At 67.3% G+C, this 55,623-nt stretch carries 58 protein-coding genes and 1 tRNA gene (2 of these 59 running past the window's edge); 21 read left to right on the top strand and 38 right to left on the bottom strand.

The window, feature by feature from the left end; translation table 11 throughout:
- Nucleotides 1–1,618, bottom strand: partial view of a tagaturonate reductase gene (locus CTB96_RS20230; protein ID WP_110128820.1) — the 5' portion only. Its footprint begins 773 nt before the window's first position; 1,618 of the gene's 2,391 nt are visible here — the first part of the coding sequence; the start codon lies at nt 1,616–1,618; its stop codon lies off the left edge, out of view.
- 287 nt (nt 1,619–1,905) lie between these two features.
- Between CTB96_RS20230 and CTB96_RS20225 the strand changes: the two genes are divergently transcribed.
- Nucleotides 1,906–2,724 (top strand): IclR family transcriptional regulator, encoded by an 819-nt coding sequence (locus tag CTB96_RS20225; protein WP_181397381.1) that lies wholly within the window; start codon nt 1,906–1,908, stop codon nt 2,722–2,724.
- A gap of 181 nt (nt 2,725–2,905) precedes the next feature.
- Here the strand turns inward: CTB96_RS20225 and CTB96_RS20220 are convergent, their stop codons facing one another.
- Nucleotides 2,906–3,028 (bottom strand): ribosomal protein bL36, encoded by a 123-nt coding sequence (locus CTB96_RS20220; protein WP_088457279.1) that lies wholly within the window; start codon nt 3,026–3,028, stop codon nt 2,906–2,908.
- Between the two features lie 48 nt (nt 3,029–3,076).
- Nucleotides 3,077–3,568, bottom strand: a complete 492-nt coding sequence (gene soxR / locus CTB96_RS20215; protein ID WP_219993328.1) for a redox-sensitive transcriptional activator SoxR — start codon at nt 3,566–3,568, stop codon at nt 3,077–3,079.
- Between the two features lie 49 nt (nt 3,569–3,617).
- Between soxR and CTB96_RS20210 the strand changes: the two genes are divergently transcribed.
- Nucleotides 3,618–4,241 (top strand): superoxide dismutase, encoded by a 624-nt coding sequence (locus CTB96_RS20210; RefSeq protein WP_110128818.1) that lies wholly within the window; start codon nt 3,618–3,620, stop codon nt 4,239–4,241.
- 88 nt (nt 4,242–4,329) lie between these two features.
- Here the strand turns inward: CTB96_RS20210 and CTB96_RS20205 are convergent, their stop codons facing one another.
- From CTB96_RS20205 to CTB96_RS20195, 3 genes are all read right to left on the bottom strand, one after another.
- A complete protein-coding gene (locus CTB96_RS20205; RefSeq protein ID WP_110128817.1) occupies nt 4,330–5,100 on the bottom strand; it encodes a hypothetical protein in 771 nt (256 codons plus the stop codon).
- Nucleotides 5,101–5,190: 90 nt separating this feature from the next.
- On the bottom strand, nt 5,191–6,057 hold the full coding sequence (locus CTB96_RS20200) for an AraC family transcriptional regulator (RefSeq protein WP_110128816.1): 867 nt from the start codon (nt 6,055–6,057) through the stop codon (nt 5,191–5,193).
- A gap of 97 nt (nt 6,058–6,154) precedes the next feature.
- A complete protein-coding gene (locus CTB96_RS20195; protein WP_110128815.1) occupies nt 6,155–7,600 on the bottom strand; it encodes an HNH endonuclease signature motif containing protein in 1,446 nt (481 codons plus the stop codon).
- A 223-nt stretch (nt 7,601–7,823) separates the two neighbouring features.
- Here CTB96_RS20195 and CTB96_RS20190 point away from each other — a divergent pair, with 223 nt between their 5' ends.
- A complete protein-coding gene (locus CTB96_RS20190; RefSeq protein WP_110128814.1) occupies nt 7,824–8,222 on the top strand; it encodes a ChaB family protein in 399 nt (132 codons plus the stop codon).
- Here the strand turns inward: CTB96_RS20190 and CTB96_RS20185 are convergent.
- The 4 genes from CTB96_RS20185 to CTB96_RS20170 form a co-directional block, all read right to left on the bottom strand.
- A complete protein-coding gene (locus CTB96_RS20185; protein ID WP_110128813.1) occupies nt 8,219–8,737 on the bottom strand; it encodes a pyridoxine/pyridoxamine 5'-phosphate oxidase in 519 nt (172 codons plus the stop codon). The genes CTB96_RS20190 and CTB96_RS20185 overlap by 4 nt on opposite strands.
- A 67-nt stretch (nt 8,738–8,804) precedes the next feature.
- Nucleotides 8,805–10,016 carry an N-acetylglucosamine-6-phosphate deacetylase gene (gene nagA, locus CTB96_RS20180; RefSeq protein ID WP_110128811.1) on the bottom strand — a complete coding sequence of 404 codons (1,212 nt, stop codon included), beginning with the start codon at nt 10,014–10,016 and terminating at the stop codon, nt 8,805–8,807.
- A gap of 27 nt (nt 10,017–10,043) precedes the next feature.
- Complete coding sequence (locus tag CTB96_RS20175) at nt 10,044–10,517, bottom strand: PTS sugar transporter subunit IIA (protein WP_219993327.1); 474 nt, start codon at nt 10,515–10,517, stop codon at nt 10,044–10,046.
- Complete coding sequence (locus CTB96_RS20170; RefSeq protein WP_110128809.1) at nt 10,514–10,747, bottom strand: PTS sugar transporter subunit IIB; 234 nt, start codon at nt 10,745–10,747, stop codon at nt 10,514–10,516. Before CTB96_RS20170 ends, CTB96_RS20175 begins: the two co-directional genes overlap by 4 nt.
- Before the next feature lie 251 nt (nt 10,748–10,998).
- On the opposite strand from CTB96_RS20170, the gene CTB96_RS20165 reads away from it, so the two are divergent.
- From CTB96_RS20165 to nagB, 3 genes are all read left to right on the top strand, one after another.
- On the top strand, nt 10,999–11,745 hold the full coding sequence (locus CTB96_RS20165; RefSeq protein ID WP_110128807.1) for a GntR family transcriptional regulator: 747 nt from the start codon (nt 10,999–11,001) through the stop codon (nt 11,743–11,745).
- 146 nt (nt 11,746–11,891) lie between these two features.
- Entirely contained in the window at nt 11,892–13,136 is a 1,245-nt protein-coding gene (locus tag CTB96_RS20160; protein ID WP_110128805.1) for a PTS transporter subunit EIIC, read from the top strand.
- Between the two features lie 112 nt (nt 13,137–13,248).
- Nucleotides 13,249–14,034 (top strand): glucosamine-6-phosphate deaminase, encoded by a 786-nt coding sequence (gene nagB / locus CTB96_RS20155; protein WP_110128803.1) that lies wholly within the window; start codon nt 13,249–13,251, stop codon nt 14,032–14,034.
- On the opposite strand, the gene CTB96_RS20150 is transcribed toward nagB, so the two are convergent.
- On the bottom strand, nt 14,031–14,675 hold the full coding sequence (locus CTB96_RS20150; RefSeq protein WP_110128802.1) for a LysE family transporter: 645 nt from the start codon (nt 14,673–14,675) through the stop codon (nt 14,031–14,033). The genes nagB and CTB96_RS20150 overlap by 4 nt on opposite strands.
- Nucleotides 14,676–14,744: 69 nt before the next feature.
- On the opposite strand from CTB96_RS20150, the gene CTB96_RS20145 reads away from it, so the two are divergent.
- Genes CTB96_RS20145 through CTB96_RS20130 form a run of 4 tightly spaced genes read left to right on the top strand, consistent with a single transcriptional unit; the run spans nt 14,745 to nt 16,967 of the window.
- On the top strand, nt 14,745–15,167 hold the full coding sequence (locus CTB96_RS20145; RefSeq protein ID WP_110128800.1) for an Lrp/AsnC family transcriptional regulator: 423 nt from the start codon (nt 14,745–14,747) through the stop codon (nt 15,165–15,167).
- A gap of 4 nt (nt 15,168–15,171) precedes the next feature.
- Nucleotides 15,172–15,921, top strand: coding sequence for an ABC transporter permease (locus CTB96_RS20140; RefSeq protein WP_110128798.1), 750 nt, complete (start codon nt 15,172–15,174; stop codon nt 15,919–15,921).
- Between the two features lie 9 nt (nt 15,922–15,930).
- A complete protein-coding gene (locus tag CTB96_RS20135) occupies nt 15,931–16,659 on the top strand; it encodes an AzlC family ABC transporter permease (RefSeq protein WP_110128796.1) in 729 nt (242 codons plus the stop codon).
- Nucleotides 16,656–16,967, top strand: a complete 312-nt coding sequence (locus CTB96_RS20130) for an AzlD domain-containing protein (protein ID WP_110128794.1) — start codon at nt 16,656–16,658, stop codon at nt 16,965–16,967. Before CTB96_RS20135 ends, CTB96_RS20130 begins: the two co-directional genes overlap by 4 nt.
- Nucleotides 16,968–16,974: 7 nt before the next feature.
- Here CTB96_RS20130 and CTB96_RS20125 read toward each other — a convergent pair whose 3' ends face one another.
- Nucleotides 16,975–18,267: an NtaA/DmoA family FMN-dependent monooxygenase gene (locus tag CTB96_RS20125; RefSeq protein WP_219993326.1), complete on the bottom strand. Its 1,293-nt coding sequence runs from the start codon at nt 18,265–18,267 to the stop codon at nt 16,975–16,977.
- A 50-nt stretch (nt 18,268–18,317) separates the two neighbouring features.
- Nucleotides 18,318–19,610 carry an NtaA/DmoA family FMN-dependent monooxygenase gene (locus tag CTB96_RS20120; protein ID WP_219993325.1) on the bottom strand — a complete coding sequence of 431 codons (1,293 nt, stop codon included), beginning with the start codon at nt 19,608–19,610 and terminating at the stop codon, nt 18,318–18,320.
- A gap of 225 nt (nt 19,611–19,835) precedes the next feature.
- On the opposite strand from CTB96_RS20120, the gene CTB96_RS20115 reads away from it, so the two are divergent.
- The 3 genes from CTB96_RS20115 to CTB96_RS20105 all read left to right on the top strand — a co-directional run bounded on the left by CTB96_RS20115 (nt 19,836) and on the right by CTB96_RS20105 (nt 22,669).
- Complete coding sequence (locus CTB96_RS20115; protein ID WP_110128788.1) at nt 19,836–20,879, top strand: NAD(P)-dependent alcohol dehydrogenase; 1,044 nt, start codon at nt 19,836–19,838, stop codon at nt 20,877–20,879.
- Between the two features lie 280 nt (nt 20,880–21,159).
- A complete protein-coding gene (locus tag CTB96_RS20110; protein ID WP_110128786.1) occupies nt 21,160–21,369 on the top strand; it encodes an RNA polymerase sigma factor in 210 nt (69 codons plus the stop codon).
- An 82-nt stretch (nt 21,370–21,451) separates the two neighbouring features.
- Nucleotides 21,452–22,669 (top strand): NAD(P)/FAD-dependent oxidoreductase, encoded by a 1,218-nt coding sequence (locus CTB96_RS20105; RefSeq protein ID WP_110128784.1) that lies wholly within the window; start codon nt 21,452–21,454, stop codon nt 22,667–22,669.
- 29 nt (nt 22,670–22,698) lie between these two features.
- Here the strand turns inward: CTB96_RS20105 and CTB96_RS20100 are convergent, their stop codons facing one another.
- The 3 genes from CTB96_RS20100 to CTB96_RS20090 all read right to left on the bottom strand — a co-directional run bounded on the left by CTB96_RS20100 (nt 22,699) and on the right by CTB96_RS20090 (nt 26,229).
- Nucleotides 22,699–23,394 carry a GntR family transcriptional regulator gene (locus CTB96_RS20100; protein ID WP_110128782.1) on the bottom strand — a complete coding sequence of 232 codons (696 nt, stop codon included), beginning with the start codon at nt 23,392–23,394 and terminating at the stop codon, nt 22,699–22,701.
- 61 nt (nt 23,395–23,455) lie between these two features.
- Complete coding sequence (uxuA, locus tag CTB96_RS20095; RefSeq protein ID WP_110128780.1) at nt 23,456–24,538, bottom strand: mannonate dehydratase; 1,083 nt, start codon at nt 24,536–24,538, stop codon at nt 23,456–23,458.
- Nucleotides 24,538–26,229, bottom strand: a complete 1,692-nt coding sequence (locus tag CTB96_RS20090) for a mannitol dehydrogenase family protein (RefSeq protein ID WP_219993324.1) — start codon at nt 26,227–26,229, stop codon at nt 24,538–24,540. The genes uxuA and CTB96_RS20090 overlap by 1 nt, the downstream gene beginning before the upstream one ends.
- Before the next feature lie 147 nt (nt 26,230–26,376).
- Between CTB96_RS20090 and CTB96_RS20085 the strand changes: the two genes are divergently transcribed.
- Both CTB96_RS20085 and CTB96_RS20080 read left to right on the top strand, forming a co-directional pair.
- Nucleotides 26,377–27,168, top strand: a complete 792-nt coding sequence (locus CTB96_RS20085; protein ID WP_110128778.1) for an SDR family oxidoreductase — start codon at nt 26,377–26,379, stop codon at nt 27,166–27,168.
- A 20-nt stretch (nt 27,169–27,188) separates the two neighbouring features.
- Nucleotides 27,189–27,575, top strand: coding sequence for a VOC family protein (locus tag CTB96_RS20080; protein ID WP_110128776.1), 387 nt, complete (start codon nt 27,189–27,191; stop codon nt 27,573–27,575).
- Nucleotides 27,576–27,662: 87 nt separating this feature from the next.
- On the opposite strand, the gene CTB96_RS20075 is transcribed toward CTB96_RS20080, so the two are convergent.
- The 5 genes from CTB96_RS20075 to CTB96_RS20055 all read right to left on the bottom strand — a co-directional run bounded on the left by CTB96_RS20075 (nt 27,663) and on the right by CTB96_RS20055 (nt 32,844).
- Nucleotides 27,663–29,222: a glycoside hydrolase family 1 protein gene (locus CTB96_RS20075; protein WP_110128774.1), complete on the bottom strand. Its 1,560-nt coding sequence runs from the start codon at nt 29,220–29,222 to the stop codon at nt 27,663–27,665.
- On the bottom strand, nt 29,219–31,147 hold the full coding sequence (locus CTB96_RS20070) for a beta-glucoside-specific PTS transporter subunit IIABC (RefSeq protein ID WP_110128840.1): 1,929 nt from the start codon (nt 31,145–31,147) through the stop codon (nt 29,219–29,221). Before CTB96_RS20070 ends, CTB96_RS20075 begins: the two co-directional genes overlap by 4 nt.
- A 119-nt stretch (nt 31,148–31,266) precedes the next feature.
- Nucleotides 31,267–32,091 carry a PRD domain-containing protein gene (locus CTB96_RS20065; RefSeq protein ID WP_110128772.1) on the bottom strand — a complete coding sequence of 275 codons (825 nt, stop codon included), beginning with the start codon at nt 32,089–32,091 and terminating at the stop codon, nt 31,267–31,269.
- A 134-nt stretch (nt 32,092–32,225) separates the two neighbouring features.
- Nucleotides 32,226–32,687, bottom strand: coding sequence for an SRPBCC domain-containing protein (locus CTB96_RS20060; RefSeq protein ID WP_181397380.1), 462 nt, complete (start codon nt 32,685–32,687; stop codon nt 32,226–32,228).
- A 67-nt stretch (nt 32,688–32,754) separates the two neighbouring features.
- Nucleotides 32,755–32,844, bottom strand: a tRNA-Ser gene (locus CTB96_RS20055).
- 143 nt (nt 32,845–32,987) lie between these two features.
- Between CTB96_RS20055 and CTB96_RS20050 the strand changes: the two genes are divergently transcribed.
- Nucleotides 32,988–33,770 (top strand): SGNH/GDSL hydrolase family protein, encoded by a 783-nt coding sequence (locus CTB96_RS20050; RefSeq protein WP_248283513.1) that lies wholly within the window; start codon nt 32,988–32,990, stop codon nt 33,768–33,770.
- Nucleotides 33,771–33,803: 33 nt separating this feature from the next.
- Nucleotides 33,804–35,168, top strand: coding sequence for a DNA repair protein RadA (gene radA / locus CTB96_RS20045; protein WP_110128768.1), 1,365 nt, complete (start codon nt 33,804–33,806; stop codon nt 35,166–35,168).
- Nucleotides 35,169–35,195: 27 nt separating this feature from the next.
- Here the strand turns inward: radA and CTB96_RS20040 are convergent, their stop codons facing one another.
- The 5 genes from CTB96_RS20040 to CTB96_RS20020 form a co-directional block, all read right to left on the bottom strand.
- Entirely contained in the window at nt 35,196–35,615 is a 420-nt protein-coding gene (locus CTB96_RS20040) for an SseB family protein (RefSeq protein WP_110128766.1), read from the bottom strand.
- Between the two features lie 70 nt (nt 35,616–35,685).
- The gene (locus CTB96_RS20035; protein WP_110128764.1) at nt 35,686–36,312 is read right to left on the bottom strand and encodes a hypothetical protein; all 627 of its coding nucleotides are present in this window, start codon (nt 36,310–36,312) and stop codon (nt 35,686–35,688) included.
- Between the two features lie 53 nt (nt 36,313–36,365).
- The gene (locus tag CTB96_RS20030; RefSeq protein ID WP_345788794.1) at nt 36,366–38,870 is read right to left on the bottom strand and encodes a bifunctional metallophosphatase/5'-nucleotidase; all 2,505 of its coding nucleotides are present in this window, start codon (nt 38,868–38,870) and stop codon (nt 36,366–36,368) included.
- Nucleotides 38,871–39,045: 175 nt separating this feature from the next.
- A complete protein-coding gene (locus CTB96_RS20025; RefSeq protein ID WP_110128762.1) occupies nt 39,046–39,558 on the bottom strand; it encodes an amino-acid N-acetyltransferase in 513 nt (170 codons plus the stop codon).
- Between the two features lie 150 nt (nt 39,559–39,708).
- On the bottom strand, nt 39,709–42,234 hold the full coding sequence (locus tag CTB96_RS20020) for an ATP-dependent Clp protease ATP-binding subunit (protein WP_110128760.1): 2,526 nt from the start codon (nt 42,232–42,234) through the stop codon (nt 39,709–39,711).
- 307 nt (nt 42,235–42,541) lie between these two features.
- Between CTB96_RS20020 and CTB96_RS20015 the strand changes: the two genes are divergently transcribed.
- From CTB96_RS20015 to CTB96_RS20000, 4 genes are all read left to right on the top strand, one after another.
- Nucleotides 42,542–43,186: a hypothetical protein gene (locus tag CTB96_RS20015; RefSeq protein ID WP_146215872.1), complete on the top strand. Its 645-nt coding sequence runs from the start codon at nt 42,542–42,544 to the stop codon at nt 43,184–43,186.
- Nucleotides 43,186–43,416 carry a helix-turn-helix domain-containing protein gene (locus CTB96_RS20010; protein WP_110128756.1) on the top strand — a complete coding sequence of 77 codons (231 nt, stop codon included), beginning with the start codon at nt 43,186–43,188 and terminating at the stop codon, nt 43,414–43,416. The genes CTB96_RS20015 and CTB96_RS20010 overlap by 1 nt, the downstream gene beginning before the upstream one ends.
- 129 nt (nt 43,417–43,545) lie before the next feature.
- Nucleotides 43,546–45,045 (top strand): hypothetical protein, encoded by a 1,500-nt coding sequence (locus tag CTB96_RS20005; protein WP_110128754.1) that lies wholly within the window; start codon nt 43,546–43,548, stop codon nt 45,043–45,045.
- A 9-nt stretch (nt 45,046–45,054) separates the two neighbouring features.
- On the top strand, nt 45,055–46,062 hold the full coding sequence (locus CTB96_RS20000; protein WP_110128752.1) for a pirin family protein: 1,008 nt from the start codon (nt 45,055–45,057) through the stop codon (nt 46,060–46,062).
- Here CTB96_RS20000 and cls read toward each other — a convergent pair whose 3' ends face one another.
- The 12 genes from cls to folP all read right to left on the bottom strand — a co-directional run.
- The gene (cls, locus tag CTB96_RS19995) at nt 46,063–47,526 is read right to left on the bottom strand and encodes a cardiolipin synthase (RefSeq protein ID WP_427846513.1); all 1,464 of its coding nucleotides are present in this window, start codon (nt 47,524–47,526) and stop codon (nt 46,063–46,065) included. It lies immediately after the preceding gene.
- Between the two features lie 3 nt (nt 47,527–47,529).
- Entirely contained in the window at nt 47,530–47,706 is a 177-nt protein-coding gene (locus CTB96_RS20670) for a hypothetical protein (protein ID WP_181397379.1), read from the bottom strand.
- Nucleotides 47,707–47,818: 112 nt separating this feature from the next.
- Nucleotides 47,819–47,968 carry a hypothetical protein gene (locus CTB96_RS20665; RefSeq protein ID WP_181397378.1) on the bottom strand — a complete coding sequence of 50 codons (150 nt, stop codon included), beginning with the start codon at nt 47,966–47,968 and terminating at the stop codon, nt 47,819–47,821.
- Nucleotides 47,969–47,973: 5 nt separating this feature from the next.
- A complete protein-coding gene (lysS, locus tag CTB96_RS19990) occupies nt 47,974–49,518 on the bottom strand; it encodes a lysine--tRNA ligase (RefSeq protein WP_110128750.1) in 1,545 nt (514 codons plus the stop codon).
- Nucleotides 49,519–49,575: 57 nt separating this feature from the next.
- Nucleotides 49,576–50,451, bottom strand: coding sequence for a pantoate--beta-alanine ligase (panC, locus tag CTB96_RS19985; protein WP_427846512.1), 876 nt, complete (start codon nt 50,449–50,451; stop codon nt 49,576–49,578).
- Nucleotides 50,452–50,453: 2 nt separating this feature from the next.
- Nucleotides 50,454–51,227: a Rossmann-like and DUF2520 domain-containing protein gene (locus CTB96_RS19980; protein ID WP_110128747.1), complete on the bottom strand. Its 774-nt coding sequence runs from the start codon at nt 51,225–51,227 to the stop codon at nt 50,454–50,456.
- Complete coding sequence (locus tag CTB96_RS19975) at nt 51,224–52,885, bottom strand: PH domain-containing protein (protein WP_110128745.1); 1,662 nt, start codon at nt 52,883–52,885, stop codon at nt 51,224–51,226. Before CTB96_RS19975 ends, CTB96_RS19980 begins: the two co-directional genes overlap by 4 nt.
- On the bottom strand, nt 52,882–53,475 hold the full coding sequence (locus CTB96_RS19970) for a PH domain-containing protein (protein ID WP_248283512.1): 594 nt from the start codon (nt 53,473–53,475) through the stop codon (nt 52,882–52,884). Before CTB96_RS19970 ends, CTB96_RS19975 begins: the two co-directional genes overlap by 4 nt.
- On the bottom strand, nt 53,468–53,959 hold the full coding sequence (locus tag CTB96_RS19965; protein ID WP_110128741.1) for a DUF3180 domain-containing protein: 492 nt from the start codon (nt 53,957–53,959) through the stop codon (nt 53,468–53,470). Before CTB96_RS19965 ends, CTB96_RS19970 begins: the two co-directional genes overlap by 8 nt.
- Nucleotides 53,956–54,552 carry a 2-amino-4-hydroxy-6-hydroxymethyldihydropteridine diphosphokinase gene (folK, locus tag CTB96_RS19960; RefSeq protein ID WP_110128739.1) on the bottom strand — a complete coding sequence of 199 codons (597 nt, stop codon included), beginning with the start codon at nt 54,550–54,552 and terminating at the stop codon, nt 53,956–53,958. The genes CTB96_RS19965 and folK overlap by 4 nt, the downstream gene beginning before the upstream one ends.
- A complete protein-coding gene (folB, locus tag CTB96_RS19955) occupies nt 54,549–54,938 on the bottom strand; it encodes a dihydroneopterin aldolase (RefSeq protein ID WP_110128737.1) in 390 nt (129 codons plus the stop codon). Before folB ends, folK begins: the two co-directional genes overlap by 4 nt.
- A protein-coding gene (gene folP / locus CTB96_RS19950) for a dihydropteroate synthase (protein WP_110128735.1) crosses the window boundary here: on the bottom strand, nt 54,935–55,623 show its 3' portion. Its footprint extends 118 nt past the window's final position; 689 of the gene's 807 nt are visible here — the last part of the coding sequence; the start codon falls outside the window, past its right edge; the stop codon is at nt 54,935–54,937. Before folP ends, folB begins: the two co-directional genes overlap by 4 nt.

Below are 55,623 nucleotides of genomic sequence, written 5' to 3'. Positions count from 1 at the left end.
CCTCTGCGCGGTCCTTCGGGTAACCGGGCACGATCCGGTCGACCAGGCTGGAGTAGAAGGTGTTCTCGGTGTTGACCCACTGGATGAACGCGTCGCCGAGTTCCCAGTTGGCGGCCGTGGCGAGCACGGTTTCCTTGAGCTTGTCGCCGTTGTGCTCGATCAGCTCACACGGGATGAGGGTGAAGCCCTTCTTGCCCAGTTCGAAGCGGTGGAAGAGCAAGGCGGTGAGCTTGCCCGGGAAGCTGGCGTGCGGGGCGTCGGTGCGCAGGTCCTCTGCGCTGTAGACGATGCCGGACTCGGTGGTGTTGGAGAAGATGAATTCGATGTCATCGTCCTCGGCCAGGTCGAGGTAGGCCTGGTAGTCGGTGTACGGGTTGACCGTGCCGTTGACCAGGGTGATGACCTCGTGCGTCTGCACCTCTTTGCCGTCCTGCTTGCCTTCCAGCAGCACGGTATAGAGGTTGTCCTGCTCTTCGAGCATGGCGACGAGCCCGCCGGCGAGCGGCTGCACGATCTTCACGCCGCCGTTGAACAGGCCCTGCTTGTTCAGCTGCTGCAGCTGCCAATCGACGAATGCCCGCAGGAAGTTGCCCTCTCCGAACTGGATGGCCCGGGTGGGCAGGGTCTCGGCGGGGTGGATGGCGCTGGTCAGTCGTTCCATGACGATCCGTTCTTCGGGTGGCAGTTGGGTGCTCTGGGGGTGGGGTGTGACCGCGATGGTCGCGGTCATGCTGTGGGACTGGCCCGCGGCCAGGATGACGGCCTGTTCGCGCACGTTGCAGGCCTCGACGCAGACCGTTTCGGTCCATTCGTCGTCGCCGTAGTCGCCCATCGCGGCGGCCTTGACGGTGCCGGGGTTCCACACCACCGTCTGGGCGGCATCCGACTCACCGATGGTGATGGTGCGCTCGTTGGTGACGTCATCGATGGTGACGACGCGCGGCATCGGGTAGACCCGGTCGAGTTCGCCGCCGATGATGGCGACTGGCAGGGCGGAACTCGCGGTTACCGGCGGCGTGAGCGTGCGGTCGAGATACGGTAGGTCGGCCAAACCGAGCAGCTGGGTGGTGCGGGCATCACCCACCGCGAAGTAGGTGTGCAGGGCGGTCTCGACGCTGAGCGGGGCGTCACCCTCGTTTACGGCCATCAGCTCGAGGGTGAGTCGGGCGCCGACGGTGACGGTGTAACGCAGCGACACCGGCTGGGCGACGCCGGCCTCGTCGCGGTGGGCACCGGCCAGTTCGAAGGTGAGAACGGCGTCGGCGCCGACGATCGCCGCGGCGGTGAGGGTCCAGGGAGAAATGCGCGCCCAGCCGTGGTTGGGCAAGCTGGCATCGGTGAGGTTCGGACCGAACCAGGGGAAGCAGACCGGAATGCCACCGCGCAGCGCGGCGGTCGGTGAGAATTCACCGTGTTCGCTCATCCACAGCACGGGCTTCTGCCCGGTGGGCGTCCACTGGGCGACGTGCGCCCCGTGCAGGTAGACCAGCGCCGACGCGGCGGGAAGGTCGACCTCGACAGCCGGCAGCGAACCGGCGCCCGTTACCATCCGGATACCGCTGGGCAGGATGGGAGCGCTCTCGCGTCCCGCTCCCGGTGTGCTTGCAGTTCTCTGCATTGGTTCCTCCGCTTTGAGACTCAGGCAGATCTTTTCACTGCCGTTCCACCTGACAGAACACAAGTCCGTCACATGAACTCAACATATCCCCGAGCAGATGATTTTGGCAACTTGAGGTGGGCGGAAATCGACGCTATGCCCCATCTGGGGGCGTCGACGCGCCGAATACGGGTTTGTCAAGAGGCTGACGGCAGTGAAACCTATGCACCGACCGCGAACGGACCACGTGATTCCGTATCCGTGGTTAAATGGTCCACAGGACAGAACTCACAACAGAGGTGGCACGCATGACGTTTACGAGCGAGATGAAAATCACGAACGCCCCCGAGCCGCTGGCGACGGCGGGCTCACCCCGTAACGATGCTGCGAAAGACAACGCCGCCCAGAAACTGTTGCGGGTGCTCGAGGCCGTGTCGAATCCCGGCGATGCGCACCGCCTGAGCGATCTGGTCAAGGAGACCGGGCTCGCCAAGACCAGCGTCTTCCGCCTGCTGTCTGAATTGATCGACAGCGGCTATGTGACCCGGCGGGCAGACGGCAGTTATGCCCCGGGCCGTTCGCTGCGTTTGCTGGCCCTCAAGCTCACCGCCGGCCCCAACGATTCCGACCTGGTCGCTGCCCGGCTGCGGCGGCTTCAGACCGACGTGCACAGCACGATCCACTTCGCCTTGCGCACCGGGGACTTCGCCACCTACGTGGAGAAGATCGAGGACACCCAGCCGATCCAGATCGCGTCGCGCGTAGGTGGGCAGATCCCCCTGCACTCGACCGCGATCGGCAAGTCGATCCTGGCCCACCTCAGCGAGAGCGAAGTGCGCAGTTATGCGAGCCGCACCGGTCTGCACAGCCGCACCGAGTACACCATCACGAATGTCGCCGATCTGCTCGCAGACGGCGCCCTGGTGCGCAATCGCGGCTTCTCGATCGACGACCAGGAGAACGAGGAGCACATCCGGTGCATGGCGGTGCCGGTCTTCGACACTCAGCAGCACCTGATCGGCGGCATCGGCATCACGACCATCGCTCCCCTGGTGCCGCGGGAGAAGCTCGAGTCGTATGCTCCGATCCTGATGACGGCGGCCCGCGACGTGATGACGCTGTTGTAGATTTCGACAGGCTCAATCAGCTGACGCTGATTTCGACAGGCTCAATCTCCGCGCGTGCGTTAACGACGAATGACCCCGGCGTTCTGCCGGGGTCATTCTCTGTGGGCTGGAAATGCCTACTCGTCCATCGAGCGGCAACGCGGATCGGCCGGACCCGCGCGTGGTGCCGCGGACGGGGGGATTAACCCTGACGAGCCTTGAATCGGGGGTTCAGCTTGTTGATCACGAATGTGCGCCCGTGGCGCCGCACCGTCTGTGAACCCTGCATCTTCTTCATCGAACCCAGTGAATTGCGTACCTTCATCCTGGCTCCCTTCCGTCGGTTATCCACCCCAACGTCACACGGCGGGGATTATTCCGCGGGCGACAATTCCGGTCCCGGTATCTGGGGCTCTTCGAGCACCCGGCGCGGGCCGGCACCGTCAGAACGCAGGCGGTCGTCGGAGTTCACAACGGCACAGCGGGTTTGAGACAGGCAACCGCAGCCGATGCACCCGGTGAGTTCGGCCTGCATCCGTTCGAGTACGGCCTGCTGGCGGGCGAGGTGCTCCCCCCAGGTGGCGGAGATGGTGCTCCACTCGGCCCGGCTGGGCGGGCGACTGTCAGGCAGGTCTCTGAGCATGTCAGCCACCTCGGCGAGCGAGATTCCGTAGCGCACCGACACCTGGATGAGCGCGATCCGCCGCAGCACGTGCCGCGGGAAGAGACGCGCGTTGCTGTCGGAGCGCACCGCAGGGATAAGGCCGAGCGTTTCGTAGTAGCGCACCGTGGAGACCGGGACGCCGGCGCGAGCGGCTACCTGGCCGATGGGCAGGAGATCATTGCTGGACAAGTGCTCTGACACGGGCGTATCTCCTTGATCTCAAGTGCACTTGAGACGATATCGTAAACAAATGACCGCATACACGCTGCCCCCGCTGACCTATGACTATGCCGCCCTCGAGCCCGCGATCAGCGGGCGCATTATGGAGCTCCACCACAGCAAGCACCACCAGGCCTATGTGACCGGCGCGAACACCGCGCTCGACCAGCTCGCTGAGGCCCGCGAATCCGGCAACCTCACCTTCGTCAACAAGCTGCAGAAGGACCTCGCGTTCAACCTCGGTGGACACGTGAACCACTCCATCTTCTGGACCAACATGTCCCCGAACGGTGGCGACAAGCCCACCGGCGAGCTTGCTGCCGCCATCGACGACACCTTCGGTTCGTTCGAGAAGTTCCAGGCCCACTTCACGGCCGTCGCCATGGGCGTCCAGGGCTCCGGCTGGTCCATCCTCGCGTGGGACACCCTGGGCCAGCAGCCCATCATTGTGCAGCTCTACGACCAGCAGGGCAACCTCCCCGCCGGCATCGTTCCGCTGCTCATGCTCGACGTCTGGGAGCACGCCTACTACCTCGACTACCAGAACGTGCGTGCTGACTACGTCAAGGCTTTCTGGACCGTCACCGACTGGGAGAACGTCTCTGCTCGCTTCACCCAGGCCCGCGACACCACGTCGGGCCTGATCACGCTCTAGTTTTCGGAACCGCGCTCTACGCGCGGGTCTAGCAGGGGTGCCCCGGTTCCGGCCGGGGCACCCTTTTGTGCGTCGTGGGCGACCTCGTCTATCCGGCCACCGTCAGTGCTCGGGGATCGACGAGGCCGGCATCCACGATCGTGCGCTCCCCCAGCGGGTCAGACAGGGTGACCGTGAACGGCGTCGCCGGGTTGGACGGGCAGTTCTGGTTGCCGCCCCGCGGACGCACGCCGAGCACCAGGCTCACCAAGGTGTCGGTCTCATCGATGTCCACGACCTCGATGCGCCCCTCTGCATCCTCGCCCGAATTGCACTTCTGTTCGGTCACCAGAAGCTGCACCTGGCGTGACGACGGTTTCGGGGGCGACTGGAGCTCGATCTCGGGCACACCCAACTCGCCCAGGTCGACCGTGAGCGCACACCGGCTGCTGCGGAAGACGTACCACCCAGGCGAGAGATTGGTCGAGTCTTCCACCCACTGCACCGAGAGCAGCTGATGGTCGGGGGCGGTTCCGCCTGAATATGGGTCCTCCACCACCGCCATGTCGCGCAGGATGTCGACGTGGTCGTCAGTCACCGTGGCCACGTACCAGTCTTCTTCGGGAGGCAGGTCGAGCGGCTTGCCGTCATCCCAGACTGCCTCGGCCAGTGCTGCGCGCCCTTGTTCTCCGATGGCACTCACCGGCACCCGCGTCTTCTCGGCTTCACGCGTGACCGACAGTCCGCTGCACAGGAAGTCGTCACCGATCACGGCAGACGCGATCGGGGTGGCCGGCGAGGTCGGCGTGCCACCGCCCTCGGATGCAGCGCAGCCCGACAGCACGACTGCGGCTACCGCTGCGCCCACCACGGCGGACATTACCCTTTTCATCCTCGCTCATTCCTGTCGGACACGTCAGCGGATCGAACCACTCATCAGGTTATGTCCGCTGCCTGCACCAGGGTTCCCCTAAGCCCTTTCGACCGGGAGCCACAACTCAGAGGTCGCGGTGCTGAAGTCCGCGGCGCGGTCGAGAATGGCCACGATTGACGGGCCGGGCCGCAGGCGCCAGGGGTTGGAGGGGAACCATTCGGTGGCGGTTGCCGCCCAGGTGGATTGAAGGGCGCCTGGGTACGGCCTGATGCTCCGGAAGACCGCCCACGTTCCTGCGGGCACATCGATGGTGTCGAGATCCTCGAAGAGGGGCGTCTCATCGCTGACGGCCACGCCGTGCAGGTAGGTCAGCTCGCTGCCCTCGGTGTAGTCGGGGTCGACGTCGGCGCTCACCTGAAGCAGCCCGGCTGGTTCGGCATTGCTCAGAGCTTTGAGACGGAGATGCTCCGACGCGGGCAGCGAGGCGATGTGCGCTTGGATGTGCGGATTGGTGCCGAGGTGAATGAGCGGCACACGAGTCGAGTGGCCGACGAGTCGGAATGCAGGTCGATCGGTAATGCGGGTGTCCATAGTGGTTTTCCCTTCTACGGTAAGACGGAATCTGAGCTGTGGTTGTATGCGAAGGGGGCCACCGTCTCGACGTGCATCGCCGACGCTGACGCCATGGACCGCACGAAACGCGCGACTGAACGCCTCGGTCGAGCCGTAGCCGAAACGCACAGCGATGTGCAGAAGGTCACTTTCGCCGATGACATCGGCCGCAGCCACCGTCATGCGCCGCCGCCGGATGTACTCGGACAACGGCATTCCAGCCAAGGACGAGAACATCCGCCGGAGGTGGTACTCGGTCGTGCCCAGACCACTGGCCAGGCCGATCACGTCGATCTCCTCGGTGAGGTGGTTCTCGACGTATATGACGAGTTGGTTGAGCGCTGCGATCATGCGTCCCCTTTCAACCTCAATCCTGCCCAGCGATCTCGGTGCGCACCCGACTTATGCGGTTCGACTCGATCGTAGAGATTTCCGCGGCGCAGAGCGCTTAGAACGGTGGTGCCTCATCGCGGGCCGCTCGCACGCTCTCCGCTGGATGCGCGGCAGCCACTGATGGTGTCGGTGGTCCGATGGGGTTGGCGGGTTCTCGGGTGTAGGTCTTGCCGCTGGGGCTGGTCCAGCTGAGTGCACCGGTCGGAGATTGTCTCGTGCTGAAGCTGGACTGGTGTTTCAACCGGTGGCACGCCTTACACAAGTGCACCAAATTCCCGACGGCGGTGGGTCCGCCCTTGTTCCAGGGGATGGTGTGGTCGATCTCGCTTTTGGTGGCTGTGCGGTTGCAGCCGATGCCCTGACAGGTTTGATCGCGAATCTCGGTGTACCGCTTCATGTCCGCCGGCGGCGTGTACGAGTCCCGGCCGACGGAGAGCATGCACCCGGTCTCGGGGTGGGTGAGGATCCGGTCCCACCTGGGTGCGGTGCCGGCGAGCCGACGGGCGGTTTCCGGGTCGATGGGCCCGTACCCTTCGAGCATGCCGGGTTCGAAGCTCTTCCCCATCAGGGTGAGCACCGGGACGGTGACGTGCACGGTGCCGCGGATGCCCCGGCCGAGGCCGCCGGCGCATTCACCGTCGAGGAGTAGGTCGCGGAATGCGTCCGCGCGGCGTTGATCCATCGTGCGCAGCACCACCTCGCCTCCGCCCTCGCCACCGTCTGTTGTCCAGTCCGCGGGCTGGTCAGCGGTGTCGGCGTCGTTGAGGCTTTTCGCGATGCGGATCAACCGGTCATACCCGGCCTGGGCTTCATCGGCTTTGAGGTAGGCGTTCAACCAGGCCATCCCGTCCACGTCGGGCTGCAGCACCACCCGCCGCAGGGTTGCTCCGACGTCGGCGCGTTCCTGCAGTGACACGGGATGCAACCGGTCCAGTTCTCGGGCGGCGACCCTGCCGAACTGGGTCGCGGTGAGCTTCTCCGCTTTCGGGAGCACGGCCGCTTCCAGGGCGGGTAGTACGTCGGCGGGGGCGCCGGTGGTGACGTCCTGCATTCGCAGCACGTGCGCCCAGCTGATCCGGCCCTGCGCCAACGCCTGGTGAAACAAGGGCAGTTTCTCAACCAGGTGGGCGGCGTTGAAGATCATCATCCGCGCCGTCGTGGAGTGCAACCGGAGCGCGCCGGCGACCTCGGTCGCGAGGGTGCGCTCGGCCAGCTCGACGTCGTCCCAGGCCGGCCCGTGCGCGTGGGTGTTGGGATCGTTCGCCCCGGTTTCCACCGGGTCACCACGCAGCCCGGCGATGATAGCCGGTTGCTCGCCGAGCCGGTGCAGTTCGGCGAGCAGCCGGGCCCGTTCGGCGTGGATCGCGGACATCTGTCGGGCGTTGTCGATCAACGGATCGATGATCGCGGCGATCGCCGCCGAGGTGGCATCCACGCCCACGGGCCGAGCCGTGTCGGGCTCGCCTGGGGCGTCTTCGGGTGTGGCGTTTGAGGTGGCCATGGCTCTATAGAACCACCCACCACTGACACTGCCGATCCCAGTAAAACAGCGGTGGACAAGCCCACAAAGAGGCTACGTGTGGAGGAGCGGCACACCACGAAATCAGCTCACGCCTACCAACCCAGGGCCTGCGCCTGGCGCATCCGCTCGCCCTCTTGCGGGGCCGCGCCGCGACGCCTACCGTGAGCGGCGTGCTTGCACTCCCGGTTGGAAAGGACCCGCCATGCCCGCAGCAGAAGAGTTGCCGTCTACCCTCGCCCGCTCCCCCCAGCACGCGCAAGCGATCTGGTCCAAAGCCCACGATTCCGCTGTCGACAGCTACGGTGAGGGCGAGCAAGCCCATCGCACGGCGTTCGCCGCGCTCAAGCACGACTACGAAAAAGTGGGCGATCACTGGGAGAAGAAGGCCGAGTCGGGTCCCTCCGACGCCAAGGCGGCGGGTGGCGTCGACAGTCCGGCCAGTACCGAGGAGGGCGTGAATGCGAATGCGCCCAAGACTCACCTGCAAGATCTGGCCAAGCGACTGAAGATCACCGGCCGTTCCACGATGACGAAGGCCGAGCTGGTCGAGGCCATCAAGAAGGAGAACGCGCGGCGTACCCGCGCAGCCACCGGCAATTAGAGGTCGTACCGGTGCCGGATGTGGTGCCGGTCGGCGCTCGCCTGCCAGAACTCAATCTCGCTTGGCTGCAACGCATACAACTGCCACGCCGGATTGCCGGCACCGTCGGCGGCGGGGCGCTCGGCCCAGTCCCGGGCGGAGGCCTCCACCGAGAGCTCGACGACCGCGCCGACAACACGCACCTGCCGTCCCTGCTCCGACCAGTAGAAGTTCATCGCCGCCCTCGGATTCGCGGCCAGTTCGCGGCCCTTGCGGGAGGTGCGGGCGGTGGCGAATTGCCAACCGTCGATGTCGAGGTCTTTGAGGATGAGCATGCGCGACGACGGCGCCCCATTCGCGGCGACGGTAGCGAGGCTGAACGCGTGCGGCTGACGCACGCCGGCGGCCAGCGCCGCGTCCAGCCAACCGAGGAAGAGTTCGGCCGGGTCTGACGGCGCGGTGGCCGGGTCGAACGCCGGCAGGTCGTCGGGAAAGTCGGGCAGGGCGCGGAGGCGGCTTCTCAAGGTGTCACTCACGTCGCGAGCCTACCCATCCGCCCCGCGAGCTGAGAGAAAAGCCCCAACTTACGCATCTTTTGGGGGCTCAGCTCACGGCTCGCGAGACCCAGGTTCCTTCGTGGAGAGTGGCCGTCACGTGCAGCTCGGGGTCGAGCAGTACCAGGTCGGCGCGGAGCCCGGGCAGGATGCGGCCGCGGTCGGTCAGCCCGAGTAGGTCGGCGGGATTCTGACTGGCGGCACGGATCGCCATCGCCAGCGGCACCCCCGCGGTGAGCACCGCATAGCGCACCGCGCCGCTCAGCGTCAGCACACTGCCGGCGATGGTGCCGTCGGACAACCGCGCCTCACCGTCGGCCACCCGCACATCAAGCGCGCCCAACTTGTAGTCGCCCTCTTCGGCGCCGGCGGCTGCCATGGCATCCGTGACGAACACCGTGCGAGCGGGGCTCTCGGTGATCAGCCGAACGACCGCAGGGTGCAGGTGCACTCCGTCGGCCACCAGCTCGGCGAACACCGTGGGGTCGTCCAGCAGAGCCAGGGCTGCGCCGGGTTCCCGATGATGCAGCGGTCGCATGGCGTTGAACACGTGGGTGCCCACCGTGGCCCCGGCGGCGATCGCGGCCTGGGTGAGCTCGTAGTCGGCATCCGTGTGACCGATCGCGGCAACGGCGCCGTATTCCACGATGCGGGCCACGGCAACAAGTCCCCCGTCGAGTTCCGGTGCGATGGTGACCATGCGCACTGCTCCGGCACCGGCGCCCAGCAGGGCGTCGATGCTGGCCGGGTCGGGCGCGCGCAAGAGTTCCTCCGCGTGCGCACCCCGGTGCTTGGGGCTCAACCACGGCCCCTCCAAGTGGATGCCGGCCAGCAGGCCAGCCCGTACCAGCTCGGCGAGCGCTCGCACCAGGCGCTCCATCTCGGCGAGAGGCGCTGTCACCAGGCTGGCCATCATCGTGGTCGTGCCGTGGCCGAGATGCGTTCGGATGATCCGCGCGGCAGCTGCTGCGGGGTCCGAATCGTTGAAGCTGACGCCGCCGCCACCGTGGTTGTGCGCGTCCACGAACCCTGGAGCCAGCACGGCTGCGGGCAGCACCACATCCGCCGGGCGGGGTGGTTCACCGGCGCCCGATGCGACGATCAGGCCATCCCGGACCTCGACCCAGCCGGGTGAGAGCTCCTGATCGGGCAGAACCACCGTGCCCGCCGCGATGAGCAGTGGGCTGTCGGTGCCGGGCCCGGCATCGCCTGCCAGCGGAACGCGCGGCGCGGTGAGGGGTCGGGTAGTCAGCGGGGTCATGACGAAATCTCCAGGCAGAAAGGCGGGTTAGCGGTTGACGGTGAGGAAGGTGTCTCCGGCCGCGATATCGGCGCCTTGGCCGATCACGTCGGCCAGGGTGATGTCGGCAGCTTTCCGGTCCAGGACGATGACCGGCACGATCGGGTCGCGGCCGGCCGCCACGATGGCGGGAACGTCGAAGCTCACGATCACGTCGCCGGCGGTCACAGTGTCGCCCTGCTGGGCGCGCAGAGTGAAGCCCGCGCCCTTCAAGTGCACCGTGTCGATGCCGAGGTGCACGAGCACCCCGACCCCGCTCGGCGCCACGATGACGTACGCGTGCGGGAAGACCTTGAGCAGCTTGCCGGTGATCGGTGCGATTGCGTCGATGAGTGCGTGGGGCGGAACGATGGCGGCGCCCGGTCCCACGATCGCTTGCGCGAAGGTGGGGTCAGGCACGATGTCGAGCGCGGCGGCGCGGCCCGGCACCGGCGCGAGCACGACCAGGTCGAGCAGCGTCACCGCAGGTCCTCGATGTCGTCGGCAAGGTTGTCGGCTTCAGGGCCCACGATGACCTGCACGATGGTGCCCGACCGGAACACGCCGTGCGCGCCGGCGGCCTTGAGGGCGGGTTCGTCAACCAGCGAGGGGTCGGTCACCTCGGTGCGCAGCCGGGTGATGCACGCCTCGATGTCGATGACATTGTCGGCGCCGCCGAGGCCGGCCAGGATCTTTTCTGCCTTGCTACTCATCAGTTACTCCTCAGTTGTTGCAGTGCGCTGGGGGTCGAACGGTCGGGAAGGAGGCTCTCGTCGGCGAGAAGCCCGTGCGGGTCGGCCCTTGACAAACCAACCGCCGCACCTTCATTATCGAGTAATTGGACCGTACCAGTACGGACCACAAAGCGGAAGTGGTCCGGTCGGTTGTCAGCTGGATCACAGAAATCAGCAGAAACCGCTAGCCAGATTCCTCGAAGCCAGTCCTCCCGAAAGGTGGCGCAGTCGTGACACAACTCGACGACAGCCCGGTTCTCGCCAGCGGCGCCGTGCCCAAGCACGTGCAGCTGCGCACCATTCTGCTCGAACGAGTCGAGACCGACCTGGCGCCCCACGCCGCGATCCCCCCGGAACGCAAACTCATGACCAAATACGGCGTGAGCCGCTCAACAGTTCGGGAGGCAATCCGCCAGCTCGTTGACGAGGGCGTGCTGTACCGCATCCAGGGCAAGGGCACCTTCGTGACCGGCGAGCGCGTTCAGAGCGATCTGCACCTGGCGTCGTTCACCGAAGACATGCGCCGCCGCGGGCTCGTTCCAGCCACCGTCGTGATGGGGTCGACGCTGATGGAGGCGCCGCTCGAAGTGCGCGCCGCGCTGGGCCTCAAGGCCGGTGCTCAGGTGCAGCAGGTGGAACGCCTGCGGCTCGCCGGCGGCATCCCGATGGCCTTCGAACGCGGCTACTATCCTGCCGGCCTGCTGCCCGACCTCAACAGCCAGGATCTCACCCGTTCGCTCTACGCCACCTTCGCCACCGAATACGGCCTGCGCATCGACCACGCCGAGCAGACCGCGTGGGCAGAGACCGCCAACGCCGAACTGGCCGAACCCCTCGGTATCGAAGTGGGCGTCCCCCTCCTCGTGTTCCTCCGCACTTCATCGGCGGGGTCCACCCCCGTTGAGCACGTCACCTCGTGGTATCGAGGCGACCGCTACCAAATCCACATGACCCTCAACCTCAACCACGACCTGTAAGTCAGCCTGCCTCGCCCCACCAGGGCGGCCTGCCGAGCTCATCGGCAGCGCCAGCATGCCAACTTCCATCGACAAGCCCTTCAGCCGCACGCGCACCACTCGATAGTCCACAAGACACACACCGAGCACCACCACAGGAGGAATCCATGTCCAGCACCACCGTAGATGCCGGAACGGGACGAAAAGTCCCGGGCCTCGCCCAACTCCAGCGCATCGGGCGCAGCCTCATGCTGCCGATCGCCGCACTTCCCGCTGCCGGGTTGCTGCTGCGCATCGGTCAGCCCGACCTGCTCGGCGCGATCCCGGGCTTCGAGACCGGCGCGGCCGTGATCGCGTCGGCCGGCGGCGCCCTGTTCGATGCCCTGCCCCTGCTCTTCGCAGTCGGTGTGGCCATCGGCTTCGCCAAGAAGGCGGATGGCTCCACCGCGTTGGCCGCCGTCGTGGGTTACCTCGTCTTCAACAACGTCGGCAAGGCCATGTCTCCCCTCGTGATGGGCCTGCCCGCCGAGGGCGCCGATCAGGTGCTGGTGAATTACAACGTGCTGGCCGGCGTGCTCATGGGCGTCGTCTCCGCCGTGCTGTGGCAGAAGTACCACCGCATCAAACTGCCCAGCTACCTGGCGTTCTTCGGCGGCCGCCGGTTCGTGCCGATCGTCACAGCTGTTGTCGCGCTGATTCTCGGTGTGCTGCTCAGCTTCGTCTACCCCGCGTTCAGCGGCGGCCTCACCGCGTTCGGCTCGTTCGTCAGCTCCAACGACGTGTGGGGCGGGTTCCTCTACGGCACATCGAACCGGCTGCTCATTCCGGTGGGCCTGCACCACATCCTCAACTCTGTGATGTGGTTCGTGATCGGCGACTACAACGGCGCCACCGGCGACCTGCACCGCTTCTTCGCCGGCGACCCCACCGCCGGTTCATTCATGACCGGCTTCTTCCCGATCATGATGTTCGCCCTCCCGGCCGGCGCCCTGGCCATCTGGCACGAGGCCAAGCCGTCGCAGAAGAAGATCGTGGGTGGCATCATGCTCACCGGAGCCCTCACCGCGATGCTGACCGGCGTCACCGAACCGCTCGAGTTCTCGTTCATGTTCGTCGCCTTCCCGCTCTACGCCATCCACGCCGTGCTCACGGGCACGTCGCTCGCCCTGGTCAACTTCCTGGGCATCCGGGACGGCTTCAGCTTCAGCGCCGGCGCGTTCGACTACATCCTCAACTTCGGCCTGGCCGAAAAACCCCTGCTGCTCATCCCGATCGGCCTGGGCTACGCGCTGGTCTACTACTTCCTGTTCCGGTTCGTCATTCGCCGCTGGAACCTGAAGACCCCCGGCCGCGGCGACGACGAGATCTCGGAGGCCGGCGCGCCCGACGCCACCTCGACGACGACCGTCTAGCGTTCCCTCCTTTCCCCGCCGGTGGTCGTCGGCTCACGCCCCGACCACCGGCAATCAGCGCAGTACCCCACGACCATCCGCACCATCCCACTAATCGCACCTGGAGTATCCCTTGGCTGAAGTAGTCGTCCTCGAATCCGAGACCGACGCCGGCATTCTCGCCGCCGCATCGATCAGAAGACTGATCAGCCAGAAACCGGATGCCGTTCTCGGCCTGGCTACCGGCTCCACCCCGATGTCGACGTACCGCGCCCTCGCCGAGTCGCTCCGTGCCGACCCGCTCGACGTCTCGCGGGTACGCGGCTTCGCCCTCGACGAATACGTGGGCCTGCCCGCCGGGCACCCGGAGAGCTACCGCGCCGTCATCACCCGCGACGCCGTCGAGCCGCTCGGGCTCACCCCCGGCAACATCCGGGTACCCAACGGCGACCTGGCCACCCTGGAGACCGCCGGCAGCGACTACGAGGCAGCCATCCGCGCCGCCGGCGGCGTCGACGTGCAGATCCTCGGCATCGGCCGCACGGGCCACGTCGGCTTCAACGAACCCGGTTCCTCGTTCGCCTCGCTCACCCGCGTGAAGACGCTCACCGAGAAGACCCGGATCGACAACGCCCGGTTCTTCATGTCGCCCGACGACGTGCCCATCCACTGCCTCACCCAGGGCCTGGGCACCATCCGCCGCGCCCGCCACCTGATCCTGCTGGCCTTCGGCGAGGAAAAGGCCGAAGCCATCGCGGGCGCCATCGAGGGCCCGGTCACCTCGAGCAGCCCCGGTTCCGTCATCCAGCTGCACCCGCACGTCACCGTGCTCGTCGACGAAGCCGCAGCCTCCCGCCTGACCAATCTCGACTACTACCGCTACGCCTACGCGAACAAGCCGGCCTGGCAGGTCGTCTAGCCACTTCCGGCCATGAGCAACGGCCCGATGACCGCGGCCACACCCAGGCCGACAACAAGGCCGTAACCGCTGGCACTCAACACGGCCTGGCCCCGAGCACCGATCCGGCCGGCACCGACTGCGCCCAACACGGCCAGGCCAAGCTGCCAGGCGAGCGAGGCGACAACCACGCCGGCCACGAACATGGCCGGCGCCCGGTCGACGCCGAGCTCGGACGGCAGTGCCGCGGTCAGGGCCCCGAAGTACAGCAATGTTGCCGGGTTGAGAGCCGTGAGGCCCAGAAACGTCAGGAAGATCCGGACCGGCGACGCTCGCCGCTCCGGCCCGGGATCCCCGGCCGGCCCCGGGCTCGGCCGGGTCAGGCCGTGCACGCCCAGAATGATCAGAACCAGCCCGGCGACCACCTGCGGCGCCGCGCCCCACGACCTGATCACCGGGCTCACGACCGCACCGAGCGTGACCGCGACCGCACAGTAGGCGCCATCGACCAGCGCCACCGCTAGCGCTGCCGCTGCACCGGCCCGGAAACCACCCACCAGGGCCTTCCGCACCACCAGAAGCCCGATGGCGCCGAGCGGAACGGCGACGCCCCATCCGGCCAGCAGTCCGGCCCCGATCAGTGGTCCCCACTCGATATCCATACCCGGGATCCTGCTCCCCCACCCGCACGCACGCCGGGGTATTCGCGGTGGCACAGCTACAATCACGGCATGGATGACATCGACAGCGAAATACTCAGCATCCTGCGGCGAGATGGCCGTATTTCGTTCAGCGCCTTGGGCGCGGCTGTCGGCCTGAGCACCAACGCGGCGTCGGCGCGGGTGCGCAAACTCGAGGCACACGGCATCATCGTCGGTTACCAAGCGGTGCTCGCCGACGACCAACCGGCCCGCGGCGGCACCGGCCTCGAGGCGTTCATCGACGTTCGGTTGAAGACGGATGTCGATTCCGTGACGTTCGTGCACGCCGCCCTGGCCGAACCCGAGGTGCACGATGCCGTGCACGTGACCGGACCCTACGACTACCTGCTGCACGTCTGGGTCGCGGACACCAGTCGGCTCAATGACCTGCTGCACCGCCTGAAGACGCAGGCCGGCGCCGGTCAGACCCAGACCCGGCTCTCGCTACGCTGAACAGATGACCGGCCTTTCCGACCTCGTGCCGACGCTGATCGGCGTGGGGGCGCTGGTGGCCATCACCGTCGCGGTGCTGTGGGGGTCGCACACCCCGCACCGGTTCGCGCCCGCCCTGGCGATCCTCCGCGGCGCCGCCCAGCTCGCCCTGATCAGCGTCATCCTCAGCGGCGTGATCACCAGCCCGCTCTGGGTGACGGTGGCCCTGCTGGTGATGTTCACCGTCGCCTCCGTCACCGCCACCCGGCGGTTGCACTGGAGCTGGAATCACTTCCGCCTGGTCGCCACGGCGATGGCCGCCGGCATCCTCGTCACGCTGCTCATCGTGTTCAGCACCGGCGCCATCGAGTTCTCCCCGCGCTACGCACTGGCAATAGGGGGCATCGTCATCGGCAACGCCATGTCGATCGCCACCCTGGCCGGCCGCCGGCTGACCGAATCAGTGAACGACCGCTGGGACGAGGTGGAGGGCTGGACCGCCCTCGGTGCCACACCCCGGCAGTCGACTCTGTGGCTCGCCCGCGACGCGGTGTACTCAGCCCTCATCCCCGCCACCGACCAGACCAAGACCACCGGGCTCGTCACCCTGCCCGGCGCGTTCGTCGGCGCCATCTTCGGTGGCATCTCGCCACTGGAGGCCGGGCGCTTCCAGGTCGTGGTGCTGGCCTCGATCATGGCCGCGGGCGCAATCACCGCGGTCGTCGTCGTGCGCTCGCTCGCTCCCATCCGGATGCGCCCCGCGGCGCTCCGCTAGGATCGCCCGGTGTCCACCTCTCTGCGTCAGTCCCCCGGGGCCCGGGTGGGCCTGTCGATCGCGGTGGCCACCGGACTCTACGGAGTCTCGTTCGGCGCGCTTTCAGTCGCCTCCGGGCTCGATGTCTGGCAAACCCAATTGCTCAGCCTCCTGCTCTTCTCCGGCGGTTCCCAGTTCGCTTTCATCGGTGTGATCGCCGGCGGCGGAACCCCGGTGGCAGCGGCGAGCGCCGCCGCCCTGCTGGGTATCCGCAATGCTGTCTATGGCATGCAGATGAATGTGCTGCTGCACCCCACCGGATGGCGCCGCCTGGCTGCTGCCCACGTGACCATCGACGAGTCTTTGGCCACGAGCACCGGGCAGACCGACCCGGTGGAGCAGAAGCGCGGCTTCTGGGTGGCCGGCGTGGGCATCTTCGTGCTCTGGAACCTGTTCACCCTGGTCGGTGCGCTGGCCGGCGATGCCCTCGGCGACCCTAAGCAGTGGGGCCTCGACGGAGCGGCCGTCGCCGCGTTCCTCGCCCTGCTCTGGCCCCGGCTGCGCTCCCGGGAGGCGGGCGCCATCGCCGCGGTGTGCGCCCTGGCCACTGTGCTCGCGGTGCCGTTCGTGCCACCGGGCGTGCCGATCCTGGTCGCTGCCGTCGTCGCGGCCCTGATCGGATGGTTCGGCTACCGCACCGGACCTGCGGGCGAAGGCATGGAGCCCGACGTCGACCCTTATCCGAAGGTCACCTCGTGAACCTCTGGCTGCTCATCATCCTGGCCTGCGTCGTCGGGTTCCTCACCAAGCTGCTCGGCTATCTCGTGCCAAAGAAATGGCTGACCAACCCGCGCATCGCCCGGGTCGCCGGCACCCTCACGATCGGACTGTTGGCCTCACTCACGGTGGCCAACGCCGTCGCGACCGGCCAGGAACTCGCGGTCGACTCCCGGCTCGGCGCGCTGGTCGCCGCCGCCATAGCACTGTGGTTGAAGGCCCCGTTCCTGGTGGTCGTCATCGTGGGCGCCGCCGCAGCCGCCGGGTTGCGGCTGCTCGGCTTGCCCTGACTGAACGTTAGAACGCGAGCAGGTTGTCCCGGAACAGGGCGTGCTCGTAGTGGTCACGCACGAGCCCGCGCCTCTGCAGCGCCGGCATCAGGCCGTCAGTGATCTCGCTCACCGACCGCCGGTCGATGGGGTTGCCGAGCAGGAACCCGTCGGCGCCGGACTCGTCGATGATGTCGCCCATCATGCTGGCGACGGCGTCGGGGGTGCCCACGAAGAGGGCGGAGTCGGCGTCCTTCGGGCCGATCGCGATCTCGCGCAGGGTGCGGCCGTTGGCGATGCGCTGAATGTCGGTGAGGATACTCTGCGCCCCGTCGGTGGTCAGCCCGTCGGGCAACGGCGCATCCAGGTCGAACTTTCCCATGTCGATTGCGGTGGTGTACGACAGCGCCGCCAGGAAGTAGTCCAGTTTGTCGTCGTTCTCGGCCTGCTGGCGGCGCTTCTTCTCCCTGGCCTCCTCGTTGGTCTCCCCCAGCACGGGGTTGGCCGTCATGAGTACCTTGCAGTCGGTGGGATTCCGGCCGAATCGGAGCATCCGCTCGGTGATGTCGTCGCGATAGGACTTCATCGCCTCGACGCTCTTGCCGCCGGCGATGATGGTGTCGGCCACCTCGGCGGCGAATTCCCGGCCGGCCGGTGAGCCGCCGGCCTGGCAGATCACCGGGCGGCGCTGCGGGCTCGGAATGGTGTTGAGCGGACCGCGGGAAGAGAAGAACTCGCCCTCGAAATCGATCGTGTGCACCTTGGTGTGGTCGACCAGTCGCGGCGTCTCCAGGTCGCCCAGCACGGCGCCGTCCTCCCACGAATTCCAGAGCTGGTCGGCGACCTGCACCCACTCCCGCGCCATCCGGTAGCGGGTGTCGTGTTCGGCGAGCGCGGGCCTGCCGTAGTTCTGCGCTCCCCGCGGGCTGTGCGCGGTGACCAGGTTGGCGCCCACCCGGCCGTCGGTGATGTGGTCCAGGGAGGACATCAGCCGCGCGGCCATGAACGGGTGATAGAACGACGTGGTGATGGTCGCGATGATGCCCAGGCGGCTGGTGACGTGCCCGACCAGCGGAACCAGCGTGACCGGGTCGTTCTTCGGCGCGCTCATGCCGTACTTGAGGTACGTCTCCATCGACCCGTTGAAGGTGTCGGGAATCAGCGAGGCGTCTTCGAGCATCATGTAGTCGAAGCCGGACCGCTCCATGGCCCGGCCCAGGTCCATGTACAGGTCAGGCTTCATCCAGGTGTTCACCCGGTTGCCGGCCCAGAAGTCCGTCCAGCCGTTGGCGCTGAAGCCCTGGCCGACAAACCATCCCATGTGGAACATGAATCCTCTTTCGTGTCTTTCGGTTGGGGCGACGGCCGGCGTCAGAAGGCGAGCAGGTTCTCGCGGAAGGTGTCGTGTTCGTAGGAATCGCGGATCAGGCCGCGCCGGCGGAGCGCGGGGGCGAGGCCGTCGCAGACCTCGGTGATGTTCTTGCGGGTCACGGGCAGCGCGATGAGGAAGCCGTCGCCGCCGACCTCGTCCATGACCTCGCCCATCTGGGCGGCGACAGAGTCAGGGGTGCCCACCAGAGTGACCGAGGTGGACACGTCACGGGTCGCGCCAAGCGCTTCGCGGAGGGTCTTGCCCTCAGCAGCCCGCACGAAGTTCTCGACCACGCTCTGGTGGCCGTTGTGCCGCCCGGTGAGGTCGGGCAGAGGCGCGTCGAGGTCGAAGGTGGAGAAGTCCAGGCCGCTGATGTAGCAGAGGGCGGCGAGTGCGGGCTCGGGGTTGGCGAAGAAGGCCGCGTCCATCCGGTCCTTCTTGGCCTGGGCCTCCTCCTGGGTGTCGCCCAGCACCGGTTCGACCAGGAACAGGACCTTGGCGTCTTTCGGATCCCGGCCGAATTTGATCATCCGCTCTGAGACGTCGTCGCGGTAGGCCTTCATCTTGTCGACGCCCCGGGCGGAGGCGATCAGCGTGTCGGCGTTCCTGGCACCGAAGTCCTTACCCGCGGGCGACCCGCCGGCCTGGCAGATCACCGGGTAGCCCTGCGGGGACGGCAGCGTGTTGAGCGGGCCGCGGGTCTTGTAGAACTCGCCCTCGAAATCGGCGCGATGCACCTTGGTGTAGTCGGCGAAGACGCCGGTCTCCTCGTTCAGGGTGAGGGCGCCGGGCTCCCAGGTGTCCCAGAGTGCCTTGACCGCCTCGACCCATTCGTCGGCCATACGGTAGCGCAGGTCATGTTCGAAGTGCTGGGCGTAGCCATAGTTCTGCGCCGCGGCGTGCGGGCTGGCCGTGACCAGGTTCACGCCGACCCTGCCTTGGGTGAGGTGGTCGAGGGTGTTCAGCAGGCGCGCAGCGAGGAACGGCGGATAGAACGTGGTGGCAGCCGTGGCGACGATGCCGAGCTTGCTGGTGGCCGCGGCGAGCAGCGGTACCAGCGGCATCGGGTCGAACCGGATGGTGCCACCGCGCAGCGAATTCTCCATCGTGCCCTGGAAGACGTCGGGAATCACCGAGGAGTCTTCGAGCATCATGTAGTCGAAGCAAGCCCGCTCGAGCGAGGTGGCCAAGTCGACGAACAACTGCGGATTCGCGAGGTCTTTGGCCACATTGCCCGACCACTGCTGGTTCCAGCCGTACGCCCCGAATCCGGTCTGCAAGAACCACGCCATGTGAAACAAATTCGCCCGCTTTCGATTGATGTTCCGTGTTCGTTGGATTCATCTTTTCGGGCGCGCGGAACGGAGGCGGGTCGAGATGGTTACGAGCCGATTACGCTGCCGGAGCGGGATGAGGGGGTGCCTGGCAGTACCTGTACCAACAGGGTCTGTCGCGACCTATGGCCTGGCAGGCATGCTTGGATAGCTCCAATCCATTCGCTATCCCCTGGGAGATTCATGCTCACCGTCAATGCCTACGCGGCTCCCTCCGCGACCGCTCCCCTCGTCAAGACCACCATCGAGCGACGGGACGTCGGAGCCAAAGACGTCCTGATCGAGATCAAGTACTCCGGCGTCTGCCACTCCGACATCCACACCGTTCGCGGCGAGTGGGGTCCCATCGCCTACCCGCAGGTCGTGGGCCACGAGATCGTCGGCATCGTCACCGAGGTCGGCTCCGAGGTGTCGCTGCACAAGGTCGGGGACCGGGTCGGTGTCGGCTGCATGGTCAACTCCTGCCGCGAGTGCGTGAACTGCCTCGCAGGTATGCAGAACTACTGCCTGGCGGGCAACACCCAGACCTACACGAGCGTCGACCGTGACGGCACCGTCACCCAGGGTGGCTACTCCACCCACATCGTCGTCGTCGAGGACTTCGTCCTCAAGGTTCCGGAGTCGATCCCGTTCGAGGCCGCGGCGCCCCTGCTTTGCGCCGGCATCACCACGTTCTCACCGCTCGCGCACTGGAATGCGGGACCGGGCAAGAAGGTCGCCGTGGTCGGTATGGGCGGACTCGGCCACATGGCCGTCAAGATCGCCCACGCCATGGGCGCCGAGGTCACCGTGCTCTCGCAGTCGCTGAGCAAGCAGGACGACGGCATCCGTTTCGGCGCCGACCACTACTACGCCACCAGCGACCCCGCGACGTTCGACACCCTGGCGAACGAGTTCGACCTCATCATCAATACCGTCAGCGCTCCCGTCGATCTGCAGGCCTACCTGTCGCTGCTGCGCCTGGACGGCACCATGGTCAACGTCGGCGCTCCCGCCGAACCGTTGCCGATCTCGGTCTTCGGCCTGATGGGCAACCGCCGCTCGTACGCGGCATCCGGCATCGGTAGCATCGGCGAGACCCAGGAGATGCTCGACTTCTGCGCCGAGCACGGCATCGCACCGGAGACCGAACTCATCGCGGTGGACTACATCAACGAGGCGTACGAGCGTGTGCTGGCCTCGGATGTGCGCTACCGCTTCGTGATCGACGTGGCCACGCTGGCCTGATTCCGGTGCTCTGCACGACGCGCCCCGCTCGTTCCGGCGAGGGCGCGTCGTGCAGGGTCGAACAGATGTGTTAGTGTTTGTAGTTGCGCGTCGATCTTTATCAGGATCCGACCCCTCCGCTGCCCCAATCCATGGCCGGAGCCGCACACCGTTTGATCGGTTCATCCCGGCCAGACATCCGTCGATCGGCATTCCGATCGATTACTTACGCTGTTCGAATAACGGCGCACGCAATGCTGCGCGCCGCCTTCACACGTCTTTCTAGAAATGTTTGCTTTACATGTTTACTGCCACCCATACCTTCGACAACGCCACGGAAGCCATCGACACCCTGTCGCCTGAGCACCGTCAGGCGATCCACCTCGCGTACTACGCGGGTTTTGACAACACCCAGGTCGCCGACCTGCTCGGCGTGAGCGTCGACGTCGCCGACGCCCGCCTCAGCGAGGGCCTCGTCCACCTGCGTGAGGCCCTCCGCGTCGCCGCCTGATCCCTACTCCGGTCGGGCTGGCGGGCATCGCCGAGCGCGTCTATGGTCGGCACATGCGAAACCGCGACCAGACCGAGATCCGATGACCGAGACCCCCGCGGGCGCCGAGCACCACCGGGTGATCGTCATCGGCGGCGGAAATGCCGGCTTGTCCGTCGCCGGTCGCCTGCGACGGTACGGAGTAGACGATGTGGTCGTGGTGGAACCCCGCGACCAGCATGTCTACCAGCCGCTGCTGTCACACGTCGCCGGCGGAACCGCTCGGGCCGGGATGGCCATTCGTCCGCAGGAGTCTGTCATCCCTTCTGGCGTCGAGTGGATCCAGGACAGTGTCGTGGGCGTACTGCCGGATTCGCGCAGTGTGCTGCTGGCTTCCGGACGCCGCCTTGGTTACGACCAGCTGGTGGTCTGTCCGGGAATCCAGAAAGACTGGAACCGGGTGCCCGGCCTGGCCGCAGCGATGGCCTCACCCTGGGGCGTGTCCAACTACGAGTTCGCGCTGGCGGCCAAGGCCTCGAAGATGCTGCGGAGCATGCGACGAGGCACGGTTGTCTTCAGTCAACCCGCAGGGCCGGCCAGCTGCGCGGGAGCCGCACAGAAGCCGATGTACCTTGCCTGCGACTATTGGCGCTCCATCGGCGTCCTCGATCAAATCAGGGTGGTGCTGGTCGTACCAGACCCCACCGTCTTCGGAATTCCCCTGATCGACGCCGAGCTGAACCGGAAGATCGCCGAATATGGAATCGAACTGAGAACCGACAGCACCCTGCTTGAAGTGGATGCCGACCGCCGAACCGTGCTCATCGGTCGAGCCGCCGGTAACCAGCGCGAGACCGTGTCTTACGACATCCTGCACGCGGTTCCCCCGCAGTCGGCGCCGGACTGGCTGAAGTCCACACCGTTGCCCGCTCCCGGTGACCCGAGTGGTTTCATTGACGTGGATCCCGAGACGTTGCGCCACTCCCGGTTTCCGGATGTCTGGGCTCTCGGCGACGCCGCGGCCACCCGCAACTCCAAGTCCGGCGGCGCCCTCCGCCCGCAAGCGAAAGTGCTGGCTCAGAACCTGGTTGCCGCCCTCGCGGGGCGACCGGTGGACGCGGCCTACGACAACTACTCGGTATGCCCGTTCACCGTGTCACGATCGACCGTGGTCTTCGCTGAGTTCGACGACCACCTTCGGCCGAAGCCGACGATTCCGTTTTGGCCGGGACTCGCCCGTGAACGTCGGCTCAGCTGGATCTTCGACCGGCACATCTTGCCCTGGGTGTATTGGCACCTGATCCTCAACGGCCGCGCCTGATCGGTCGCCGGCCTCAGCGCTGAGGGGTCTCAGGCGCTGAACAACTCCGGGCTCGTCGCACGCACGGCAGCGATGTCTTCGAACACGCGCCGCAGGTGCGAGCGCAAGGCCAACACGGCCGCGTCTGCAGCATCGCCCGCGAGGCCGTCGACGATGCGCTGGTGCTCGTCGACGAGCAGTGTCATCCCGGTGAACGAGAGCGAGAGGTGGCGAGCGCGGTCGAGATGTGACTTGGCCTGCGCCACCGTGCGCCAGGCCGAACCGTGGCCGCTGACCGCCATCAGCGCCGAATGGAACTCCTCGTCGAGCGTGAAGAAGCTCGTGAGGGACTGTCGGCTGTCGGCGATGCGTTGGGCGTCGACGATGGCATTGAGGTGGGCGATGTCCTCCGGGGTCACGCGACTGAGCGATTCGGCCAGAGCGGCCAATTCCAGGGATTCGCGCACGAACTGGGCGGTCTCGATTTCGGCGAGCAGGATGGGAGCGACCACGGTGCCCACCTGCGGCACCACATAGACCAGCCGTTCTTCGGCGAGGAGGATCAGGCTCTCCCGGATGGGCGTGCGAGAAAGTCCGAGCTGTTCGGCAAGCTCGTTCTCCGACAGGCGGGTGCCCGGCAGGATCTCCAGGGTGATGATCTTTTCCCGGATCGTCTCCAACGCCAGCGTGCGGGAGTTACGGCGCGCGGTTACGGGGGCCGGACGGAGGACTCGGGTGGTGTTCATCACAGTCCATTATGGGCGGTGCAGGGGCCGGGCAACTGTTGCCCGGCCCCAGCAGCACTGCTTACGCAGCGGCCTTCGCGCCCTTGTCGATGGCTTCCCACAGCCCGGTCAGGTAGGCGACGCCGATGGCCCGGTCGTAGAGGCCATAGCCGGGCCGGCCGGTTTCGCCCCAGATCATGCGGCCGTGGTCCGGGCGCACGTAACCGTCGAAGCCCACCTCGTGGAAGGCCTGCATGATCTCGTAGAGGTCGAGCGAGCCCATCTCGGACAGGTGCGCAGATTCCTCGAAGTTGCCGTTGCCCAGGTGCTTGATGTTGCGCACGTGCGCGAACGGCACCCGGTCGCGGCCGGCGAAGTAGCGGATGAGCGCGGGCACGTCGTTCTCCGGGTTCTCACCCAGGCTGCCGGTGCAGAGCGTCAGCGCGTTGTACGGGCTGTCCACCATCTCGATGATTTTCTTCAGATCGGCGAAGTTCGTGACGATCCGGGGCAGGCCGAAAATACTGCGGGGCGGGTCATCCGGGTGCAACGCCATCTTCACGTCGTTCTCTTCACACACCGGAATGATGCGCTCGAGGAAGTAGCGCAGGTTCTCGGAGAGCTTTTGTTCGTCGACCCCGGCGTACTTTTCGAACAGGTCGGTCAGCTGCGCCATCCGCTCTGGCTCCCAGCCAGGCATGACGTAGCCGTTGGAATCCCCGGCCACCGACTTGGCCATGTTGACCGGGTCGATGCCGTCGACGATGAACTGGTCGTAGCCCATGGTGGTGGACCCGTCGGGTAGTTCCCGGGCCAGTTCGGTGCGCACCCAGTCGAAGATCGGCATGAAGTTGTAGCAGATCACCTTGATGCCGAAACCGGCGAGGTTGCGGATGGTCTGCTGGTAGTTCTCGATGTACTTGTCGCGGCTGGGCAGCCCGATCTTGATGTCGTCGTGGATGTTGACGCTCTCGATCACCTCGAGGGTCATGCCGGCGGTCTCGACCTGGTTCTTGAGCCGGGCGATCTTCTCGACCGGCCAGACCTCACCGACGGGTACGTCGTAGAGGGCGCCGACGATGCCCTTCACATTGGGGATCTGGCGAATCTGGTCGAGGGTGACCTTGTCGTCTTCTTCGCCGAACCAGCGGAATGTCATCTGCATTAGGAAACCTTTGAGTTGGAGTGGATGGTGTCTGTGGCGGCGGCCAGGTGTCGGCGCAGGGTGGTGCGCACCGCGCCGGGGCCGGCGAGAAGCTCGGCAACGTAGCCTTCGACAGCGGTGCCGAGGCCGGCGGTGTAGAGGTCGACGCCGAAGATGCCGACGTTTTCCAGGATCGGTCGGAGTTTGCCGCCGATGCTGCCCGGGTCGCCGAGGGTGATGCCGGCCAGCGCGGTCTGCAGGTGGTCGTTCATCGGGTCGGGGCTGAGAGTGAACGGTTCACCCTGGTCGTCGACCGCGATCAGGTAGCGAATCCAACCGGCGATCGCGAGTGGGATGAAGGTGAGTTCATTCGTGCAACCCTCCGCCAGGTACTGCTTGATGGTCTCGCCGAAGCGGATGCCCACCTTCTGCGAGGTGTCCGCGGCAATCCGCTGGGGGGTGTCGGGGATGCGCGGGTTGGGCAGGCGTTCCTGCACCACCTGGTCCAGGAACGCGCGGGGTTCGATGATGCCGGGGTTCGTGACAACGGGCAGGCCCTCGACGTAACCGATCTGGTGCACGAGCCCGGCGATCTCGGCGTCGGCGGTTTCGGCGGAGATGGAGGTGTAGCCGAGCAGGCATCCGTATACGGCCATGGCCGTGTGTAGCGGGTTGAGGCAGGTGCACACCTTCATGCGTTCGACCTTGTTGACCGTGTCGCGGTCGGTGAGATACACACCGGCGTGTTCCAGCGGCGGGCGGCCGTTGGGGAAGTCGTCTTCGACGACGAGGTAGTGCACTTCTTCGGTGTTCACGAACGGCGCGGTGGTGGAGTTCTTCGGCGTCTTGAGGATGTCGGTGTCGCCGAACCCGGCGGTGCGCAGTTCCGCGGCGACGGCCGCGGAGGGGCTCGGGGTGATCCGGTCGATCATGCTCCACGGGAAGGAGACGCGGCTGCGATCGCGCAGGTAGGCGATGAAGCCGTCGTCGACGAAGCCGCCGGCGCGCCAGCGTGACGCGATCAGCAGGATCGCGGCGCTGAGCTTCTCGCCGTTGTGGGAGAAGTTGTCGGTGCTGACCATCGCGATCGGTTGCGCGCCGTGCTGGTAGCGCTCCAGCAGCAGGGCCGCGAGGTGCGACATCGCGTGGCGGGCGTGGGCGGGTCCGTCGGCGATGTCCTTCAACACCAGGGCGGAGAGGTCGCCGCCTGGCGCCTCGAGGTTATAGCCCTTCTCGGTGATCGTCACGGTCACCAGCTGCAGCGACGGATTGGCGAAGATCGCGCGCACCCGCTGGCCGGCCGCCGGGTTCTCCGCGGCGAGGTAGTGGCTCTCGGTGACGCTGGCGATGAGTTCCTGCTCGATGTCACCATTCGCCTTCATGACCACCTTGAGGGAGAGGTTGTCGCGGTCGTGGAAGATCGTGTTGATCACCTCGTCATCCCAGGTGTCGACGACGACGATCCCGGTGTCGGCGAGGCCCTTGTTCAGCAGGTCCTGCTGCAGGGCGGCATGGAAGCAGCGGAACAGGTTGCCGGCACCGAAGTGGATCCAGGTGGGACTGTCGGCGGTGCGCTCCGCGACCGCTGTGCGATCGAACTGTGGAGCGATGATGCCGGCCGCCTGAAGTGCGGCCGGATCGGCCAGCGTGTGCGAATTGAGGTACAGCATGGTGCTGGGCTCGTGATCCAGCGGTGCATGGGCGACGGTCATTGTCGACACCTTCCTAATGAGTTCCGGGAGGCGATTGGTCCCCGGTTGATGCGCAATCCACTGTCGACTACCATACTAGTGTTCCAGTACGCGGCACAACTCAGTGCTCACACTGGCGATGCGGATACCGCACGCTATCGTGACCTCATGGTGCCGACTGTGAACGAATCCAACCAGCCGAGGCTCGCGGTCGTGACCGGGGTCGGCCGACGGCGGTCGATCGGGGCGGGCCTTGCGGTCGGGCTCGCGCGGGACGGCTGGGATCTCGCGCTGAACTACTGGCGGCCCTACGACGAACGACTCGGGTACGAGCGCAACGCCGACGACCCCGAGAGCATCGCCGCTGAGTGCCGCGCCTTGGGCGTGAGCGTGCGGCTCATTCCGGGCGATCTGAGCGACCCCGAGGTGCCCGCGGCGCTGCTGGCGGCGGCCCGGGAACTCGGGCCGGTGACCGGCCTGGTCATGTCACACTGCGAGTCGGTGGACAGCTCCATCCTGACCACGGATGTTGCGGCCTGGGATCGTCACTTCGCGGTGAATGCCCGCGCGACCTGGCTGCTGATCAAGGCTTTCGCCGAACAACTGCCGGCGTCGGTGGCCCCGGGCGAGGTCGGTGGCCGAATCGTCGCCTTGACCAGCGACCACACCGTGCACAACCTGCCCTACGGGGCGAGCAAGGGCGCGCTGGACCGCATCGTCACCGCCGCGGCCGTGGAGCTGGCCGATCGCGGTGTGCGCGCGAATGTGATCAACCCCGGCCCGATCGACACCGGGTGGATGGACGACGGCATCCGCGCATCCGGCATTGCGGCGACCCCGGCCGGTCGGCTCGGCACCGCCGACGACACCGCCGATCTGGTGCGCTTTCTCTTCTCCGACCAGGGTTCGTGGATGAACGGCCAGATCCTGATGAGCAACGGCGGCTTCGCGGTCGGCTGAGTCGGGGTATCGTCGGCGCCATGGCACGGTTGGAGCTGTTCCCGATCATCAATGTGACCGCCATCGAACCCGTTCGGAGGTTCTACGAAACCGTGTTCGGCGCCGGCGTCGACTACGCCTTTCCCGACGACGGGGACCCCGTGTACCTCACCCTGCGCATCGGCTCATCGACACTCGCGCTCGGCCTTGGCACGACACCGGCGATGTACCGCGACACTCCCTTGCCGGCGACGGGGCACGCCGTCGACATCTGCGTCTACGTTCCCGACCTGGAAACGGCTGTCGCGGCCGCCCCGGCCGCCGGCGGTGCCGTAGCCGTCTCCCCCGCTGACACCCCGTGGGGCGAACGGGTGGCCTACCTGCGCGACCCGCAGGGAACCATGCTGCTGGTGATCCAGAACAGCTGATCTGCCGGAAACCACAACACCCTCCCGATCCTGGGGGGTGGATCGGGAGGGCGGGTTCAGTGGCCGTCGGTGAGACGGATGCGGTGGCTACGCCTCGTCGAGCACGGCCCCGTTGGTGGCGGCGAGCTTCTGGTACCAGTAGAAGCTGTCCTTACGCACCCGGTCGTAGCTGCCCGTGCCGGTGTCGTCGGCGTCGACGTAGATCACGCCGTACCGTTTGGTCATCTGCGAGGTGGAGGCGCTGATGATGTCGAGTCCGCCCCAGGCGGTGTAGCCGAGGAGGTTCACGCCGTCGGCGATGGCCTCGCGCACTTCACGCAGGTGCTTGACGTAGTAGTCGATCCGGTAGTCGTCGTGCACCCGGCGGGTGTCGGTGCCGTCGTGTGCGGCGTCGACGGCCGAGCCCTCGAGCACGTCGGTGGCGCCCAGCCCGTTCTCCACGATGAACAGCGGCACCTGGTAGCGGTCCCAGAGGTCGTTGAGCACGTAGCGCAGGCCCTCAGGGTCGAAGTGCCAGCCCCACTCGGTGGTGGCCAGGTAGGGGTTCTTGATCGTGGAGAACAGGTTGCCGCCGGTGGCGCCGTACTTCTCGGGCGAGACCGAGGAGACCAGGCTCATGTAGTAGCTGAAGGAGAGGAAGTCGACCGTGTTTGCGGCCAGCAGCTCCTCGTCGCCGGGCTCCATGACCACGGTGATGCCCTGGTCGCGCCAGAACCGGCGCACGGTGCCGGAGTAACGGCCGCGCACCTGCACATCGGTGTGGAACAGGTTCATGTTGTTGTCGAACTGCGCCTTCACGATGTCCGCGGGGTCGCTCGACGCCGGGTAGTGCGACATCCGGGCAAGCATGCAGCCCACCTGCGCGGCGGGATCAAGCTCGTGCACGATGCGGGTGGCCAGGGCGCTGGCCACGAACTGGTGGTGCAGCGCCTGGTAGCCGGCCTGGCGGGGGTCGACGCCGGGTGCCGGCTCCCGCTCGATGACGCCGCCGCCGGTGTAGGACTCGATGATGGTGGTGTTGATCTCGTTGAAGGTGAGCCAGTAGCGCACCAGGCCGGTGTAGCGGCCCACGATGGTGCGGGCGTAGCGCTCGAAGAAGCCGACAACCTCGCGGCTGGTCCAACCGCCGTATTCAGTCACCAGGTGCAGCGGCATCTCGTAGTGCGACATGGTCACGACAGGGTCGATGCCCTTCTCGCGCAGCCGGGTGAAGAGGCGCTCGTAGAACAGCAGCCCCTCTTCGTTGGGTTCCGCGTCGTTGCCGTTCGGGAAGATGCGCGACCAGGCGATCGACATCCGCAGGGCCTTCAAGCCCATCTCGGCGAAGAGGTCGACGTCTTCCTCCCAGTGGCCGAAGAAGTCGCTGCCGCTGCGCTTGGGGTAGCCGGCGGTGCCGGGGCTGGCGACGGCCGTGGCGATCTCGGCATCCGAGACCTTCATCAGCGCGCTGATGTCGACGTAGTCGCCCGCCGTGCGGTAGGGGATGACGTCGGCCTGGGAGAGGCCCTTTCCGCCCTGGTCGAAGCCGCCCTCGACCTGGTTGGCCGCGAACGCCACTCCCCAGAGGAAGCCGTCGGGGAAGGCGCCGGTGGTGCCGGCGGGGCTCGGCTCGGTCGCGGTGGCCGACGTGGTGGTGTCGGTGGTCATACGTGGGCTCCCTTGGTTGCTGCGACTGACGGGGTGACGCTGATCAGCGCATCCCCGGAGCGGACCGGTCCGGTGGTGCCGGGGTCCACGGTGTACTTGGCGGAGTTGGTGATCACGACGACGCTGAGCGTGTTGTGAGTGGCACCGACGGCGGCGAGGTCGACGTCGAGCAGCAGGTCACCGACGGAGACCCGGTCGCCAACTGCGACGTGGGCGGTGAAGCCGGCGCCCTTCAAGTTGACGGTGTCCAGGCCCACGTGGATGAGCACCTCGACGCCGGAGTCGCTGCGTACGGCGACGGCGTGCTTGGTCGGGAACAGTGTGGCGACGATGCCGTCTACCGGGGAGGTCACCGCGCCGCTGGTGGGGCGGATGGCGGTGCCGTCGCCGACGAGACGCTTGGAGAAGGTGATGTCGGGAACGTCGTCGAGCGAGACCAGGGTGCCGGTCATCGGGGCGGAGACGATTTCGCTCTGCCCCGACGTGACGATCGGAGCGGCGACAGCAGCATCCGTCGTGGTGTCGACCGGCGTCGCCGTGGTGGTCTTCTCGGCGGTGCCGGCCAGGATCGACTCGTTGATGCCGAGGATGGTGGAGACGACCGCCGAGACGATGAAGGCGATCACGATGCCGACGATCGCCCAGATGAACGTCTCGCCGACGAGGCCGGGCAGGCCGGGCAGGCCGCCGTTGCCGGCGAGCACGTAGGCCTTGACGCCGAAGCCGAGCGAGATGGCACCACCGACGGCAGCACCGGCCATGGTAGCGATCAGCGGGCGACGCAGCGGTAGGGCGAGGCCGTAGAGGGCCGGCTCGGTGACGCCCATCAGCGCGGTGAAGGTGGTGGAGAGCGACAGCGCCTTGATCTGCTTGTTCTTCGCGCGGAGGAAGACGCCGAACACGGCGCCGGCGGTGGCGAAGGTCTGGATGTAGGTGAGCGGAAGGAACTTGTCGTAGCCGAGGGTGGCTAGGTTCTGCAGGATGAACGGCACCAGCGTGTAGTGCATGCCCGTCATGATGATCAGCGGCAGCAGCGCGCCGATCACGAAGCCGGCCGGAACACCGCCGTTGTCGAGAGCCCAGTTGATGCCACCGGCGATGCCCGAGCCCACGAAGGTGCCGAGCGGGCCGAGCAGGGTGAGGGTGATCGGCACCACGACGACGAGCGAGAGCATCGGCACGAAGGTGAGCTTGAGGAACGACGGGATGATCTTGCTGAAGCCGCGTTCGACCCAGGAGAGCAGGTAGACGCCGAGCAGCACCGGGATGACCGAGTAGGAGTAGGACGACGCCGTGACGGGGATGCCCAGCAGGTGCACCGCCTCGCCGGCGCCGAGGAGCGCGGTGAGAGCCGGGTAGACCAGGGTGCCGCCGAGAGACGCGGCCACGTAGGGGTTGGCGCCGAGCTTGCGGGCCGCGGAGACCGCCACGATGATCGGCAGGAAGAAGAACACCGCGTCGGCGATGGCCGAGAAGATCAAGAACGTCTGCGACGCGGGGTCGACCCAACCGAAGGAGTTGCTGAGCGCCAGGATGCCCTTGAGCAGGCCGGCGCCGGCGATGGCGGGCAGGATCGGGGCGAAGGTGCCGGAGATGAAGTCGAGGAAGCGGGTGTGCAGCTTCTGCTTCTCCCCCGTTCCGGCGGCGGCGGCACCGTCGACGGCATCCGTGCTCGCCAGGCGGGGCAGCTCCGTCACGATCGCGCGGTAGACGTCGGGAACGTCGTTGCCGATGATCACCTGGTACTGCGAGCCGGCGTCGTTCACGCCCATCACCGGCGAGATCGCCGTGAGCGCGGCCTGATCGGCCAGGGTGTTGTCTTTCAGGCCGAAGCGCAGCCGGGTCACGCAGTGGTAGAGCGAGGCGATGTTCGCCTCACCGCCGACCGCGGCGATGATCGCCGAGGCATCTTTGTCGTACTTCAAGGGGTTCTCCTTCATTGAAGAATCCCGGCTTCACGCGGTTGCCCTGACGCGGCTTCGGATTCGGTTCTGTTTTCTTTTTTGGGGGCGGAAGCGGGTGCTTCCGGGTACGGGGACGCCGGCTAGAGGAAGCTGGCGATGTGCAGGCCGATGTAGACCTTTTCGGAGGCGCTCATCGCGTGGCCGTGGCTGCGCATCACGAACGCATCCACCTTGTCGACACAGGCGAACGCCTCGGGCTTCTGCTCGGTGAGGATACGCAGCAGTTCGGCGTCGTCGCGCTGCACGGTCTCGCCGAGCAGCACCCGCTGGGCGAAGAAGCGCAGGTGGGTGACGAAGCGGAGGTAGGCGGGACTGTCGTCGTCGTAGGCGATGCCGAAGTTCAGCCGCACGATGTCGAGGATCGAGTGCGTGAGCTCCATCAGCCGGGTGGCGCTGTCCGCGGCACCGCCCACCTGCGCGTTGATCACGTGCAGCGCGATGCTGATCGCCTCTTCGGCCGGCAGTTCGGTGTCGAGCTTCGCGTTCAACTCGACCACGGCGCTTTTCGCGAAGGCGTATTCGGTGGGGTAGAACCGGCGCACCTCGACGGCGAGCGGAATGGTGAAGTCGCCGCCCTCCCGGGCTCGCTGCACGGCGAAGGACAGGTGGTCGGCGAGGGAGGCGTAGAGGCTGTCGCTGATCTTCACGCTCAGTTCTTCGCGGGCGCGGGCGACGAGGTCCGCGGTGGCGGAGAGGATGTCGGCCGGGATCGAGCCCACGATCGACGCGAAGTGCCGGCTCGCGGCGGCGTCGTCGAGCCGGAAGATCTTCTCGATCATCGACTCGTCGATCAGCTCGCCGGGCTTGGAATTGAAGCCCAGGCCCTTGCCGAACACGATGACTTCCTGCAAGGCGTCGTCGAGACCGTCGACCACGTTGTTATTCAGTACTCGCCTGACGATCACTGCTCATCCACATCTGCTTCGGAAACACTCTTGCTGTCGTCGTCTTCGAGAACAGCGATGGTGTTGCCTGCGAAAGCAGTGACAAGCCGGAAAAATAGTAACACGGCCGACGAGGCCTCCGCGCAACCGCGAAATTACGGGGTGACGCCCTCGAGCAGGATCGCGAGCTCGTCGAGTTCGACGTCCCAGCCCTCTCGGTTCTGCTCCAGGCGCTCGCGACGGTAGCGGGTGCCGCCGGGGAGTGTGTCGAAGCCCGATTCGATCACCGTGACATCCGTACCGGTACCGGCATCGGCGATGGTGAAGCGCACGTGCGTCGCGTACTCGTCGAGCTCGTCGGCGGGGATGCCCGACCACCGAAAGCCGAACGCGTCGCCGGGCGCCACCTCGGTGATCTCGATCGGGAAGCTGCCGTAGCCATCCCAGTCGATGGTGCCGGTAGCTCCGGGCTCGAGCGCAGCGAACGTCGCACTGTCTCCGAACCACTGGACCATCACGTCGGGGTCGGTCAGCGCGGTCCAGACGGTCTCGCGCGAGGCCTCGATGTGCACGGTGCGGGTCACGGTGTGGCCCTTGATTCTGGCGTGGTCAGACACGGTGTTTCCTTCACGTTCGAGCTGAGCAAAAAACCCCGTAATCACTGGGATTGACGGGGTTTTTCTGTGGCGGTACCGGTGGGATTTGAACCCACGGTGGAGTCTCCCCCACACAACTTTTCGAGAGTTGCACCTTCGGCCGCTCGGACACGGTACCGAGAGCGATTGTAGTTGAGGAACGGGGTGTGACGCGAATCCTTGCGCGCATCCGTTTGCGGGGTCATTCCGTTGCCGGTGCACACCCGTGCCGATCTGGCCGATTCGAGCGAACTGTCAGTGCCCGGAGGTACTCTCTCTCCCGTGACAAACGACACTTCAACTCCCCGCACTCTCGCCCTCACCGCCGGCGCCGTTGCCGGCACCGCCGGGCTCGGTGCGGCCGCCATGCTGGGCTACCGCCGCCTTCGCCGGATGCTTGCCGCCAACGCCGCCGAGCTCAACGAGACGCTGCCGATCAACTCGCTCTGGTGGCGCACCCACGCCAAGGAGAAGGGTGAGTTGCTCTACGTCGCCATCGGCGACAGCGCCGCGCAGGGCATCGGCGCCAGCGCCCCCAACCGCGGCTACGTCGGCATTCTGGCCGATCACATCCGTCTGGCCACCGGCAAGACCGTGCGGGTGCTCAACCTCAGCGTCTCCGGCGCCACCGTCGACCTGGCCGTGCGCGACCAGCTGCCCCGATTCGTCAAGCTGCAGCCCGACATCGTCACGGTCGCCATCGGCGCCAACGACATCGCCCAGTGGGACCCGGTGCGCTTCGAAGCGGGCATCCGCACCCTCTTCGCCGCCTTGCCGGCGCATGCGCTGGTGGCCGACCTGCCTTGCTTCCACCTGCCGCACAACGACCGCAAGGTGTTCGTGGCCAACCGGATCGTGCGGGAGGTCGCGGCCGAGCACGGGCTCACCGTGGTGCCGCTGCACGAGGCCACCGAGCGGCAGGGCCTCCGCAGTGTCTTCACCCAGGTCGCCAACGACTTCTTCCACCCCAACGACCGCGGCTACCGCATCTGGGCCGAAGCGTTCCTGCCGCAGCTCAGCACCGACGTGGCCCACCGTTTTCCCCAGGACGCGTTCGTCGAGTGATGACTGTCGGCGGCCGCGGCTAGGCTCGCTGACATGGCTAAACCCGTCTCCAACTTCCGTTGCACCGAGTGTGGCTGGACCACACTGAAATGGGCGGGCCGCTGCGGCGAATGCCAGCAGTGGGGCACCGTGGTGGAAGCCGCGGAGAAGACCGGCATCAGTCGATCCGTCACGCCGACGTTCGTGAGCGGCCCCAATATCGCCCGGCCGATCACGCACGTGGACACCACCGCGGTGGCGCACTGGCCCACCGGCATCAACGAGTTCGACCGGGTGCTCGGCGGCGGCATCGTGCCCGGCTCGGTGATCCTTCTCAGCGGCGAGCCCGGCGTGGGCAAGTCCACCCTGCTGCTCGAGGTGGCCTCCAAGGCCGCTGTCGCCAAGTCCCGGGTGCTCTATGTGAGCGCCGAGGAATCGGTCGCCCAGGTGCGCCTGCGCGCCGAGCGCACCGGCGCCCTGCAGCCCGAGCTGTACATCGCCGCCGAGACCGACTTGGCCACGATCCTCGGCCAGATCGACGCGGTCAAACCCGACCTGGTGATCATCGACTCGGTGCAGACCGTGTCCAGCTCGCTCAACGACGGCCAGGCCGGGCAGCCCGGCCAGGTGCGCGAGGTCGCCGCCACGCTCATCCGCCTGGCCAAAGACCGCAATCTGCCGGTTCTGTTGGTGGGGCACGTCACCAAGGACGGCACCATCGCCGGGCCGCGGCTGCTCGAGCACCTGGTGGATGTGGTCTGCCAGTTCGAGGGCGACCGGCACACCGCCCTGCGGTTCGTGCGCGCCCTCAAGAACCGATTCGGCTCCACCGACGAAGTGGGATGTTTCGAGATGACCGGCGATGGCATCAGCGAGGTCGCCGACCCCAGCGGCCTGTTCCTCAGCCGCGGCACCACCGCGGTCTCCGGCACCTGCGTCACCGTGGCGATGGAGGGCCGTCGCGCCCTGCCGGTGGAGGTGCAGGCTCTGGTGCTTGACACATCTATGCCCAACCCGCGGCGGGTGACCAACGGCGTCGACGGCTCGCGGGTGGCCATGCTCCTGGCCGTGCTGGAGAAACGGGCCGGCCACAACTTCCAGAAGAAGGATGTGTACGTGTCGACGGTGGGCGGGGTGCGGCTGGTGGAACCGGCCGCCGACCTGGCCATTGCCGTAGCGCTGGTGTCGGCTCTCCTCGACGATCCGGTCGCCCACGACGTGGTGGCGTTCGGCGAGATCAGCCTGGCCGGCGAGGTGCGCCCGGTGTCCGCCGCCAAGCAGCGCGCCGCCGAGGCCGCGCGCATGGGATTCACCACCCGCATCGATGACTCCAGCAGTACCGTGCACACCGCGGTGAACCGGGCACTCGGCACCGGAATATCCCGGCGAGACGCCGAACTCGACGCGGCGTTCGGTTAGACAGACCGGGCGGCTTCAGGCTCGGGTCTAGTGGGTCGCGGTGCTCTCGTCGCCGATCGGGCCGAGCGCGCGCAGCAGGTCTTCGGGCGCGGCCTGCATCACGTGCGGGCCGGCAATGTCGAAGAACACCATCTCCAGGGTGTTCTTGTGCACGGTGAGGAACTCGCTCAGCCACTGGGCGTCGCCGACCATCACCTGCGGGTTGACCTCGTCGGGAATCATGCGGGCGTAGTTCTCGCCGGAGGAGAAGAGCAGCAGCATCCGCTTGTCGCTGCCCTCGCGGCCGAAGACCCGCACCTGTTCGGCGCTGCCCTTCACCACGAGCTGTGGCACGATCACCACGTCGTTGCGGAGCGCGTACGCGACCGCGGCCACGTCCTGGTTGGCCAGCGCGGCGGCGAGGGCGTCGGATCGGGTGTCTGGCGTTGCGTCTGTCACATCGTCCATTCAATCATCCGCCGCATCGGCGGTTCCACTCGTGCGCTCAGCCCGGAGCGAACGCGGCACCGGGCGATCGTTAGTTGAGCAGGAACTGGGTGGGGCTGGCGGATTCGACCCCGCCCACGCTCACGGTGAGGTAGTAGGAGGCACCCTCGCCGGGCACGGCTTCCCGGTCGGTGATCTCGCAGGTCTCCGGGCTGGAACGGGTGCGATCCCAGGTGACCGGGGTCTTGGTTGCCACCGCAACGCCCGGTTCGAGCGTGACCTCGGCGTCGGCCGGGTCGGTCTGGCAGTCCGTCGAGGTCCAGTAGACGTCGGCGCCGCTGGTGATGGTGAACACCTGCGTCGAGGTGCCGGCGTTCAGGTCGCACGCGACCGTACCGGTGTTGGTGACGCTGAGCGAGAGCTCGGGGTTCTCGTCGGGGTCGTAGGAGCCCTGGTTGGTGATCGCCTCGACCTGCACCACAGCCGGGTCACAGGCCGAGCCGGCCGGCGCATCCGTGGCAGCGGGGTCGGGCGAGGTCGCGGCGGGTGCGGTCGTGTTCGCTGGCGCTGCGGGCGCCGGGTCGTCGCCGCTGCCGGGTCGGAAGACGATCAGCAGGATGACCACGATCACGGCGAGCAGGCCGAGGCCGACCACCAAGCGGCGGCGCCGGTAGACCGCGCTGGCCTGGGGGCCGACGGGATGCTTGATCGTCGACATGATTCCAGGCTAGCGAGGTCTTCCGGCGCCGCCGGTAATGCCCTGCGTGTCGGTCAGGATTCCGTGGGAATCGGGCGACGACGCAGCAGGACCGCACCGATCAGCAACATCAGAGCCGCGCCCACCAGCCAGGGCGTGGAGTCAACCCCGGTGGCCGCCAGAGCGGCAGTCGTGCTGCCCGTCACCGTGATCTCGGTCCAGCCGAGCACGGCGCCGGATGCGTCCTGCACGATGATGCGGTGCGTGCCGGCGGCCAGGTCGGTCGGCAGCGTGGTGGTCACGGTTCCCGCCTCGCTCACCTGGAGCCAGCCGCCGAGGTTCACCGGGGTGGAGCGCACCCACACCGACACGTACTCCCCGGCGTGCTCAGCACCGACCGAGATGGTGATCTCAGCGCCGGCCCGGTAGCTCGTCTTGGTGGTGCTGACGGCGTTCCGGAGCGGCTCGGTGAGCGAGCTCACCGGAGCGGGGGTGGCGGCCACTCCCGGCACGGTCGGAGCCGGTTCGGTGGGAGTGGGTTCGGTCGGTACCGGGGTCGGCGTGGGGGTGGGGGTAGGGGTCGGGGTGACCACGGTGGTGTCGACGGTCAACGGAACCCGCACGACGGTGCCGGTCTCGGCGGCAGTGAGGGTCACGACGGTGTTCGCGGCCGCATCCGCCGGAACGGTGAGAGCCACGGCCGCGGCGCCACTGGCGTCGACGGCGACAGCAGCGAACTCAGTAGCGCTGCCCGCCCAGTCGACCGCGAGCGTGGTGTTCTTCGGGGCTCCCGACGAGGTGAGGTTCAGCTGCGACACCGCGAACGACACGGTGTCCCCCACCGCGACGGCCTCGGTCGGCACCCCGGTCACCGCGGCCTGGGCCACCGCGAATGACGGTGAGACCGGGTTGTTCGCGGTGAGGTAGGAGATCCAGGCATCCCGGTCGACGAGCCCGGAGTCACGGGTGTCGGTGGCGTTCTGGAACTCCCAGAAGTTGTCACCGCCGGTGAGCAGGAAGTTGAACGACCCGATCCGGTACCCGCGGGTCGGGTCGATGGCTTCGTCGTTGACCCAGATGCCGGTGATCCGGTCGCCCTCGGCCCGGGTGGGGTCGAAGGTGTAGTTCACGTTGTCGGAGAGGCCCAGTTGCAGGTACGGCCGGCTGGGCACCTCGCCCTCGTCATCCCGCTGCCACTGCTGCTCCAGCACGGTCTTGAACTGCGCGCCGGTGAGGGTGGTGGTCCAGAGGTTGTTCACGAACGGCAGCACGGCGTTGGCCTCCGCGTAGGTGACCACCGGGTCGGGAGTCGCCAAGAGGTCGGCGCGCATGCCGCCGGGGTTGACGACGCCGATCTCAGCACCGCCCGTGGCGGGGTCGGCCAGCGAGTCGCGGAGGGAGTTGGCGACCAGGGTGCCGAGGGTCGACGGTGCGGCCCGATCCTCGACCACCGGGGTGGCGCCCTCGATCGAGGCGCGGGTGATGTCGGCCGAGACCGCTCCGACCGGCACGCTGCCCAGTTCTTCGGCTTCGGCCAGGGCAGCATCGGTGATGGTCTGCACCTCGGCCACGCGGGGGAACGCCGCCACGAGTTCGGCGTCGTCGGTTTCGGTGCGCGGTACGTTCTGGTTGGTCACCGTGGTGGCCACGTCGGTGGCCGGGTCGTAGCTGAGCACGACCTGGCCGATGTTCTCGCCGTAGTTGCCGGTCTGCAGGACCGGCCTGGTCACCCCAGCGGCCTCGCCGGGCACCTGGGCGTTCCAGGCGTACTGTTTGTGCGTGTGTCCGGTGAAGATGGCGTCCACTGCGGCGGAGGTCTCGGTGACGATCCGGGCGAAGGCGCTGTCGGTGACGGCGAGTTCCTGCTCCAGCGTCGCGTCCTCGGGGGTGCCGGCGGATGCGCCCTCGTGGTACTCGGCAATCAGCACGTCGGCTTCACCGTTGGCCGGGTCGCCGTCGGTGAGTTCGGCGGCCACCCGGTTCACGGCCTCCACCGGGTCGCCGAAGCTCAGGCTGGCGATGCCGTTGGGCGACACCAGCGACGGGGTCTCCTCCGTGACGGTGCCGATGATGCCGACGGTGACGCCCTGCACCTCGGTGAGCACGTACTCGTCGAGAGCGGGTTCTTCGGTGCCGGCCTTGTAGACGTTGGCGCCGAGGTAGTCGAAGTCGGCGGTGTCGGCGACGCGGCCGATGAGGTCGGCGTAGCCCTGGTCGAATTCGTGGTTGCCCACCGCGGAGGCATTCAGTTCGAGGGCGTTCAGCACGTCGAGGGTGGGTGTGTCCTGCTGGGAGGCCGACGCGAACAGTGAGGCGCCGATGTTGTCGCCGTCGGAGAGGAAGAGGGTGGCGTCGTCGCCGTACTCGGCGCGGAGGGTCTCCACGGTGCCGGCGAACTTCACGGTGTTCTCGTCGATGCGACCGTGGAAGTCGTTGATGTTGAGCAGGTTGAGTTGCACGGCTTCGGGCGGGGCCGGGGCGGCTTGTGCGGGAATCGCCACTAGTGGGGCGGCTGCGAGGCACGCTCCCAGCGCGGCGGCGAAGCCCAGTCGGATCGGGCGGCGGGAAGTCAACGACATGTTTCTCCTCGGAAGTCGAACGGTGATCTGACCGGGCATGCCACCCATTGGGGGCGCACGACGAGCGTCCGGCGCATTGCCGGGCAGCCTATCCCCGCGACGTGTCGAGCGGGTTACATCCGTGAAATTCGCTCGGATGAGCAGACCTGTTGCCCGCGCGGCGGGGCGTGGCGGGTCAGACGAGGCGCTTGAGCATCCGGGTGTTGCCGAGGGTGTTGGGCTTGACCCGGGCGAGGTCGAGGAACTCGGCGACACCTTCGTCGTGCGAGCGCACGAGTTCGGCATAGACGGCCGGATCCACAGTCTCGCTACCCATGTCGACGAAGTCGTGCCGCACGAAGAAGCCCACCTCGAAGGTGAGGCAGAAGAGCCGGCTGAGGCCGAGCTCGCGGGCATCCGCTTCGAGCCGGCCGAGCAGCGCGTGCCCGACACCCTTGCCGAGCCAGTCCTGGGACACGGCCAGAGTGCGCACCTCGCCAAGGTCCTCCCACATCACGTGCAGGGCGCCGCAGCCCACCAGGTCGCCGTTGGCGTCTTCGACCACGCGGAACTCCTGCACCGCCTCGTAGAAGACGACGAGGTCCTTGCCGAGCAGGATGCGCTGCTGCACGAGCGGTTCGACGAGCGCCTGGATGCGGGGAACGTCGCTGGTGCGAGCCCGGCGGACGAGAAACTCCTGATTGGTCACGCCCGCCCACTTCCCTGGCCATGCGGCCGTCGATTTACAAGATGTCCAGTCTACGGGCGGCAATGAGCGCGGCCGGTACGACGGCAGGACGGCAGTGCAACGAGCGAAGGCCCGGCGGAATCCGCCGGGCCTTCGTTCGTATTGTCGTGCTTAGTCGCTGGTGATGGCCAGGTCGGGCGTGCCCGGTCCGGTTCCCACCGCGGCGGCGGCGTTGATGCCTACCGAGACGGCCTCGTTGCGGTTCGTCGTGGTGAACACGTACTCCCCGTCGATGAAGTCCACGTGCACGTGGTCTCCCGCGTTCAGCTCGCCGTGCAGGATCTTCTCGCTCAGACGGTCTTCCACCTCACGCTGGATCGCGCGGCGCAACGGCCGGGCGCCCAGGGCGGGGTCGAAGCCGACCTCGATGAGGTGCTCCTTCACCGCGAGGGTGATGTCGATGGTCATGTCGCGGTCGAGCAGCCGGTCGCCCAGGCGCTTGATGAACAGGTCCACGATCTGCAGCAGTTCGGGCTTGGACAGCTGCGGGAAGACGATGATCTCGTCGACGCGGTTGAGGAACTCGGGCTTGAAGTGCTTCTTCAGCTCCTCGTTCACCTTTCCGCGCATCCGGTCGTAGCTGGTGGCCGTGTCGCCCTCGAGCTGGAAACCGACGGGCGAGCCGCTGATGTCCCTGGTGCCGAGGTTGGTGGTCATGATGATGACGGTGTTCTTGAAGTCGATCACGCGACCCTGGCCATCCGTCAACCGGCCCTCTTCCAGAATCTGGAGGAGCGAGTTGAAGATGTCGGGGTGAGCCTTCTCGATCTCGTCGAACAGCACCACGGAGAACGGCTTGCGGCGCACCTTCTCGGTGAGCTGACCGCCCTCTTCGAAGCCGACGAACCCGGGAGGAGCACCGAACAGGCGGGAGACGGTGTGCTTCTCGCCGTACTCACTCATGTCGAGCGAGATCATGGCGGCCTCGTCGTCGAAGAGGAACTCCGCGAGCGCCTTGGCCAGCTCGGTCTTACCGACACCGGTGGGGCCGGCGAAGATGAACGAACCGCTCGGACGCTTCGGGTCCTTCAGGCCCGCACGGGTGCGACGGATGGTCTTGGCGAGCGCCGAGATGGCCTCTTCCTGACCGATGACGCGCTGGTGCAGTGCCTTCTCCATGAAGACGAGCCGCGAGGACTCTTCCTCGGTGAGCTTGAAGACGGGGATGCCGGTGGCCTGGGCCAGGACCTCGGCGATCAGGCCCTCGTCGACCACCGCGGTGGTCTTGACGTCGCCGGACTTCCACTTCTTCTCCAGGCGCAGACGCTCGCCGAGGAGGTTCTTCTCCTCGTCGCGGAGGCCCGCTGCCTTCTCGAAGTCCTGGTCCTCGATCGCGGTCTCCTTGGCGGCACGAACCACGGCGATCTTCTCGTCGAATTCGCGCAGCTCCGGCGGGCTCGAGAGGATCGAGAGGCGCAGGCGTGCGCCGGCCTCGTCGATCAGGTCGATGGCCTTGTCGGGCAGGAACCGGTCGGAGACGTAGCGGTCGGCGAGGTTGGCCGCGGCCACGAGGGCGCCATCGGTGATGGAGACCTTGTGGTGCGCCTCGTAGCGGTCGCGCAGACCCTTGAGGATGTTGATCGTGTGCGGCAGCGACGGCTCGTTCACCTGGATGGGCTGGAAGCGGCGCTCGAGCGCGGCATCCTTCTCGAAGTGCTTGCGGTACTCGTCGAGCGTGGTCGCACCGATGGTCTGCAGTTCACCCCGGGCGAGCAGCGGCTTGAGGATCGAGGCCGCGTCGATGGCGCCCTCGGCGGCACCGGCTCCGACGAGGGTGTGGATCTCGTCGATGAACACGATGATGTCGCCGCGGGTGCGGATCTCCTTGGTGACCTTTTTCAGGCGTTCCTCGAAGTCACCGCGGTAGCGGCTGCCGGCGATGAGGGAACCGAGGTCAAGCGAGTAGAGCTGCTTGTCCTTCAGCGTCTCCGGCACATCGCCCTTGACGATCGCCTGGGCGAGGCCCTCGACGACGGCGGTCTTGCCGACGCCGGGTTCACCGATCAGCACGGGGTTGTTCTTGGAGCGGCGGGAGAGGATCTGCATGACCCGCTCGATCTCCTTCTCGCGCCCGATGACCGGGTCGAGTTTGTTGTCGCGCGCCGCCTGCGTGAGGTTGCGCCCGAACTGGTCAAGAATCTGGCTGCCCGCGGGTCCGGCTGCGGTCTCGTTCGCGCCCACCTGCACCTGCTCCTTTCCCTGGTAGCCGGAAAGGAGCTGGATGACCTGCTGGCGCACCCGGTTGAGGTCGGCGCCGAGCTTGACCAGCACCTGGGCGGCCACGCCCTCGCCCTCGCGGATGAGCCCGAGCAGGATGTGCTCGGTTCCGATGTAGTTGTGGCCGAGCTGCAAGGCTTCCCGCAGGCTCAGCTCGAGGACCTTCTTGGCGCGCGGCGTGAACGGGATGTGACCCGTGGGCTGCTGCTGACCCTGGCCGATGATGTCCTGCACCTGTTCGCGCACGGCATCAAGCGAGATGCCGAGGCTTTCCAGGGCCTTGGCGGCCACGCCTTCACCCTCATGGATGAGCCCGAGCAGAATGTGCTCGGTCCCGATGTAGTTGTGGTTGAGCATCTTGGCCTCTTCCTGGGCCAGGACGACGACACGACGAGCTCGGTCGGTAAATCTCTCAAACATATTGACACTCCCTTGGCGCCAGGGCGGTTATGGCACCGATACAAAGAGAGTAACCAGCACGAGCCCCGATCGGTGCCTCTGTTCGCCGTGGGCGTGACGGATGCTCTCGCGCGGCGTCATATTCCCGGTTCACGGCCAGCTCCCGCCGGTGCCGCCGCCACCTGCCCTCATCCGGACGAGTTGCCCCGGCCGGCCGGGGCAACTGGTCCGCAGCAGGGCAACTCGCGAAAGTTCTTGCCTAACCCATCGAGAATCGATATGGTCGAAATCGTCCACATATCGATAATCGTTAGGCGATGATCCCATGATGACCACTTCACCTTCGGAGAAGGCCGAGCGCGCCGCCCGGCTCGAGCGCCAGTTGTCCCGGCTCTTCACCTGGACCGTGCTGATCGGCGCGGTGGCCTGGGGGCTGCTGGCCGCCGTGATCGGCACCGTCACCGTGATCGGCCAGCTGATCACTGACAGGTTCGCGGTCACCCTGCTCGCGGATGCGCCGCTGCCCGCCAGCGCATCCGCCGGCACGGCCAGGCTCACCAGCGGCACCTTCGACTCCGCCGACGTGACCATCGCCGGCTTGAGCACGCTGCCCAGGTTCCTGCTCACCCTGGAAGGATCGACAGCCCTGGCCACCACCCTGCTGGTCTCGGCAACCGTGGTCTACTTCTGCTGGACCGTGCTGCGCCGCCGCCCGTTCACCCGGCCGGTGTTCTGGCTCGTGGCCCTGGTGGGCTACGCGCTGATCATCGGCACCATCCTCGGCCAGGGCTTCGGCGGCATCGGCCGCATGATCGCGGCCGGTGAGCTGAACGGCGACCCGATCGACGGATTCTGGCCGATGGCCACCCTGGTGGACCTGGCGCCGGCCGGCACCGGCCTGGTGCTCCTGGTCGCGGCCGGGGCGATTTCACTCGGGCAACGCCTGCAGCGCGACACCGACGGGCTCATCTAATGGCGCCTCCGGAAGCAGACGAGGACACCGGCATCCACTGCCGGCTCGATGAGCTTCTCGCCGAACGTGGGCTCACCCTCACCCGGCTGAGCGAACTCGTCGGCGTGAGCGTGGTCAACCTGTCGGTGCTCAAGAACGACCGGGCCAAGGCCATCCGCTATTCCACCCTCGCCGCCATCTGCGCCGCCCTGGACTGCGAGGTCGGCGACCTGCTCGTGCGCGCCGCCTGAGCAAGCGCCCCGGCCGGCTGCCGTCGTCGATCAGGCCTGCCCTTGCCAGGGTGCCGCTGAGCGCAAATACTGTCACCATTCGGCCCCACGATTGCGAACCAGAACCCGCAGGCGAAAGGCGGCGGCACCATGGACGGCTCCTCGAATCCCGTACGCGTCTCTCCCGATCCGGCAGACGAGATAGCCCGGCTCTCCGCCGAGAACGCGAAGCTGCGCGCACAGGTCGGCCCCGCGGCCGAGCACCGTGCCGCCAACCGGTGGCGGGCCTTCTTCGCCGCGCTGTTGATCGCGGTCGGGGTGCTCCTGGCCCCGGTGAGCGTGGTCGCTTACTGGACCAAGGGGTACGTCAACGACACCGACAGGTTTGTCGCCTCGCTCGCCCCGCTCGCCGAGGACCCGGCCGTGCAGGCCTACCTGGTTGACGAGATCGTCGCGGTGGTGAACGACAACGTCGACCTCGACCAGATCACCAGCGACCTCTTCGACGGGCTGGCGAGCCTCGATCTCCCTCCCGCGGCCAAGAATGCGCTCGGGCTGCTGCAGGCACCGGCCGTGCAGGGCATCCAGGGCCTGATCCGGTCGACCGCGACGCGGCTGGTCAGTTCGGATGCCTTCGCCCAGCCCTGGGAGCAGGCTCTGCGAACCAGTCAGATGCAGGTGATCGCGGCGCTGGAAGGCGACACCTCCTCGGCCCTCGCGATCAGCGACACCGGCGAGCTGGGCATCCAACTCGGCCCGATCATCGCCGAAGTGAAGAAGGAGCTGGTCAACCGAGGCTTCGGCCTGGCCCAGAACATCCCCGACGTCAACCGCACCATCGTGATCGCCCAGTCGGACGCGCTCGTGCAGGCACGCACCGGCTACCAACTGCTGAATGTGCTCGGATTCGTGCTGCCCCTGGTGAGCCTGGGCCTGATCGTCCTCGGGGTGCTCGTGGCAAGGCGGCGATCACGCACCATGATCTGGGCCGGCCTCGCGCTGGCGGCGGCCATGGCACTGCTCTCGGCGGGCATCGCCGTGGGGCGCATTCTCTTCGTCAGTTCGGTGTCGCCGGTCTATCTGCCCTCCGACGTCGCCCAGGCGGCCTACGACGCCGTGGTGCCGTTCATGAACACCACCGCCCTGTCGGTTGGCCTGGTCGGCTTCACCGTGGCCGTCGTGGCCTACCTGGCCGGACCGTTCCACGGGTCGACGATCGTGCGCCGGGGCACCATCAGCCTCTCCAGCCGGCTGCGCCTGGCCGCGGAGAACGCGGGGGTCAGCACCGGCCGATTCGGAGCGTTCCTCTACCACTACCGCCGCATCGCGCACGTGTTGATCGGCCTCGGCGCCGCAGCAGTCGCCATCTTCTGGCGCCCCCTCCCACCGGCCGTGATCATCTGGACCGCCATCCTTGCCCTCGTCGCCGTGCTGCTGGTGGAGTTGCTGCAGCGCCCGCCGGCCGAGATCCGCCCGCCAGCCGGGCCAGCCGTACCGCCGCCCGGTGGGCCTGGTGGCCCGCCGGCGCCGGCCGGCGACACCGCGCAGAACGCCACCCTGCCGCTGCCCAGCGACCCCGACAGCCTGCGCGGCCAAACCGGGCCGACCGAACCCCTCGAACCGATACCCGCCAGGGAGCTCGCGGATTAAGCTCAGGGGGTGAGCAATCTCGAGCGCGACCCTGCCGAAATCGTCTGCGACGGCACCGCCTCCCCGGAGGCGCCCGGCACGATTCTGAGCCTGGACGCTCCCGGCGTGATGCTGTTGCAGCCGCGGGACGTGCCGCTGGGCGGACCCCGCGCCATGGGCGTGCGGCGCACCCTGCCGCAGCGGGAACGGTCGCTGATCGGCGCCTGGTGCTTCGTCGACCACTACGGCCCGGATGACGTGGCGGCCACGGGCGGCATGGTTGTGCCGCCACACCCGCACACCGGGCTGCAGACCGCCAGCTGGTTGTTCGCCGGCGAGGTGGAACACCGTGACAGCGTCGGCAGCCTGGCCCTCGTGCGCCCGGGCGAGCTCAACCTGATGACTGCCGGAGCCGGGATCAGCCATTCGGAGGTGTCCACCCCCAGCACCACCACACTGCACGGCGTACAGCTCTGGATCGCACTGCCCGACCTCACCCGGCACCAGGCGCCGCATTTCGAGAACCACGTGATCGACCCCGTCGTGCGAAACGGTGTGACCCTGCATGTGTTCCTGGGCTCGCTGGCCGGGCAGGTCGCCGCGGCCACCGGTGACACTCCCCTGGTGGGCGCCCAACTCGACCTGCCCGCCGGCAGCTCGATCGACCTCGAGGTGGACCCCGGCTTCGAGCACGGTGTACTCGTCGACACCGGCACCGTACGCTTCGCCGGAACCGCGATACAACGCAACGAGCTGGGCTTCCTCGCCACCGGCAGCACGAGCATCCGGGTGGAGAACACCGGGGAGGGCCCGGCCCGGGTGGTGCTGCTGGGCGGGGAGCCGCTCGGCGAGCAGATCGTGATGTGGTGGAACTTCATCGGCCGTGACCACGACGAGGTCGCGGCCTTCCGCGCTCAGTGGCAGGCCGAGGTGATCGAGGGCGCGGATGCTTCGGGCCGGTTCGGCCAGGTGGCGTACCACGGTGCTGCCCTGCCGGCGCCGGCGTTGCCGAACGTGCGGCTCAAGCCGCGGCGCTGACTACTGCACGGCGCTGGTGAGCCGGGCCAGGTTGTCCAGGATCGTCGACCGCAGCGGCTGCTTCATCCACTCGTCGAGGGTGAGTTCGCGGCTGTCGGCACGGTAGCCGTCCTCCACTTCGCGCAGGGCCCGCACGAACGACGCGCCGCGCACCATCAGCGACACCTCGAAGTTGAGGCTGAACGAGCGCATGTCCATGTTGCTCGAGCCGATCACGGCCACGTCGTCGTCGATGGTGAAGTGCTTGGCGTGCAAAACGTACGGCGCCTTGTACATATAGATCTTCACGCCGGCCCGCAGCAGCTCCTCATAGTAGGAGCGCTGAGCGTGGTAGACGAGGGCCTGGTCGCCGATCTCGGAGACGAAGAGTTCCACGTGCAGGCCACGCTGAACGGCCGTGGTGACGGCGTACATGATCGACTCGTCCGGCACGAAGTAGGGGCTCGTGATCACGATGCGTTCCTGCGCGTAGTAGAGCAGCGCGAGGAACAGGCGGAGGTTGTTCTCGCCCTCGAAACCGGGACCGCTGGGCACCACCTGGCAGTCGATGGAGTCTGAGACGTCCTCCGGATGCACCGGTTCGATGTCGCGGGTGAGCAGCTCGTTGGTCTCGCTGTACCAGTCGGTGATGAAGATGGCGTTCAGGCCCGACACGATGGGGCCCTCTAGCCGAACCATGAGGTCTTTCCATTTCAGGCCCCGGCGGATGTTGCTCTTCATGTTGTAGGTGCGATCGATCACGTTCTGCGAGCCCATGAAGCCGATTCGGCCGTCCACGATCAACAGCTTGCGGTGATTGCGCAGGTCGGGGCGCTGCCACTTGCCCTTGAAGGGCTGTACCGGCAGCATCAGCTCCCAGAACACCCCGGAGTCGGTCAGCCGTTTCTTGGTCTGTTTGAAGCCGGGCTTGCGCATCGACTGGACGTGGTCCATCAGCACCCGCACCGTCACGCCGCGCTTGACCGCGTTCTCCAGCGCGTCGAAGAACGGTGTGGTGGTGGGGTCGAGGGAGAGGATGTAGAACTCGACGTGCACGTACTTCTTCGCCTTGTCGATGTCGGTGACCATCGCCGCGAAGGTCTCCTCGTAGTGACCGTGCAGGCGCGCCCGGTTGTCGCCGACCAGCGGCATCGACCCGAGGTTGCGGTTGAGTTCTACGACGGATTCCAGCCAGGCCGGCCAAGGGTGGTCGCGTTGCACCCGTTCCATGCCGGCGGTGCTGTCCAGGATGAACTGGTTGATCTCGGCCTGCATCTCCACCCGGCGCTTGGGCAGGGTGCGGTAGCCGATCAGCAGGAAGAGCAGGAAGCCGAAGTACGGAATCAGGAAGATCGCCAGCAACCAGGCCATGCCGGAGGTGGGTCGGCGGTTGCGCGGCACCACGATGATGGCGATCACCCGGATGGCGAAGTCAACAATGAAACCCACCACGAGGAGGATGGTGGACAGGTCGATACCGAACACGGGTTAGCCGGCCGGTTTGTCGAGGCCGAGCTTGGCCCGTTCTTCCGCTTCAACGCGCGCATAGGCGTTTCGTTCGGTGCGGTCTGCACGGATGATGGCGCGCATGATGATCCAGAAGATCACGCCGACCAGAACCGTGGGCGCGAGCGAGAACAGTGCGTTGGCCCAGAAGTCATCCATAGTCCATCCAGCCTACGCGATCCACCCGCGCCCCCATCCGCGAGCCGTGACTTAAGCCCCAGGAATCCCGAGATTTGCGTGCTTATGTCACAGTTCGCGAGGGTGGACGGGGTTATTTGACGAGGATGCCGTAGATACCGCTGCCGAGCAGGTACAGGCCGACGGCGCCGACGACGACCCAGATGATGATCCGGTTGGTCGACGGGCCCTTCTTGCCGTCGTCGTCGGGCTTCAGCTCGTCCTTGGGCAGAAATGTCATCATGCGAGTTACTTTACCAACGGGAACAGGATGGTCTCGCGGATGCCGAGGCCGGTGAGGGCCATCAGTAGGCGGTCGATGCCCATTCCCATGCCACCGGTGGGCGGCATGCCGTATTCCAGGGCGCGGAGGAATTCCTCGTCCAGGCGCATGGCTTCCGGGTCACCGCCGGCGGCGAGCCGTGCCTGCTCCACGAACCGTTCCCGCTGCACCACCGGGTCGACGAGCTCGGAGTAGCCGGTGGCCAGTTCGAAACCACGGATGTAGAGGTCCCACTTCTCCACGACACCGTCGATGGAGCGGTGACCGCGCACGAGGGGGCTCGTGTCCACCGGGAAGTCGAGCACGAAGGTGGGGCGCACCAGATCGCCCTTCACGAAGTGCTCCCAGAGCTCTTCGACGTACTTGCCGTGGATCGGGTGCTCGACCTCGACGCCCTCGGCCGCGGCGAGTTCTTGCAGCTCGGCCAGCGGGGTGGCGGGGGCGATGGTGCGGCCCGCGGCAGCCGACAGGCTGTCGTACATGCTGATCCGGTCCCACTCGCCGCCGAGGTCGTACTCGGTGCCGTCGGCCCAGGTCACCACGTGGGAGCCGCCAGTGATGGCCGTGGCGGCATCCTGGATGAGGGTTTGGGTGAGCGCGGCGATGGAGGTGTAGTCGCCGTACGCCTCGTAGGCCTCGAGCATCGCGAATTCGGGCGAGTGGGTGGAGTCCGCGCCCTCGTTGCGGAAGTTGCGGTTGATCTCGTAGACCCGGTCGATGCCGCCGACGACGGCGCGCTTGAGGAACAATTCCGGCGCGATGCGCAGGTAGAGCTCGGTGTCGAACGCGTTGCTGTGGGTGGTGAACGGGCGGGCGGATGCGCCGCCGTGCATGGTCTGCAGCATCGGGGTCTCGATCTCGAGGAACCCGCGGGCGGTGAAGGTGGCGCGCAGGCTCGCGACGGTCTGCGAGCGCTGCACGACGGTACGGCGGGCCTGCTCGCGGGCGATGAGGTCGAGGTAGCGGCTGCGCACCCTTGTCTCCTCGCTGAGCTCGGAGTGCAGGTTGGGCAGCGGCAGCAGCGCCTTCGCGGCGACCTGCCACTCCGCCACCATGATCGACAGTTCGCCGCGGCGAGAGGAGATGACCTCACCGGAGACGAAGACGTGGTCGCCGAGGTCGACGAGGTCCTTCCAGCTGGCCAGCGAGTCCTCGCCGACGGCGGCGAGGGACACCATGGCCTGGATGCGGCTGCCGTCGCCGGCCTGCAGGCTGGCGAAGCACAGCTTGCCGGTGTTGCGCAGGTGCACGATCCGGCCGGCCAGGCCCACGGTGACGCCCGTGGCGGCATCCGCTTCGAGCTCGCCGTATTCGGCACGGACCGCGGGAATGCTGGTGGTGACGGGCACCGACACCGGGTAGGCGCCGCCGCCGGCGTCACGGGCCGCGGCGTTCAGGCGGTCCCGCTTGGCCAGGCGCACGGCCTTCTGCTCGGTCATCTCGGCTTGCTCTGCGGCGGCCTGTGCGGCCTGCTCGTCGGCGCCGGGTACGGGCTCAGGGGTGGTGCTCATGCGGGTCTCCGTCTGTGGGCGTGCGCGGGCCATGGCCGCGCCTCGAAGGTGAATCGGTTAGGGAATGTCCAGGGAAATGTTGTCGATGAGCCGGGTACTGCCCACCACCGCAGCGACCAGCATCCTCGCCGGGCCACGGTAGTCGTCGGCGACCGGCAGGTAGGTGTGCGGGTGCACGACAACGAGATAGTCCAGTTTAACCAGTGTCTGGGCGCCGATCACCGCATGGGCGGCCACGATCGCGGCGGGCACGCCCTTCAGGGCGGCGGATGCGGCGGCGGCGAGACCAGCTGAAAGCGACCTGGCCGCGGCCCGGGCGGGTTCGTCGAGGTTGTGGTTACGGCTGGACAGGGCCAGGCCGCTGGTCTCCCGCACCGTCGGCACGACTTCCAGGCTCACCCGCAGGTTGAGGTCGGCGATCATCCGCTCGACCAAGAAGACCTGCTGGGCGTCCTTCTGACCGAACACGGCCAGGTCGGGTTCTACGATGTTGAACAGCTTGTTCACCACGGTGAGCATGCCGTCGAAGTGTCCGGGCCGGGCGGCACCCTCGTAAAGCCCGCCGATGGCGCCGGCCGTGACCCGGGTGGAGGACGCGCCGTCCGGGTACATCTCCCGGGCGGTGGGTGCGAAGACAAACGTGGCGCCTTCTTCGGCCAGCGCCGTAACGTCGGCGTCGAGGGTGCGCGGGTAGGTGTCGAGGTCTTCGTTCACCCCGAACTGCAGCGGGTTGACGAAGATCGAGACCACCACGATCTCTCCGAGGGCGACGGCGCGGCGTACGAGGGCGCGGTGGCCGTCGTGCAGGGCGCCCATGGTGGGAACGAGTACGACGCGGGCCTCGGCGCCGGTCGACGCGATGTTCTGCCGCTTCAGGCAGAGCCGGCTGCGCAGCTCGTCGATCGTATCGATCACTTCTGGCTTGGTGAGCACGGTCACTGGTCCTCCGGGTCAAACGGGTGGGGCGGGTAGGGCTGGTCGGTGTCGATGGCGTCAAGCCCACCGAGGTCGTCGAGCGGATGCGGCGCACCGGTGCGGGTGAGGGCGTTCTCAATCGCCGAGCGCACCAGCGGCGCGATCACGGCTCCCGGCGCGCCGATCCCGATCTCGCTGAGCAGCCGGGTCGCCTGGTCCACGATCGAACTGGAGAACAGGGTGGCGGTCTCGATGGCTTCAGCGTAAACCTCGCGGTCGCCCTCGGCCACGATCACGGGCTCTCCCCCCATCTCCACCACCAACGCTTGGGCGATCGGCAGCACGGGCGCGGGGGCCGTCACGGCGAAGTAACTGTCGGCCAGGCGCACGATGTCCAGGCTCGTGCCGGTGAACGACATGGCCGGATGGATGGCCAGAGGAATGGCACCGGCTCGCTGGGCCGGCAGCAGCACGTTGGTGCCGTAGCGGGCGGACGTATGCAGCACGAGCTGGCCGGGCTGCCAGGTGTGGGTGGCGGCAAGCCCGGTCACCAGGCTGTCGAGCTGGTCGTCCGGCACCGCGATGATCACCAGTTCGCTGCGTTCGACGACCTCCGGCACCGTGAGCACGGGTACCAGGGGCAGGATCGCCTCTGCCCGGTCGCGGCTGGCCTGGGAGATCGCGGAGATGCCGACCAGGGCATGGCCGGCGCCGGCGAGGGCGGCGGCGAGGATGGGGCCGACATGGCCGGCACCGATCACGCCGATGCCGAGCCGGCCGGGGCGCTGGCTCATGAGGTCACCTCGGTGGCCGCGGCCGGAGCAGCCGTGCTGCCGGGAGCCGGTGCGACAGTCGCCGTCACGGCGGGTACGAGGCTCCAGTGGTGGCTGGTGTCCGAGTCGGCCGAGGCGACAGCCCCGGCGGAGATCGCTTCGAACATGCGCACGGCCTCGTCGACGTCGATCACGCCGAGGGAGGCGCTGACCGGTCCGGTCACGGTGTGCAGCCGGGCGGAGGCGAGCCGCAGCCGGCGGCGGACGGGTCCCTGGTCGATGCCGACGCTCTGCAGCCGCGCCAGCGGCACCAGCACGAGTTCGCGGGAGAGCACCCCGCGGCGCAGCAGCGCGGCACCCGCTGTCACGGTGTAGCCGGTGCGGCGCCAGGAGAACGGGCGCAGCCACGCGGCGCGACGGGGTGCGTTGGCGAAGCCGTCGTTTCCGCCCCGGGAGGTGAGGCCGCGGATGACCAGGGCCCGTTGCTCGTCGATGGCGAAACCGGGCAGGATCAGCTCGAGCACCTTGCCCACGTCGGTGAGGGACCCGACCGGCAACACTGTCGTGGCCGCTTGGCCCGCCGCGCCGTCGTTGGTGGAGTGGCCGGCCTTGTTGATGCTGATCTGCCACCACCCGAACGGCCGCCAGGCCAACGGCTGGGTCACACCGATGGCGTGGATGCGGCCGGGCGGCAGGGTTTCGTTGCTCGTGGTCAGCAGGCCGAAGCCCACGCGCACGCCGTCCGGGGTGCCGGCGATGCTGTACCGGAGCGATTTGGTGAATCGGGAGACGTAGTAGCCGACGCTGGCGATCAGGCCGGGGAAGATCGCGATCAGCAGCCATTCGCTGCCGCCGACGATGACGCTGGTGATGATGGCACCGATGCCGACCAGGACGAACACGGTGAAGCCGCTGAAGACTATCGAACCGATCAGCCGCAGCACCGGGATGCGCACGACGGACTCCGGCGGGGCAGCGTCAGGGTCGAGTTCGGGAGCGAGGAATTCGCCCACCCTGGCACTGGCGTAATCGTTGAGCGCGTGGCGGCGGTTCCCGGCCGGTGCGACGAGGTCGCCGGGCTGGCCGACGCCGGGAGGGTCGGTCTCGGGGGCGGGCAGGAGCTGACCGGGGTCGATGGGGCCCGGCACCGCGGCGCGGGGTTGCCTCGCGCCGGACGCCAGCCGCAGGATGTCCCGGCGCAAGCCGTCGGCCAGAGCGGATCCAAGATAGGCGAGCTGCACGTTGGCGTCCTGACCGGCCACGCTCACTTCGAGCTTGGCTGCGCCGAACAACCGGGGAATGAGCGGGCGCACGATGTTGACGCCCTGGATGCGGTCGAGCCTGGCCTGTCGGTGGCTGCGGAAGAGGATGCCGCTGCGCACCTCGACGGATTCATCGGTGACCCGGAAGGTATGCATCCGCCAGGACAGGCTGAAGGCGACGATGATGACGAGCAGGACGCCCGCGACGATGAGCAGGGCCCAGCCCACTGCTCCGCCCTCGTAGATCGCGTCGAGCGGGTCACCGGATTCGCGGGGGATGCCGAAGACCAGGTCGACGAAGCGCTCGCGCAGGTTGGCGATGACGAAGCCGAGGAGGGCGAAGACGAAGATACCGCCGCGCAGCAGCGGGCTCGCGGGGTGCAGGCGGTGCCAGTCCCCGTCGGCGAGGGAGGTCACAACCCGGCCCGCCGGCTCTCGGCAAGTTCGACGAGACGGTCGCGGAGGGCATCCGCGTCGGCTTCGGCGAGCCCGGGAATGGCGACGCCCGATGAGGCGGCGGCGGTGACGAATTTGAGGTCGGCGAGGCCGAGCACCCGCGCGACCGGGCCGCGGGTGATGTCAACGAGTTGCATGCGGCCGTAGGGCACGGACACGAACCGCTGGTACATGATGCCTCGGCGGAAGAGCAGGTCGTCCGCGCGCAGCTGGTAGCCGATCGAGCGCACCCGTCGCGGCTCGAACGCCAGCGAGATCAGAGTGACCAGGGCGATGGCCGCGCCCACCCACGCCGCCCAGGTCTGGTCCAGCAGCAGCCAGAGGGCGCCGGCGGCGGCGCACACGATGACCAGGAACACGACGGTACCGACGATTTCGACCATGACGTACTTGGGTGAGACGCGCTTCCATTCGCCGGCTTCCGGCAGGTCGAGCCGGGCGCCGACCGGCGGAACGTCGGTGACGGGGTCGGCCGTGGCAGCGGGGCCGTAGCCGTGCTCCGGGTCGGGGACGAGCGGTGCTGCGGCGTCGTTGCCGAGATTGTCAGGCACTGATTGCTCCGCCATTGTTCGGTCCCCCGTTGTTATGGTCGTGGTCGTCATCCGGCGGCAGCGTGCAGAAGTGCTCCGCGACAAGACCACCCGCCAAGAGGATCACGGCGCCGAACGCCATCCCGATTGCGAGCCACAACGATGTTACCGCCGGTACCACCGACCGGGTGAGGATGAAGGCGATGATGCCCAGGCCCACGCCGAGCAGCACGGCGCCGCTCAGGCTGGAGGCCTTGGCCAGCAACGCGATCCGCATCGCCCGGAACGGGTCCACCCGGCGGCTGGCACGGCCCCTGGTGGCCTGCCGGATGGGCCATGCCAGGGCGACGAGGATGATCGCGATCAGGACCAACGCCAGCGGCAGGGTGATCGGCGGCACGAAGATCGGCGCGCTCCAGGCGGTCGAGGCCAGCTCCATCAGGAAGCCGACGACGAGGCCGACCAGGCCCAGCGCGATCAGCGGGGTGGGAGTGGTGCGCTTCATGGCTGGTTTCCGTCCGCAACGGATGGGCCGGCCTTCGGGGCGACATCGGTGTGCGCCGGATCCGTGCTCGCTGTCACCGGGTGCGCCTTGGCGGTGCGGTCGGCCACGGCCAGGAGTTCCCGCACCCGGCCGCGACCGGGGATCTCGGCATCCGGATCGATGTCGAACCAGGGCGCGAGCACGAAGTCACGTTCGGCGGCCCTGGGGTGCGGCAGGGTGAGGGTCTCGTCGTCGATCTGCAGGTCATCGACCAGGATCAGGTCGATGTCCAGCGTGCGGTCTCCCCAACGTTCCTCGCGTACCCGGCTGTGCGCGTTCTCGATGCCGTGCACCGCGTCGAGCAGGGCGTGTGGGTCACCCGCCCAGAGCACACTGACCACGAGGTTGAGGTAGCCGGGTGCGTCCAGGTCGACTCCGTCGGGCTTGACGGCATCAGAGGCGTAGACCGGAGAGATCGCGGTGAGCTGCACACCGGGGAGTTCGGCGAGTTCCCGTACGGCTGCCGCGAGGGTTCCCTCCCGGTCACCGAGGTTGCTGCCTAGCGCGATCACGGCCGTGACCGCGCCCGCGGGCGTCGTTCCTGATCCGGTCATGATCTGCTCCCCTCGGTTCGTGCGCTCTGTGAGCGCTCAATCTGCACTGAGACGTCCGCGAATGGAATCTCGATCGGCGCCTGCGGCTTGTGCACCGTCACCCGCACCCGTTCGGCGGCCTCGTGCGCGAGCACCACGTCGGCGATGCGTTCCGCCAGGGTCTCGATCAGGTCCACCGGGTCGCGCCGCACGGCATCGGCCACCTCGACCGCGAGCTGGCCGTAGTGGATGGTGCTGGCCAGGTCGTCGCCGGATGCCGCGGCCCGGAAATCGAGCCAGACCGTCACATCGATGACGAACTCCTGGCCGTTCTCTCGTTCGAAGTCGAAAACGCCGTGGTGTGCGGTGATCCGCAGGCCGGTGAGGGTGATCGAATCGCTGCTCATGACCCTATTCTGGCCGAATCGACCCGGTCCAGCACGTTCAGGGCGGTTCGGGTGCCGGCCACGTCGTGCACGCGAACGGCCCAGACCCCGGCCTGGGCGGCGAGCACACTGAGCACCGCCGTGGGCAGGTCGCGGTCGATGATGCTCGCGGAATCCGGTAGGACTCCGGCCAGGAATCGTTTGCGGGAGACGCCGACCATAACCCGCAGTTCGAGGGGCGTGAAAGCGTCGAGCCGGGCGAAGACCCGCCAGTTCTGCTCGGCATCCTTGCTGAAACCGAGGCCCGGGTCGAGCACGATCCGCTCGCGCCGCACCCCGGCGCCCACGAGCGCCGTGACCCGCTCGGTCAGCTCGGCCACGACGGTGGCCACAACGTCGTCGTAGGTCGCCAGCGCATCCATGGCCTGCGCGTGGCCGCGCCAGTGCATGGCGATGTAGGTGAGTCCGGTACGCGCCACGACGGCGGCCATGTCGGGGTCGGCCAGGCCGCCGGAGACGTCGTTGATGATGTCGGCGCCGGCCGCGGCGGACAGGCTGGCGGTCTCGGCGTTGAGGGTGTCGATGCTGGTGCGGATGCCGAGCTTCTGCAGCTCCTCGAGCACGGGCAACACCCGGTCTTGTTCGGCCGCCGGGCTCACTCGCTCGGCTCCCGGCCGGGTGGATTCACCGCCGACGTCGATGAGGT

The sequence above is a fragment of the Cryobacterium arcticum genome (assembly GCF_003185895.1).
Taxonomy (GTDB): Bacteria; Actinomycetota; Actinomycetes; order Actinomycetales; family Microbacteriaceae; genus Cryobacterium; species Cryobacterium arcticum.
The sequence above is the reverse complement of the archived record's forward strand: the minus strand, read 5'-3'. Positions and strand labels throughout refer to the sequence as shown.

Bases quoted from the DNA above. Each gene is read 5' to 3' on its own strand.
- CTB96_RS20110 (WP_110128786.1), top strand. From the start codon at position 21,160: ATGTTTACTGCCACCCATACCTTCGACAACGCCACGGAAGCCATCGAC.
- CTB96_RS20080 (WP_110128776.1), top strand. From the start codon at position 27,189: ATGGCACGGTTGGAGCTGTTCCCGATCATCAATGTGACCGCCATCGAA.
- CTB96_RS20010 (WP_110128756.1), top strand. From the start codon at position 43,186: ATGGCGCCTCCGGAAGCAGACGAGGACACCGGCATCCACTGCCGGCTC.
- CTB96_RS20160 (WP_110128805.1), top strand. From the start codon at position 11,892: ATGTCCAGCACCACCGTAGATGCCGGAACGGGACGAAAAGTCCCGGGC.
- CTB96_RS20170 (WP_110128809.1), bottom strand. From the start codon at position 10,747: ATGAGTAGCAAGGCAGAAAAGATCCTGGCCGGCCTCGGCGGCGCCGAC.
- CTB96_RS20100 (WP_110128782.1), bottom strand. From the start codon at position 23,394: ATGAACACCACCCGAGTCCTCCGTCCGGCCCCCGTAACCGCGCGCCGT.
- CTB96_RS20145 (WP_110128800.1), top strand. From the start codon at position 14,745: ATGGATGACATCGACAGCGAAATACTCAGCATCCTGCGGCGAGATGGC.
- CTB96_RS20020 (WP_110128760.1), bottom strand. From the start codon at position 42,234: ATGTTTGAGAGATTTACCGACCGAGCTCGTCGTGTCGTCGTCCTGGCC.
- lysS (WP_110128750.1), bottom strand. From the start codon at position 49,518: ATGAGCACCACCCCTGAGCCCGTACCCGGCGCCGACGAGCAGGCCGCA.
- CTB96_RS20665 (WP_181397378.1), bottom strand. From the start codon at position 47,968: ATGATGACATTTCTGCCCAAGGACGAGCTGAAGCCCGACGACGACGGC.
- uxuA (WP_110128780.1), bottom strand. From the start codon at position 24,538: ATGCAGATGACATTCCGCTGGTTCGGCGAAGAAGACGACAAGGTCACC.
- CTB96_RS19980 (WP_110128747.1), bottom strand. From the start codon at position 51,227: ATGAGCCAGCGCCCCGGCCGGCTCGGCATCGGCGTGATCGGTGCCGGC.
- CTB96_RS20195 (WP_110128815.1), bottom strand. From the start codon at position 7,600: ATGGCCACCTCAAACGCCACACCCGAAGACGCCCCAGGCGAGCCCGAC.
- CTB96_RS20085 (WP_110128778.1), top strand. From the start codon at position 26,377: ATGGTGCCGACTGTGAACGAATCCAACCAGCCGAGGCTCGCGGTCGTG.
- radA (WP_110128768.1), top strand. From the start codon at position 33,804: ATGGCTAAACCCGTCTCCAACTTCCGTTGCACCGAGTGTGGCTGGACC.
- folK (WP_110128739.1), bottom strand. From the start codon at position 54,552: ATGACCGGATCAGGAACGACGCCCGCGGGCGCGGTCACGGCCGTGATC.
- CTB96_RS20090 (WP_219993324.1), bottom strand. From the start codon at position 26,229: ATGACCGTCGCCCATGCACCGCTGGATCACGAGCCCAGCACCATGCTG.
- CTB96_RS19965 (WP_110128741.1), bottom strand. From the start codon at position 53,959: ATGAAGCGCACCACTCCCACCCCGCTGATCGCGCTGGGCCTGGTCGGC.
- CTB96_RS20030 (WP_345788794.1), bottom strand. From the start codon at position 38,870: ATGTCGTTGACTTCCCGCCGCCCGATCCGACTGGGCTTCGCCGCCGCG.
- CTB96_RS20210 (WP_110128818.1), top strand. From the start codon at position 3,618: ATGACCGCATACACGCTGCCCCCGCTGACCTATGACTATGCCGCCCTC.
- CTB96_RS20225 (WP_181397381.1), top strand. From the start codon at position 1,906: ATGACGTTTACGAGCGAGATGAAAATCACGAACGCCCCCGAGCCGCTG.
- CTB96_RS20140 (WP_110128798.1), top strand. From the start codon at position 15,172: ATGACCGGCCTTTCCGACCTCGTGCCGACGCTGATCGGCGTGGGGGCG.
- CTB96_RS20120 (WP_219993325.1), bottom strand. From the start codon at position 19,610: ATGGCGTGGTTCTTGCAGACCGGATTCGGGGCGTACGGCTGGAACCAG.
- CTB96_RS20190 (WP_110128814.1), top strand. From the start codon at position 7,824: ATGCCCGCAGCAGAAGAGTTGCCGTCTACCCTCGCCCGCTCCCCCCAG.
- CTB96_RS20150 (WP_110128802.1), bottom strand. From the start codon at position 14,675: ATGGATATCGAGTGGGGACCACTGATCGGGGCCGGACTGCTGGCCGGA.
- CTB96_RS20125 (WP_219993326.1), bottom strand. From the start codon at position 18,267: ATGGGATGGTTTGTCGGCCAGGGCTTCAGCGCCAACGGCTGGACGGAC.
- CTB96_RS20105 (WP_110128784.1), top strand. From the start codon at position 21,452: ATGACCGAGACCCCCGCGGGCGCCGAGCACCACCGGGTGATCGTCATC.
- CTB96_RS20200 (WP_110128816.1), bottom strand. From the start codon at position 6,057: ATGATCGCAGCGCTCAACCAACTCGTCATATACGTCGAGAACCACCTC.
- folB (WP_110128737.1), bottom strand. From the start codon at position 54,938: ATGAGCAGCGATTCGATCACCCTCACCGGCCTGCGGATCACCGCACAC.
- CTB96_RS20075 (WP_110128774.1), bottom strand. From the start codon at position 29,222: ATGACCACCGACACCACCACGTCGGCCACCGCGACCGAGCCGAGCCCC.
- CTB96_RS20670 (WP_181397379.1), bottom strand. From the start codon at position 47,706: ATGGATGACTTCTGGGCCAACGCACTGTTCTCGCTCGCGCCCACGGTT.
- CTB96_RS20040 (WP_110128766.1), bottom strand. From the start codon at position 35,615: ATGGACGATGTGACAGACGCAACGCCAGACACCCGATCCGACGCCCTC.
- CTB96_RS20005 (WP_110128754.1), top strand. From the start codon at position 43,546: ATGGACGGCTCCTCGAATCCCGTACGCGTCTCTCCCGATCCGGCAGAC.
- CTB96_RS20205 (WP_110128817.1), bottom strand. From the start codon at position 5,100: ATGTCCGCCGTGGTGGGCGCAGCGGTAGCCGCAGTCGTGCTGTCGGGC.
- CTB96_RS20015 (WP_146215872.1), top strand. From the start codon at position 42,542: ATGACCACTTCACCTTCGGAGAAGGCCGAGCGCGCCGCCCGGCTCGAG.
- CTB96_RS20035 (WP_110128764.1), bottom strand. From the start codon at position 36,312: ATGTCGACGATCAAGCATCCCGTCGGCCCCCAGGCCAGCGCGGTCTAC.
- CTB96_RS20220 (WP_088457279.1), bottom strand. From the start codon at position 3,028: ATGAAGGTACGCAATTCACTGGGTTCGATGAAGAAGATGCAGGGTTCA.
- CTB96_RS20115 (WP_110128788.1), top strand. From the start codon at position 19,836: ATGCTCACCGTCAATGCCTACGCGGCTCCCTCCGCGACCGCTCCCCTC.
- nagA (WP_110128811.1), bottom strand. From the start codon at position 10,016: ATGACCCCGCTGACTACCCGACCCCTCACCGCGCCGCGCGTTCCGCTG.